This window comes from Streptomyces sp. NPDC005931, assembly GCF_042871235.1.
In the GTDB taxonomy this organism is placed as follows: Bacteria; Actinomycetota; Actinomycetes; order Streptomycetales; family Streptomycetaceae; genus Streptomyces.
Genome location: NZ_JBIAIG010000026.1, coordinates 1 through 41,369, shown reverse-complemented (window position 1 = coordinate 41,369; position 41,369 = coordinate 1). Strand labels below are relative to the sequence as shown.

Sequence of the window (41,369 nt, the reverse complement as noted above, 5' to 3'; positions counted from 1 at the left end):
GACGCTTCCTTCGTACTCACCCTCTCGGGCTTTCCTCCGGGCGCTTCCCTTCGGTCTTGCGTTTCCGACTCTATCAGATCTTTCCGATCCGATTTCCTCGGTGCTTTCCAGGTTCCCGCTTTCGCGTTTCCCTTTCCGGCGGACCCGACTTTATCAGAGATTCTGAGTCGGATTTCCCGCTCCTCCGGGGACTGGTTCCGACGCACGAGGCGGTCGGGTTCCCGATCGGGGGGAGTTGTAAACGTACTGGAGCGGGGCGCCCCGATGCAAATCGGGGGGCCCCGCTCCCACTTGGCTCGTGCGCGAGGTCCGACGGACCGTCAGACCTCGACCACCACGGGCAGGATCATCGGCCGGCGGCGATAGGTGTCGGACACCCACTTGCCCAGCGTGCGGCGGACCAGCTGCTGCATCTGGTGGGGTTCGACGACACCGTCCTGGGCCGAGCGCTCCAGGACCTCGGTGATCCTCGGGATCACCTCACCGAACGCGGAGTCCTCGATGCCGGAGCCGCGGGCCTGCACGTGCGGGCCACCGGTGATCTTGCCGGTGGAGGAGTCGATGACCACGAAGACCGAGATGATGCCCTCGTCGCCGAGGATCTTGCGGTCCTTCAGGGCGGGCTCGCCGACGTCACCGACGGAGAGGCCGTCGACGTAGACGTATCCCGCCTGGACCTTGCCGGAGATCCTGGCCTTGCCCTCGACGAGGTCGACAGCCACACCGTCCTCCGCGATGACGATGCGGTCGTGCGGGACACCGGTCATGGCACCCAGTTCCGCGTTGGCGCGCAGATGACGCCATTCGCCGTGGACCGGCATCAGGTTGCGCGGACGGCAGATGTTGTAGAAGTACAGCAGTTCGCCCGCGGAGGCGTGCCCCGAGACGTGGACCTTGGCGTTGCCCTTGTGGACGACGTTGGCGCCCCAGCGGGTCAGGCCGTTGATCACGCGGTACACCGCGTTCTCGTTGCCGGGGATGAGTGACGACGCCAGGATCACCGTGTCACCCTCGACGATGCGGATCTGGTGGTCGCGGTTGGCCATGCGGGACAGGGCGGCCATGGGTTCGCCCTGCGAGCCCGTGCAGACCAGGACCACCTCGCTGTCGGGCAGGTCGTCCAGCGTCTTCACGTCCACGACCAGGCCCGGTGGGACCCTGAGGTAGCCGAGGTCACGCGCGATGCCCATGTTGCGGACCATGGAGCGCCCGACGAAGGCGACCCGGCGGCCGTACTCGTGGGCCGCGTCCAGGATCTGCTGGATGCGGTGGACGTGGCTGGCGAAACTCGCCACGATGATCCGCTTGCGGGCGCCGGCGAAGACCTGCCGCAGGACGTTGGAGATGTCCCTCTCGTGCGGGGTGAAGCCCGGGACCTCGGCGTTGGTGGAGTCGGACAGGAGGAGGTCGATGCCTTCCTCGCTGAGCCGGGCGAACGCGTGGAGGTCCGTGAGGCGGTTGTCCAGCGGGAGCTGGTCCATCTTGAAGTCGCCGGTGTGGACCACCATGCCCGCGGGGGTGCGGACGGCCACGGCGAGCGCGTCCGGGATGGAGTGGTTGACGGCGATGAACTCGCAGTCGAACGGGCCGATGCGCTCGCGATGCCCCTCGGCCACCTCGAGGGTGTAGGGGCGGATGCGGTGCTCCTGGAGCTTCGCCTCGATGAGGGCGAGGGTCAGCTTGGAGCCGATCAGCGGGATGTCCGGCTTCTCGCGCAGGAGGAAGGGGACACCGCCGATGTGGTCCTCGTGGCCATGGGTGAGGACGATGCCCTCGATGTCGTCGAGGCGGTCCCGGATGGACGAGAAATCCGGCAGGATCAGGTCGATTCCGGGCTGCTCCTCCTCGGGGAAGAGCACTCCGCAGTCGACGATCAGCAGGCGGCCGCCGTACTCGAAGACCGTCATGTTCCGGCCGATCTCGCCGAGGCCACCGAGCGGGGTGACCCGCAGGCCGCCGGCAGGAAGCGGAGGGGGCGGGCCGAGTTCAGGATGCGGATGACTCAAAAGACTCTCCTCACCACACGCGCCACGTACCGATGGGCACGTGGCGCGCATGACGTTCGTGCAGAAGCAGTTGTTGTTGTGGGGTGCGGGCATCGGTGGCCCGCCTATTCAGTTGTGAAGTCCGTGCGCGAGCGTCGCGCGAAGCCTGTTGTCAGAGCTGTACCCCGCCGGCGGCAAGATCGATCTTGAGCTGCTCGATCTCTTCCGGCGTGCACTCGGCCATGGGGAGCCGCAGGGGTCCGGCGGGCAGGCCCTTGAGGGCGAGCGCCGCCTTGGTCGTCATGACGCCCTGGGTCCGGAACATGCCCGTGTAGACGGGGAGCAGCTTCTGGTGGATCTCGGTGGCCTTCTGGACGTCTCCCGAGGTGTACGCCTCGACCAGGGCGCGCAGTTCGGGTGTGACCAGGTGGCCGACCACGGAGACGAAGCCGACGGCACCCACGGAGAGCAGGGGCAGGTTCAGCATGTCGTCGCCTGAGTACCAGGCGAGGCCGGAGCGGGTGATGGCCCAGCTGGCGCGGCCCAGGTCGCCCTTGGCGTCCTTGTTGGCGACGATCCGCGGGTGCTCGGCGAGCCGGACCAGCGTCTCCGTGTTGATCGGGACGCCGCTGCGGCCGGGGATGTCGTAGAGCATGACCGGCAGTTCCGTCGCGTCCGCGACGGCCGTGAAGTGCCGGTGGAGGCCCTCCTGCGGGGGCTTGTTGTAGTACGGGGTGACGACGAGCAGGCCGTGCGCGCCGGTGCGCTCCGCGGCACGGGCCAGTTCGATGCTGTGGTGGGTGTCGTTGGTGCCGACTCCGGCCACGACGTGGGCGCGGTCGCCGACCGCCTCCAGGACCGCTCGTACGAGATCCGATTTCTCCGCGTCGCTGGTGGTGGGCGACTCGCCGGTGGTGCCGTTGATGATCAGGCCGTCGTTGCCTGCGTCCACCAGGTGGGTGGCGAGCCGCTGTGCGCCGTCGAGGTCGAGTGCGCCGTCCGCCGTGAAGGGCGTGACCATGGCGGTGAGGACCCGCCCGAAGGGGGTCTGCGGAGTGGAGGTCGGAGCCATGGGTTACACGCTACTCGTTGCGCAGGGCGGGGTCTGCCCTCGGGTTGGCCGACAAGTCGGGGCGAAGAGGGAGGAGCCCGGCACTGCCTGCTCGGGGGTTCAAGCAGTACCGGGTCCCTTTGATCAGGCTAGATGAACTTCTCGAAATGCCGCAATACGGACACTTCGCAGGGCCGGCCCGCACATGTGTGCTCGCTGCGGGACGGACGACGTGCTACGGGGCCACGCGTCCGTTGGCGTTGAAGGCGTCGTACGTGAGCGGCATGAGGCGGGCCCACTCGGCCTCCATCTTCTCGCCGACCATCTCGATCTCCCGCTGCGGGAAGGACGGGACCCTGGCCAGCTCGTGCTGGGTGCGCAGTCCGAGGAAGTGCATCAGCGAGCGGGCGTTGCAGGTGGCGTACATCGAGGAGTACAGGCCGACGGGGAGCACCGCGCGGGCGACCTCGCGGGCGACGCCGGCGGCGAGCATCTCCTGGTAGGCCTCGTAGGACTGCCGGTAGGAGTCCTCCATGACACGGCCGACCAGCTCCTGCTGGGCCTGGGTGCCCTCGACGAAGCGGTACTTGCCCGGGCGGCCCTCCTGGACCAGTTTGCGGGACTCGTCGGGGACGTAGAAGACCGGCTGGAGCTCCCGGTAGCGGCCCGACTCCTCGTTGTACGACCAGCCCACGCGGTGCCGCATGAACTCGCGGAAGACGAAGATCGGGGCGCTGATGAAGAAGGTCATCGAGTTGTGCTCGAAGGGGCTGCCGTGGCGGTCCCGCATCAGGTAGTTGATCAGGCCCTTGGAGCGCTCGGGGTCCTTGTCCAGTTCCTCCAGCGACTGCTCGCCGACGGTCGAGACGCGGGCGGCGAACAGCACATCGGCGTCGGAGGCCGTGTGCTTGACCAGCTCGACGGTCACATCGCTGCGGAAGCTGGGCTTGAGGTCGTCGGCGGAGGTCAAGGGGGTCCTTCCATCACAACTGCAGTGCGGCGCCCACTCTACGGGGCGGTCGCGGCGGGCCGGGAGCCGGCTGCCGTGCGAGTTCTCCCGGATGATCGGCACCTTTTGCGATGTCCGTTCGTCTGTGTTGGTGAGAGTTGTTCGTTCGATCCCCGAAAGGAGCCGTGTCCCTGATGTCCGGTCGGCGCGAGCCCGTACCGTTCGCCTTTCTCGCCGAGGCCGACAGGTTCCGCAGCAATGTCACTCCCCCACCCCGTGAGCGGGCGTCCGCCGCCGAGTTGGCCCGGCGCTGGCTGCTGGGTCTGACCGTCGTGGCCGGGCTGGTGGGAGCCCTGGTCATCGGAACACCCGCGCTGTCCGTCGACCGGCCGGGCACGGCGACGCAGCAGTCGCAGGCGACCGACGGGCGCTGAACCGCGCGGGCCGGCGGCGCTGACTCCATCCGGCCCCCCGAGGGTGGTGACGGGGGACACAGATCGGTAGCCTCACCGGGCACTGCCCACGCATGGATCGAGTGAGGACCAGCCGTGCCCCTTGCCTTCCTGACGGCCGACCGCGCCTTCGAGACGGCGGACGACGTCGCGTTGCCGTTCGACGACCGTGACCGCTGGCGCCGCCCGTACCGCCCGGGGCCGTGGCGGGTGGGGGCCGCGGCGCTTCTGCTGCTGCTCGCCTCGTTCGTGCTGTTCGCGGGCGTGATCATCGCGGCGACGGCACCGCTGTCGTCGGCCGGGGTGGTCTTCATGATCGCGCTGGCCGTGATCGCCTGCGCGCTGCGGATGCTGCGGATGGGGGTGTGGGTGAGCGCCCAGGGGCTGCGTCACGTGGGCTTCCTGAGCACTCGGACGGTGCCCTGGGGACAGGTGGTCTCGGTGCGCACGGTGCAGCAGCCGGTGCGACTGCTGGGCCTGCCGCGGACGGTGCAGGGACAGGCGCTGCTCCTCGTGCGGCAGGGGCGGGGCGCCGACGCCCCTCCGCCGGTGCTGACCACCCACAACGCGGACTTCCTGGGCCGGGACGTGGCCTTCGACCGGGCGGCCGACGCGGTGGAGGCGTGGGCCGACGAACACCGGCGCGCCTGAGCCCGCCATGAGCCGGGGCCCGGTCCGCAGGTGCGGACCGGGCCCCGGGGCGTTTCGGTGGGCCGCAGCCGGCCGCGCGGCCCGGCGCCCGGTCGCGGCGCGCCCGATCTCATGGTGAGATCTTGCGCAGGGCGATGGCCCGCTGCATGGCCTTGCGTGCGCGCGGGGTGTCGCGGGCGTCGTGGTACGCGACCGCGAGGCGGAACCAGCTGCGCCAGTCGTCGGGGGCCGCTTCCGTCTCGGCCTTGCGACGGGCGAACACCTCGTCGGCCGAGTCGCGGTCGACGCGGCCGCTGGGCAGGCGTTTCAGCTCGTCGACGGGCAGGCCGCCCTCGGCGCCGAGTTCGGCGGCGAGCCGGTTGGCGTCGCGGACGAACTCGGTGTTCTTCCACAGGAACCACACACCGATGACCGGCAGGATCAGGACGGCGACCCCGAAGGCCACGGTGAGCGGTGTGCCGGCCTCGATGAGCAGCACGCCGCGGCTGCCGACCAGGACGAAGTAGACGACCAGGACGGCGGCCGTGACGGCGTAGGAGATCTTCGCGCGCATGGGGTGGGTTCGGGGCTCAGTTCAGGTCCAGGAAGTGTTCCAGGCCGAAGGTCAGGCCGGGAGTGGTCACCACGCGGCGGGCGCCGAGCAGGATGCCCGGCATGAAGCTGCTGTGGTGCAGGGAGTCGTGCCGGACGGTGAGCGTCTCCCCCTCGCCGCCGAGCAGGACCTCCTGGTGGGCCAGCAGGCCGCGCAGCCGGACCGCGTGCACCGGGACGCCGTCGACGTTGGCCCCCCGGGCGCCGTCCAGGGCGGTGACCGTGGCGTCCGGCGCGGGGGCGCTGCCTGCCCTGGCGCGGGCTTCGGCGATGAGCTGGGCGGTGCGCGTGGCGGTGCCACTGGGGGCGTCGACCTTGTTCGGGTGGTGCAGCTCGACGATCTCGACGGACTCGAAGTACGGGGCGGCGATCTGCGCGAACTTCATGGTGAGGACAGCGCCGATGGAGAAGTTCGGCGCGATGAGGACGCCCGTCTCCGGGGACTGGTCGAGCCAGCCCTTGAGCTGCGCGAGGCGGTCGTCGGTCCAGCCGGTGGTGCCGACGACGGCGTGGATGCCGTGGCGCACGCAGAAGTCGAGGTTGCCCATGACCGAGGCGGGGGTGGTCAGCTCGACGGCGACCTGGGCGCCGGTCTCGGCGAGGGTCTCCAGCTTGTCGCCCCGGCCGAGGGCGGCCACCAGTTCCATGTCCTCGGCGGCCTCGACCGCCCGTACCGCCTCGGACCCGATCCGGCCCTTGGCTCCGAGGACCGCCACGCGCAGCTTGCTCATGTCTGTTGCTTCCTTACCGGGGTGGGTTAGGCGACGGCGTCGTGCAGTCGGGACGCCTGCTTGTCCTTGAGCGGGCCGATGACCGACAGCGAGGGCCGCCGCCCCAGGACGTCCCGGGCGACCGACCGGACGTCGTCCGGGGTGACCGAGGCTATCCGGGCCAGCATGTCGTCGACCGACATCTGCTCGCCCCAGCACAGTTCGCTCTTGCCGATACGGTTCATCAGCGCGCCGGTGTCCTCCAGGCCGAGGACGGTGGAACCCTGGAGCTGGCCGATGGCGCGCCCTATCTCGTCGTCCGAGAGCCCGTGCTCGGCGACGTGGTCGAGCTCGTCGCGGCAGATCTTCAGCACGTCGTGGACCTGCGACGGCCTGCAGCCCGCGTACACGCCGAACAGGCCGCAGTCGGCGAAGCCGGAGGTGTACGAGTACACGCTGTAGGCGAGGCCGCGCTTCTCGCGGACCTCCTGGAACAGGCGGGAGGACATGCCGCCGCCGAGGGCGGTGTTGAGCACGCCGAGGGCCCAGCGGCGCTCGTCGGTGCGGGCCAGGCCCGGCATGCCGAACACGATGTGGGCCTGCTCGGTCCTGCGGTCGACCAGTTCCACCCGGCCCGCGGTGCGCAGGGCGCGCCGTCCGCCGCGCGGGGCGATCGGCTCGGCCTCGTAGTCCTTGAAGGCGCCGGCCTTCTCGAAGGCGGCGCGGACCTGCCGCACGACCTTGCTGTGGTCAATGTTGCCGGCGCAGGCGACGACCAGGTGGGTGGGGTCGTAGTGCTTCCTGTAGAAGCGGCGGATACGGTCGGCGGTGAGGGCGTTGACCGTGTCCACGGTGCCGAGCACGGGGCGGCCGAGAGGGTTCTCGCCGAACATGGTGTGCGCGAACAGGTCGTGCACGCAGTCGCCCGGGTCGTCCTCGGTCATCGCGATCTCTTCGAGGATGGCGCCGCGCTCCACGTCGACGTCCTCCTCCCGGATCACGGAGCCGGTGAGCATGTCGCACACCACGTCGATGGCGAGCGGCAGGTCGGTGTCGAGCACACGCGCGTAGTAGCACGTGTACTCCTTCGCCGTGAAGGCGTTCATCTCGCCGCCCACGGCGTCGATCGCCGAGGAGATGTCCAGGGCCGAGCGGCGGGCCGTGCCCTTGAAGAGCAGGTGCTCCAGGTAGTGGGTGGCGCCGTTGAGGGCCGGGGTCTCGTCGCGGGAGCCGACGTGCGCCCAGATGCCGAAGGTCGCCGAGCGGACCGAGGGCAGGGTCTCGGTGACGATGCGCAGGCCACCGGGGAGGGTGGTCCTGCGGACCGTGCCGATGCCGTTCTCGCCCTTGATGAGGGTTTGGGTACGGGCGACGGCCCGCGCCTCCGGAGAGGTGCGGGCCGTCGCCTTCGAGCTACGGGACGTCACTTGTCGGCGTCGTCCTTCTTGGTCTCGTCGGAGGAGTCCTCGCCCTCGATCACGGGGATCAGGGAGAGCTTGCCGCGGGAGTCGATCTCGGCGATCTCGACCTGGACCTTCTGGCCCACACCGAGGACGTCCTCGACGTTCTCCACGCGCTTGCCACCGGCCAGCTTGCGGATCTGCGAGATGTGCAGCAGACCGTCCTTGCCCGGGAGCAGGGAGACGAACGCACCGAAGGTGGTCGTCTTGACGACCGTACCGAGGTAGCGCTCGCCGACCTCGGGCATCGTCGGGTTGGCGATGCCGTTGATGGTGGCGCGGGCGGCCTCGGCGGAGGGGCCGTCGGCGGCACCGATGTAGATGGTGCCGTCGTCCTCGATGGTGATCTCGGCGCCGGTGTCCTCCTGGATCTGGTTGATCATCTTGCCCTTGGGGCCGATGACCTCGCCGATCTTGTCCACGGGGATCTTCACGGTGATGATCCGCGGGGCGTTGGGGGACATCTCGTCCGGCGTGTCGATCGCTTCCATCATCACGTCGAGGATGTGGAGGCGGGCGTCGCGGGCCTGCTTGAGGGCGGCGGCCAGGACGGAGGCGGGGATGCCGTCCAGCTTGGTGTCGAGCTGGAGGGCGGTCACGAACTCCTTGGTGCCTGCGACCTTGAAGTCCATGTCGCCGAAGGCGTCCTCCGCACCGAGGATGTCGGTGAGGGTGACGTAGTGGGTCTCGCCCTCGATCTCCTCGGAGATCAGGCCCATGGCGATACCGGCGACCGGCGCCCTCAGGGGCACACCGGCGTTCAGCAGCGACATGGTGGAGGCGCAGACCGAGCCCATGGACGTCGAGCCGTTCGAGCTGAGGGCCTCGGAGACCTGGCGGATCGCGTAGGGGAAGTCCTCGCGGGCCGGCAGGACCGGGATCAGGGCGCGCTCGGCGAGGGCGCCGTGGCCGATCTCGCGGCGCTTCGGGGAGCCGACGCGGCCGGTCTCGCCGGTGGAGTACGGCGGGAAGTTGTAGTTGTGCATGTAGCGCTTGCGGGTCACCGGGGAGAGGGTGTCCAGCTGCTGTTCCATGCGGAGCATGTTCAGGGTGGTGACGCCCAGGATCTGGGTCTCGCCACGTTCGAACACGGCGGAGCCGTGGACCCGCGGGATGGCCTCGACCTCGGCGGCCAGGGTGCGGATGTCGGTGAGTCCGCGCCCGTCGATGCGCTTCTTCTCCTTGATCACGCGCTCGCGGACCAGCTGCTTGGTGAGCGAGCGGTACGCGGCGGAGATCTCCTTCTCGCGGCCCTCGAACTCCGGCAGGAGCTTCTCGGCGGCGAGCTGCTTGACGCGGTCGAGCTCGGCCTCGCGCTCCTGCTTGCCGGCGATGGTGAGCGCCTGGGTGAGCTCGGGCTTGACGGCGGCGGTCAGTGCCTCGAGGACGTCGTCCTGGTAGTCCAGGAAGATCGGGAACTCGGCGGTCGGCTTGGCGGCCTTGGCGGCGAGGTCGGCCTGCGCCTTGCAGAGCACCTTGATGAAGGGCTTCGCGGCGTCCAGACCGGCGGCGACGACCTCCTCGGTGGGGGCCTCGGCACCGCCCTCGACCAGCTTGACGGTCTTCTCGGTGGCCTCGGCCTCGACCATCATGATCGCGACGTCGCCGTCCTCCAGGGTGCGGCCCGCGACGACCATGTCGAAGACGGCGTCCTCGAGCTCGGTGTGCGTGGGGAAGGCGACCCACTGGCCGCGGATCAGCGCGACGCGGACGCCGCCGATCGGGCCGGAGAAGGGCAGGCCGGCCAGCTGCGTGGACGCGGAGGCGGCGTTGATCGCCACGACGTCGTACAGGTGGTCGGGGTTGAGTGCCATGATCGTGGCGACGACCTGGATCTCGTTGCGCAGGCCCTTCTTGAAGGACGGGCGCAGCGGGCGGTCGATGAGGCGGCAGGTGAGGATGGCGTCCTCTGAGGGCCGGCCCTCGCGGCGGAAGAAGCTGCCGGGGATCTTGCCGGCGGCGTACATCCGCTCCTCGACGTCCACCGTGAGGGGGAAGAAGTCGAGCTGATCCTTGGGGTTCTTGGAGGCGGTGGTGGCCGACAGCACCATGGTGTCGTCGTCCAGGTAGGCCACGGCGGAGCCTGCGGCCTGCTTGGCCAGGCGGCCCGTCTCGAAGCGGATGGTGCGGGTGCCGAAGGAGCCGTTGTCGATGACGGCCTCGGCGTAGTGGGTCTCGTTCTCCACTAGCGTTTTCTCCGTTACTTGTCGTCTTTCGTCCCGCCTCGCCCGTGTGGCGTGGGGGACGGTGTGCGGAGAAGCGCTCCGTCTGGTGCGGGCCGGTCTTCGATCGAAGCACCCGGGTTCACTCGCCCGGGGGCCACTACCGAGGACCGGCGGCGGCGAGGTGCGCTTCTCCTCGTCGTCGTGCGTGACGTCGGTGTCGACGTCCGTCATGACGTCCGTGATGGCCGCGTACCCGTTCGGGCACGGGTCATCACGCTGAGTCGTGCCTCTTGCGTTGTGCTACCACACTACAAAGGGGTGGTGACACTCCGCACGTACAGCAAAGGGAGCGGTCCCCTTTTCCCAAGGGAACCGCTCCCCTCACGGCGTCTTACTTGGCGCCCGCCGCACCGCGGCGGATGCCCAGGCGGTCGACCAGCGCACGGAAGCGCTGGATGTCCTTCTTGGCGAGGTACTGCAGCAGCCGGCGGCGCTGACCGACCAGGATGAGCAGACCACGGCGGGAGTGGTGGTCGTGCTTGTGGGTCTTGAGGTGCTCGGTCAGGTCGGAGATCCGACGGGACAGCAGAGCGACCTGGACCTCGGGGGAGCCGGTGTCACCCTCCTTGGTACCGAACTCGGAGATGATCTGCTTCTTCGTAGCGGCGTCGAGCGACACGCGTACTCCTCATAGTCTGTGAGTGGCCACCGAGTGCCCCCGGTCTTCCTCTCGGGGGATCTTCCGTGACTCGGAAGGCGGGATCCGCTGGGCGCGGCCTCCAGAGCGAGCGCTCCGGGGGTGCGTACACATACGGCCGTCAGCCAGGGTACCAGCCGGTGGCTGCCCTCCCGACCCCGGTCCGCGGAACCGCCCAGGTGGGACGGCGAGGGCCACTAGGGTGAGCGCTCGGACCGTTGGTACGTCGGGAAGGGGTCGCTGCGGCATGGCGGAGACGGCTGAAGAGATCAAGGCACGCAAGGAGCGGGAGAAGGACGAGCTCTACGCCCTGGACATCTCCGGCGTCGAGTGGCACAGCGCGCCGGGCACCGAGGAACACGAGGAGCGCGTCGAGATCGCCTACCTGCCCGGCGGTGCCGTGGCCATGCGGTCCTCGCTCGACCCGGACACGGTGCTGCGGTACACGGAGGCCGAGTGGCGGGCCTTCGTGCTGGGGGCGCGGGACGGGGAGTTCGACCTCGAGCCGGAGCGGGGCGGCGAGGAGACTGCCGCCGGGTGAGCCGGCGTGAGTGAGCGGCCTTGGACGGGCGGTGCGCGCAAGGGGCGGTGCGCGCCGCCCGTTCGGCCGTTCCGGGGCGGCACCGGGTTGTCTCCGGACGCGTCGGTGCTCAACGGGTGAAGGTCCGGCGGCCTTTGTGTGAGTCACTCGTCAGATGGATTGGTGTGACGGTCAGTTGACCAGTTGACCAGGTGACCGTCTGACCGTCATGGCATGGTTGAGCGAATTTGCCCCTGAAGTTGCGAACCTGTACGGCTCTTGACCGGCGTCTGTGGGGTGAGTTGACGGGCGGTGAGGGGTGGGCGGGGCTGCCGGGGTGGGGCTACTCGTGATTAGGCTGGGCCTCGGCGCGACGCCAGAACCCGTGGCACGGGCATCGGCGTCCTACGGGGAGGGCCGGGTTCGGACGCCCCAGCACGGCACAAGGGTGCTCGACCACACCAGGAGGAACTGTGAGCAGCGATCGGGACGGGACGCGCGGGGGCTGGGCGACACCCGGCGATGACCAGCCCGACGCGGAGTCCGCCGTCGAGACGACGGGCGAGTTCACCATCGACTACGCACCGCCGGCCTGGTATACGCAGAACGCCTCGGGGGGTTCGGCGGAGTCGGGGGCGGGCTCGTCGCCTTCCTCCGCTTCTTCCTCCGGGCAGTCCGGGGCGTCTGCAGCGGCGGAGGCGGCACCGACACATTCCGCTTCCGGAACCTCCGCTCCGGCGGGTTCTTCGCCCGGGGGCTCTTCTGCGGCGGGTGCCGCCGCTCCGTTCGTGCCCAACGGGCCCGTGCCCCCGCTGCCGGGGCTGACGCCGCCGCCGCACGCGGTCGGTGCCGCGGGGCCTTCCGCCATTCCGGCGCCGGCGCCGGGGGCGCCTTTCACTCCGCCCGCGCCTGCGCCCGCTCCGGGCGCCCCCTTCACGCCTCCGGCGCCCGCGCCCGGTGCGCCCTTCGCTCCTCCGCCGCCGCCCGCTGGGGGGCCGGTCGCCGTGCCCAGACTGCCGGTGGGGAGCGGGTTCGAGCCCGAGCGGCAGGCGGCCGGGGAGGAGCCTCAGACGTCTCCCACGGCCGTGCCGAACATTCCGGTCGGCGGGTTCCCGTCGTCGCGGGGCCCTGCCGGGGCGGACGCTTCGGTGACGGAGGACGCCGGGTCCGGCAACGGGGACCTGGAGAGCGGGGCGACCATTCGTTTCTCCGCGGCGGCCCTCAAGCGGGAGATCGAGGAGCGGACGGGCGAGGAGGACGCCGCCGACGGTGACGACGACGCGGGCGGCCCGACGGCGGCGGACGGTGGTGCGAACGCCGAGGGCGCCGACGTCGCGGAGGAGTCCGCGTCCGGGGCGGAGGAGGAGGACGTCGTCGACGTCGACGTCGCCGACGCTGCTGCCGTCGGCGGGGACGCCGAGGTGTTGGGCCACGGTGAGGACGAGAGCGGCGAAGCCCCGGAGGTCACGGCGGAGGGCGACGGCACGCCTGCCGACGTAGAGGCGGACGTGGAAGCGGCAGGGGAGACGGTCGTCGAGGTGGCCGATCCCTACCGCGAGCCCGAGCAGGCCGTGGCCGACGCGGCCGAGCCGGAGGACGCCGTACCCACGGACGCGGTACCGGCGGAGGCCGTACCCACGGACCCGGTACCCGCGGACGCCGTACCCACGGACGCCGTACCGGCAGACGCCGTACCCACGGACGTCGCACCGACAGCCGTCGAGCCCGCGGACGTCGCGCCGACGGCAGTCGAGCCCGAGGACGCCAGGCCGGTGGACGACGCGGTACCCACCGATGGGGCCCCCGCCGCCGTTGCGGAGGACAGCGCGGTGCAGGACGCCGTCCCGGCCGCTGCCCCCGACGCCCCTCCCGCCTGGACACCTCCGGTGCCGCAGGGCATGCCGCCGGTGCCGTCCTCGTACCCGGCCGCGCCCGCGCCCGCGCACCAGTGGCCCGCGCAGCCACCGCAGGCACCGGCACCCGCGGCCGCGCAGCCGGCGGAGTCCGACGTCCCCGCCCAGCCGCACCCGGTTGCCGCGCAGGAGCCGCCCGCCGTGCCCGCGCAGCAGCCGCCGTTCCAGCCACAGGCGCCCCAGCCCGCGCCCGCCGCCTGGAACACGCCGGGCACGCAGCCCGTTCCCGCCCCGAACCCGCAGGCCGGCTACGGGTTCCCGCCGCCCGGTGCTCCGAGCCCCTATCCGCAGGGCGGCTACGGCCTCCCGCAGGCACCCGCCGAGCAGGCCCAGCAGCCGAACGTTCCCGCGCAACCCCAGCAGCCGAACGTTCCCGCCCAAGCCCAGCCCCAGCCCAGTGGCTACGGCTTCCCGCAGGCACCTGCCCAGCAGGCCCAGCAGCCGAACGCCCCCGCCCAACCCCAGCAGCCGAACGTCCCCGCCCAAGCCCAGCCCCAGCCCAGTGGCTACGGCTTCCCGCAGGCACCCGCCCAGCAGCCCGGCGTACCGCCGCAGGCGCAGCCCCAGGCGCATCAGCCGCCGCATCAGCAGCATCAGCCGCAGCCCGAAGTTCAGGCTCCGCAGGGATTCGTGCCCGGGCAGCCGCCCCACGTCGGGCAACACCCACCGCACGGTGCGCAGCCGACGCAGCCGCCCGTCGATCCCCGGCTCGGGGCCGCGTGGCCGCAGCCGATGCAGCACGATCAGCGGCAGCCGACCAACCCAGGTGCCGCGCCGCTCGGTTACACCGCGGCCGTGGAGCTGTCCTCGGACCGGCTGCTCAACAGCAAGAAGCAGAAGGCCAAGAGCAGCCGCCCGGCGGCCGGCGGGTCACGTTTCAAACTGGGCGGGAAGAAGGAAGAGGCCGAGCGGCAGCGGAAGTTGGAGCTGATCCGTACGCCGGTGCTGTCCTGCTACCGGATCGCGGTCATCAGCCTCAAGGGCGGCGTGGGCAAGACGACCACGACCACCGCGCTCGGCGCCACCCTAGCCAGCGAGCGCCAGGACAAGATCCTGGCGATCGACGCCAACCCGGACGCCGGTACGCTCGGCCGCCGGGTGCGGCGCGAGACCGGGGCCACCATCCGGGACCTCGTCCAGGCGATCCCGTACCTGAACTCGTACATGGACATCCGGCGGTTCACGTCCCAGGCGCCGTCCGGACTCGAGATCATCGCCAACGACGTGGACCCGGCCGTCTCGACGACGTTCAACGACGAGGACTACCGACGGGCCATCGACGTCCTGGGCAAGCAGTACCCGATCATCCTCACCGACTCCGGCACGGGTCTGCTGTACAGCGCCATGCGCGGGGTGCTGGACCTCGCCGACCAGCTCATCATCATCTCCACGCCGTCGGTCGACGGTGCGAGCAGCGCGAGCACGACGCTGGACTGGCTGTCGGCGCACGGGTACGCGGACCTCGTCTCGCGCTCGCTGACCGTGATCTCGGGGGTGCGCGAGACCGGCAAGATGATCAAGGTCGAGGACATCGTGACGCACTTCGAGACACGGTGCCGCGGCGTGATCGTCGTGCCGTTCGACGAGCACCTGGCCGCCGGTGCCGAGGTCGACCTGGACATGATGCGGCCGAAGGTGCGGGAGGCGTACTTCAACCTCGCGGCGATGGTCGCGGAGGACTTCGTCCGCCACCAGCAGTCGCACGGACTGTGGACGTCCGACGGCAACCCGCCGCCGGTGGCCGCCCCGCCGCTTCCTGGCCAGCCGTTCCCCGGCCGGCACCCGCAGGTTCCCGGTCAGCAGGCCCCGAGCGGTCCGGTTCCCGGCCAGCAGGCCCCGGGCGGTCCCGTCCCCGGTCACCCCGGCCCGTACGCCCAGCAACCGCAGCCGCAGCCCCAGCCCGGTCAGCCCTATGCCCAGCCGGGGCAGCCACCGGTGCAGCAGCCGGGGCAGCCCTACCCGCAGAGCCCCGCCCAGTCCCACCCCCAGCCAGGCGGACCGCAGCCCGGCTACGGCTACCCCCAGCACGCGCAGCCGGATCAGCAGGGTCAGCCCGCTCAGCAGCCGCCCGCGCAGCCGTAGGAGCAGCGGCCAATCCGCCGCACCGCATGCACTCGTTCGGCCCCTTCCGAGGGGCCGAACCCCTTTACGGGCCGTGCCGCTCGTCCGCGGCGCGGGCCGTCGCGCCTACGGGGTCGCATTCCGCCGTCAGGCCGTGACCAGGAGCGCTTCAGCGGTCTCGACCAATGAGCGCAACTTGCTCGCCAATTCGTTGTTTCCGCAGGCCACGCGGGGTGCACGCGCCGTTGACGCGCACAGAGGCCGCTGATACACACTCATCACTCACCTGATCAGCCCGTCCTTTCCGTGCGAGCGATGACGCGAGGTCAGCGATCCTATGGACACGAACGATCAGTACGGAGATCCCCACGGCACCGGGCACCCGGGCCTCCCCCGTCCGAGGAGCCGGAACACCCCCGGCCGGACGCGGCTCGTGGCGGCGGCCGGTGCCGCCGCGCTCACCCTCACCGCCGGACTCGCGACCCCGCTCGACCCGGCACCGCAGCAGGCCCGGGCGGCCGGCGACGGCAAGAAGGTGCTGACCGTCGCGGTGGCGCAGAGCGTCGACTCGCTCAGCCCGTTCCTCGCGGTGCGGCTGCTCAGTACGAGCATCCACCGGCTCACCTACGAGTACCTGACCAACTACGATCCCGAGGACAACCACGTCGTCCCGGGTCTGGCCACCACGTGGGAGTCCTCACCGGACAAGCTGACCTGGACGTACACGATCCGCTCCGACTCGACGTGGTCGGACGGAAGGCGGGCCACCGCCGAGGACGCGGCGTGGACGTTCAACACGATGATGACCGACGAGGGCGCCGCCACCGCCAACGGCAGTTTCGTCGCCAACTTCGAGAAGGTCACCGCGCCGAGCCCGACCCGGCTGGTCATCCGCCTGAAGAAACCACAGGCCACGATGACCGCGCTGGACGTGCCGATCGTCCCCAAACACGTGTGGGAGAAGGTCGGCGACTACGCGAAGTTCAACAACGACGAGGACTTTCCCGTCGTCGGCAACGGACCGTTCGTCCTCACCGGTTACAAGGCGGACAGCTATGTGCGGCTGAAGGCGAACAAGAAGTTCTGGCGCGGGGCGCCGAAGTTCGACGAGCTCGTCTTCCGGTACTACAAGGACCAGGATGCGGCGGTGTCGGCGTTGCGCAAGGGCGAGGTGTCGTTCGTCGCCGGGTCGCCGTCCCTGACGCCCGCGCAGGCGGCCTCGCTCAGGGGCGAGAAGAACATCCACGTCAACGACGCCCCCGGTCGCCGCTTCTACGCCCTCGCCACCAACCCCGGCGCGAAGGCGAAGAACGGCCGGAGGATGGGGGACGGGCACCCCTCGCTGCTGGACCAGCGGGTGCGTCACGCGCTGTTCATGGCGGTGGACCGCAGGACCGTCATCGACAAGGTGTTCCAGGGGCACGCCGTCGAGGGCGCCGGCTACATCCCGCCTCGCTTCTCGCAGTACTTCTGGAAGCCCTCGCCCGGTCAGGAGCTGGCGTACGACCCGGCGAAGGCGGCCCGGCTCCTCGACCAGGCGGGGTACGAGAAGAGCGGCGACGGAAAACGCATCGGCAAGGACGGCAGGCCGATCACCTACCGCGTGCTGTGCCATGCCACCGACCCGAACGACAAGGCCATCGGCAAGTACCTCCAGGAGTGGTGGGGCGACCTCGGCATAGGGGTCACCCTCACCTGCCTGGACAACGTGACCGATCCCTGGCTCGCCGGCGAGTACGACCTCGCGTTCGACGGCTGGTCCGTCAACCCGGACCCGGACTTCGTGCTGTCCATCCACACCTGCGCGGCGCTCCCGGCGACCCCGAAGGACACCGGCGCGACCGACAACTTCGTCTGCGACAAGAAGTACGACGAGCTCTACGCCCGGCAGCTCGCCGAGTACGACCCGGACAAGCGGGCGGACATCGTCAAGCGGATGGAGTCGCGGCTGTACGACCTCGGGTACATGAACGTCATGGCGTATCCGAACGCGGTCGAGGCCTACCGGACGGATCACATCGAGTCGATCACCACCATGCCGGCGAAGGCGGGCAACATCTACGGTCAGGACGGCTATTGGAGCTGGTGGTCGGCGGTGCCGGCGGACTCGGGCGAGTCGGACGGCGGCTCCTCGTCGGCCGGCGTGGTGGTCGGGATCGTCGCCGGGGCCGTCGTCCTCGCCGGGCTGGGGGTGTTCGCGGTGATGCGGCGGCGGGCCACGGCCGAGGACCGCGAGTAGAGCGGGCGACGGGCGCTCATGACCACCGACGCGACACGCGCACCGGTCGACGGGCCCGATCCCGCCGGTCCGGACCCTGCCGGGCCTGCGGCCCGGGTACCGCGGACCCGGGGCGCCGGCGGATACGCGCGGTACGTGGCGGGCAAGGTGGGCGGCGCGGCCGTGTCCCTGCTCGCCGTCCTCGTCACCAGCTTCTTCCTCTTCCGGCTGATCCCCGGCGACCCGGTGAAGTTCATGACCGGCGGCCGTCAGGTGTCGGCCGAGCAACTCGCCGCCTACCGGAAGGAGTTCGGTCTGGATCTGCCGCTGTGGCAGCAGTTCACCGACTACTGCGGCAAGGCGCTCACCGGCGACCTGGGCACGTCGTACCAGTTCCGTGCACCGGTGGTCGACAGGATCACGGAGGCGCTGCCGAACACCCTGCTGCTCACCGGCACCGCCTTCGTGCTCTACACGGCGCTCGGCATCCTCCTCGGCACCCGGTCGGCGTGGCGGCACGGCCGGCTCGGGGACCGGCTGCACACCGGTCTGGCGCTGACCCTGTACTCGATCCCGTCCTTCTGGCTGGGACTGCTGCTGATCATCACGCTGTCGGTGGGCATCGGCCCGCTCCCCGGGCTGTTCCCCACCGGCGGCATGGAGTCGGGCGGCGAGGAGGGAATCGCGTACGCCGTGGACGTGGCGCACCACCTGATCCTGCCGGTGGTGACGCTGGTGGCGGTGGAGTACGGGCAGACGCTGCTGGTGACCCGGTCGGCGCTGCTGGACGAGATGGGCAGCGACTACCTGACGACCGCGCGGGCGAAGGGGCTGCGCGACGACCTCGTGCGGCGCCGGCACGCCGTGCCCAACGCGCTGCTGCCGACCGTGACGCTGATCTTCATCAACCTGGGGCGGACGGTGGCCGGCGTGATCCTGGTGGAGACGGTGTTCTCCTGGCCGGGCCTCGGCGGCCTGTTCTACCAGGCGCTGAGCGTGCCCGATCTGCCGTTGGTGCAGGGCTTGTTCTTCGTGTTCGCCGCCGCGGTGATCGTGATGAACACGCTCGCCGACCTCATCTATCCGCTGCTCGATCCCCGGGTGGGCCGATGACGACGACCGGCCGGACGACGTCCGGGCAGACGACCTGCGGGGACCAGCCGGCCGTGCGGCCGCGCGCTCTCGCGTGGCAGCGGCGCAGGGCCTCGGCCGCCCGCTTCTGGCGGCAGTACCGCACCCACCGCGCCGGGCTGTTCGGCCTGGCCGCGCTCCTGGTGTTCGCGCTGCTCGCCCTGGCCGCACCGCTGCTGGTCGGCTCCGGCGTGGACGACGTGTCCGACGCCCCCGGCGGCCCGATGGAGAGCCCGAGCCCGCGGTTCTGGTTCGGCACCGACCAGTTCGGGCGGGATCTGCTGGGCCTGGTGATCCAGGGCGCCCGGGTGTCCCTGCTGGTGGGGCTGCTCGCCGCCGTGCTGTCGGTCGCGATCGGCACGCTGATCGGGGTGACCGCGGGACACTTCCGGGGCTGGTACGCCACGGCGGTGATGCGGATCACCGACTGGTTCCTGGTGATGCCGACGCTGGTGCTGGCGATCGCGCTGGCCACCGTGATGTCCCGTTCGCTGCTCACGATCGTCGTGGCGATCGGGGTGACGACCTGGCCGACCACGGCCCGGCTGGTCCGCGCGCAGACCCTGGCGGTGGAGACCCGTCCGTACATCGAGCGGGCGCGGGCGCTGGGCGGCGGCCACCGGCACATCATGACCAGCCACGTGCTGCCCAACGTGATGCCGCTGGTGCTGGCCCAGACGACCCTGATCATCTCCTCGGCGATCCTCTCGGAGGCGACGCTCGCCTTCTTGGGCCTCGGAGATCCGACGGTGGTGTCGTGGGGCGGGCTGTTGCAGGACGCGCGGGAGGCGGGCGCGGTCAGCGCGGGCAACTGGTGGTACCTGGTGCCGCCGGGCGTGGCCATCGCGGTGGTGGCGCTGGCGTTCACCCTGTGCGGGCGGGCGGTGGAGTCCGTGCTCAACCCCAGGCTGGGGGTGTCCCGTTGAGCTTGCTGGAGGTCAGGGACCTGACGGTGACGTACCCGGGCGGGGCGGCCGCCGTGCGCGGGGTGGATCTGCGCCTGGAGGCGGGCCGCAAGCTCGGGGTCGCCGGGGAGTCGGGCTGCGGCAAGTCCACGCTGGCGCTGGCCCTGCTGCGGCTGCTGCCGGCCGGGACGCGGATCGGCGGGCGGGTGCTGCTGGACGGGGAGGACGTCCTGGCCATGACGTGGGGCCGGGTGCGGGCGGTCCGCTGGGCCGGGGCGTCGATCGTGTTCCAGGGCGCGATGCATTCCCTGAATCCGGTGCACCGCATCGGCGACCAGATCGCCGAGCCGATCCTGCTGCACCGGCGGGCGACCCCGGCGGGGGCCCGGAGCAAGGCGGGTGAGCTGCTGGAACAGGTCGGTCTCCCGGCCGCGCGGACCCGCGCGTACCCGCACGAGCTGTCCGGCGGGCAGCGCCAGCGCGTCATGATCGCCATGGCGCTGGCCTGCGCTCCGCGGCTGATCGTCGCGGACGAGCCGACCACCGCGCTCGACGTGATGATCCAGGCGCAGATCCTGCGGCTGGTCGAGCGGCTCGTCGCGGACCAGGACGTGGGCCTGATCATGATCAGCCACGATCTGGCGGTCCTCGCGGACACCTGCGACCGGCTCGCGGTGATGTACGCGGGCCGGGTGGTGGAGGAGGGCCCGGCGCGGGAGGTGTACCAGGCCGCCCGGCATCCGTACGCCGAGGCGCTGTCGGCCGCCTTCCCCCGCATCGGCGATCCGGCCTCGCGCTTCGCGCCCCGGGGGCTGGCGGGCGATCCTCCGGACCCGTCCGCGCTGCCGTCGGGCTGCGCGTTCCACCCTCGCTGCCCGGTGGCGCTGGAGTCCTGCGCGAGCGAGGACCAGCCGCTCCGGGAGGCGGGGCCGCGGCGGTGGGCGGCCTGCGTGCGGGTCGGGCGGGACACGGGCCCGGAAGCGGGCCCCCTGGAGGAAGCGAGGGGCAACACCCCATGACCACGTCCCCCGACGGCACCGCGGCGCCCCTGCTCAGCGCCCGGCACGTGCACGTCGCCTTCCCCGGCCGGCGCGGCGCCCCGGATGCCCGCGCCGTGGACGGGGTCGACCTCGATGTCCGCCCCGGCGAGATCGTGGCCCTGGTCGGCGAGTCGGGCTGCGGCAAGACCACGCTGGCCCGCACCCTGCTGGGACTGATCCGTCCGACCGGGGGCCGGGTCGCCTTCGCGGGACGGCCGCTGGAGTACTCGGGGCGCTCGCTGAAGGCGTACCGCAGGCGCGTCCAGCTGGTCCTCCAGGACCCGAGCGGCTCGCTCAACCCCCGCCACACGGTGTACGACGCGGTGGCCGAGGGGCTGCGCGTCCACGGGTACGGCGGTGACGAGCGGGCGGCGGTCGCGGGGGCGCTGTCGCGGGCCGGGATGCGACCGCCCGAGCGCTTCTTCCTGCGCTACCCGCACGAGCTGTCCGGCGGGCAGCGCCAGCGCGTGGTGATCGCCGGGGCGCTGGTCCTCGAGCCCGAACTCCTCGTCGCGGACGAGCCGGTGGCTTCGCTCGACGCCTCCGTGCGCGGGGAGATCCTGGCCCTGTTGCTGCGCCTGCGCGACGAGCTGGGTCTGTCCGCGCTGGTCGTCACGCACGATCTCGGGCTGGCGTGGAACATCGCGGACCGGGTGGCGGTGATGTACCTGGGCCGGATCGTGGAGACCGGGGCGGTGGAGCAGGTCCTCACCGAGCCCCGGCACCCGTACACGCGGGCGCTGTTGTCGGTGCTGCCGGACGCGCCGGGCGACCCCGTGGTCCTCACCGGTGAGCCGCCGGACCCGTCCCTCATCCCGTCGGGCTGCCGTTTCCACGCCCGCTGCCCGGTCCTCGCCGGCGGCGAGGCCGAGCGGTCGGGCGTGGCCCATGACTGCCGGGGGCGAGCCCCGGGGATCCTGGACGGCGGCGGTGCGGCCCAGGTGGCGTGCCACTGGGCCCGCGCCCGGGCGACGTGAACGGCCGGTCGCCGGGGCGGTGTCTAGCCCCGCTCGGCCGCGGCCACGAGTTCCTTGCAGCGCTCGACGTCCTGCGCCATCTGTTCCAGGAGCGCGTCCAGGGTGTCGAACTTCGCCTGACCTCGTACGAACGCCAGGAAGTCGACGGCGACATGGAGGCCGTAGAGATCGAGGCCGACGCGGTCGATCGCGTACGCCTCCACCGTGCGCTCGGTGCCGTCGAACTGGGGGTTGGTGCCGACGGAGATCGCGGCCGGCATGGCCTCGTCCTGGGCGTGCAGCCAGCCGGCGTAGACGCCGTCGGCGGGGATCGCGGTGTGCGGGAGGGTCTCGACGTTGGCCGTGGGGAAGCCCAGTTCGCGGCCGCGCTGGGCACCGCGGACGACCACGCCCTCCACGCGGTGCGGGCGGCCCAGGATCTCGGCGGCGCCCCGGACGTCTCCCTCGGCGACCAGGCGGCGGGTGAGCGTGGAGGAGAACGGCTCGCCGCCGCCCGCCTCCCCGGTGACGTACAGGTCGACGACCTCGACCGCGAAGTCGTAGGTCTTGCCCTGCTCGGCCAGGAACTCCACGTCGCCCGCGGCCTTGTGGCCGAAACGGAAGTTGGGGCCCTCGACGACCGCCTTGGCGTGCAGCTTGTCGACGAGGACCTTCACCACGAAGTCGGCGGGCGCCAGCTTCGAGAACTCGGTGGTGAAGGGGAGGATCAGGACCGCGTCGACGCCCAGCTCGGCCATGAGCTCGGCGCGGCGGTGGTGCGGGGCGAGCAGCGGCGGGTGGCTGCCGGGGCGGACGACCTCGCTGGGGTGCGGGTCGAAGGTGACGACGACCGCGGGGACGCCGAGTTCGCGGGCCCGGTCCACGGCATGCCGGATGATCAACTGGTGCCCTCGGTGCACTCCGTCGTAGGAGCCGATGGTGACGACGCTGCGCCCCCAGTCCTGGGGGATGTCCTCCAAGCCACGCCAGCGCTGCACTGTGCCTGCTCCTTGTCGAAACCTCGTCGAACCCGAGTCCGTGGACTTCTCCTGCGCAGGTCTAAGGGTGCCATGCCGCCTGCCGCGGACCCGCATCGGTATGGGGCTGTGACCGGGCGCACGCAGGGCTGCGGCAGCCGACGCCCCTGGTGGCCCGGGGTGGGACGGTGCGGTGCGGCTCAGGCGGGAACTCGCGGGCCGGCCAGGGTTTCGACCGTCCGCCGGGTGACGGGCCCGACCACCGCCTGCCATGTCTGCGGGGCCTCGGCCAGCCAGCGGGTCACGGCGGCGGCGAAGCCCGGGACCTGGTGGGCCAGATCGACCAGGGCGCGCTCGAAGCGGGCGGCGCCGTCCGGGGTGCGGACGAGCAGCACGCCGGTGCGGTGAACGAGGTCGCGCCGCTCGTCGTCGGTGGTGCGGGCGGCGGCGCGGAGCACCGCGTCCAGGACCGCGGGGTCGTCCTCGCGGGCGAGGAGCGTGTCGAGCAGGTGACGGCGCAGGGAGCGGCAGGCGGGTGTGCCCGGATCGGCGAGAACACCGGCGAGGGCGGCGCGCAGCGGCTCGGGGCCACCGTCCAGGAGCCCGGTGAGCAGCGGGAGCAGCACGGCACGGTCGTCGGTCCCCGGGCTCACCGGTGCCGCCTGCCACGGCGGCTCCGGCCGCTCCCGCCGTCCCGCCTGGGCCGTATGGTCCGGAAGCCGCTCACGACCCATACGGCCCATGCGCCGGTCCACGTACGCGGCCGTGTGACCGGCCAGTCCCGGCCGCTCCACCACCACCTCCCGCACGACATCGGCGATCCGCCTGGCCAGCCCGGGCGTGGCGGCGTCGAGCAGCACCCGCAGCACCTCACCGGCGCCGGGCTGTGCGAGCCGGGCGCGGAAGGCGTCCAGGACGGGGGCCGGGTGGGTGACGAGGGCGGATCGGGGTTGGTGCCGTGGGACGCGCTCGGGGGCCGGCGCAGTGGGTGCGGGGCCGGGGGGCGGCGGGGTGAGGGCGGGGGCGGCGTGCGGGCCGGGGCACGGGGCGGAGGCGGGCTCGGGGTTCAGGGCAGGGGTGGACGCAGTGTCCGGTCCGGGGCACGAGGCCGGGCAGGACCCGGCGTCGGCGTGGGGAACCGGCCCGGTGTGCGGGACAGCGGTGGGGTCGGGGGCGGGGGCTTCCGTCAGTGCGGTGGGTGGGAAGAGCGGGTCACCGGCCGCGAAGTGGAGCAGAGCCCGGGTGAGGTGGCGGTCCCTGCCGTCCGGGTCACGGACGAGGAGGGCCAGCGCACCGCCGTGCAGGGCGCGGTCGGCGGTGCGGACAAGGACGGAGAGGGCCGCGTAACGCAGCAGGACCCGGTCGGCCGCGTCCCGGGCGTGCGGCGCGGCACGGAGCCCGTACGTCACCGCGGCAGCCCGGCGCGCGGGGCGCTCGTCGTGCGCCCACCGGTCCACCGCGCGGCACACCGCCGAGGGCTCCTCCTCGGCGAGCACGGTGAGCAGCTGGTCGGCCCGTCGCCGCAGGCTGCCGACCGACCCCTCGCCCTGCCCCACTGCGGTCACCGCGGCCGACCGCTGGGCCGGCCACCCGGCGAGCCCCCGCGCCGGAACCTCGGCGAGCCCACGGGGGTGCGCCCCGGCGGCTCCGTGGCGCCGGCCGTCGGCGAACGCAGGGGCCGACGCCTCCGGGACCGCGTGGGCCGACCCCTTTGGAACCACGGGGACCGACCCCTCCGGAACCACCGGGGCAGGCCCCTCGGCGACCACCCGGACGTGCGCCTCGACGATCCCAGGCGCCGTTCCGGCGAACGACCCCCCGGCGACTCCACGCACCCCGTCCTCACCACCCGCACACGCCGCTCCCCCGGCCCGCCCCCCGGCGGACGTACCGGTCGCGTCCGCGGTCGGCATCCAGGCCCCCGCGCCGGGCACCCCGGCCGAAGCCGACCTGAGCGCCCTGGGCAACCCCCCGCCCGTCGCCCCGCCCAGCCCGTCCGCCGCCCCGTCGGGCACCCCGGTCCACCTCCCGGACTGCACACCGCCCGGCTCCCCTGAAGTCCTCCCGCCGGCCCCCTCCGAGACCGCGTGGCCCAGTGCCTCGGTCAGGGTGTCCACGGCGCGGTGGCGGTGGATGTGGAGCAGGGCCTGTGCCGCCGTGGCCGCGGTCGCGTGCGGGGTGGCGGGCAGGGGGCGCTCGTCCTCGAACCACCGGACCAGGCACGGGAGTACGGCGACGAAGTCGTCGGCGATCAGCCGGGCGGCCGCGTCGAGGTACCGTTGCCCGCCTTCACACGGGGGGCCGTCGGCGTGGAGGAGCCTGCGCAGCAGCTCGAAGCGTGTCTCCAGGGGCAGCCGCAGACCGGTCCAGAAGGCCGGCCCCAGGTCACCCGGCACCGTCCGCAGTCGCTGCCGCCACGCCACGATCCGGTCGGCGAGCAGCCCCAGCACGTGCGCGTACGGCGTTGCGTCGGGCATGCGGGCGATCGTCAGGCAGAGCAGCCGGGCCGCCCACCACGAGCCGGGGTCGGCGTCCAGCGCGTGCACCAGGTCCGCCAGCCGGGCGGCGAGGGCGTCGGTACCGTGCTGCCGGCGCAGGAGCAGCAGGGCCTCGACGACGGGGCCGGCGCGGTGGTGCGGAACGGGGTCGTCCTGGCCCCCGGGCGCGGTGCGGCGGCCGTGCACCAGGGCGCGCAGTGCCCCGTCGAGGTCCAGGTGGAGGCCCTGGATCCAGTCGGCCAGTTCCTCGTGCGCGAAGCGGTAGCCGGGACCGGCGGGGACGAGGAGACCCTCGGCGAGCACGGCGGACGCCCAGCCGGTGCAGCCGTCCGGCCCGCCCGGGGCCGGACCGGCCGGGAACAGCTCCTCGAACGACTCCCGGTCCAGCCCGCCCGCCCCCGCGACGAGACCGCGCCGGGCGGCCTCGTGCACCTGACCGGCCACCTTGGCGGCGAGCCGCCGTACGGCCGTGCCGTGCAGGCCGTTCCCCGCGGCGAGGCGCTCGGCGATGCGCAGGCACATCAGGTCCAGGTACGACGAGAGCACGTCGTGGCGCTCGAGACGGTCGCCCGGGGCGTCGGGACACGCGGCCCGTACCTCGGCGAGCAGCCGGAGGGTGAGGGGGTGCCGGGCGTCGGCGTCGCTCAGCGCACCCTCGGGAATCCCATGCCGGGCGCTCGCCTGCCGGGCCTCGTCCTCGGTGAGGTCACCGAGCCGCACGCACGCGGGCAGGCCGTCACCGTGTTGCTCCCCGTCCCCGCGGTGCAGCAGTTCCTCCGGGAAGCGCGCACCCGCCGCCTCCCAGTACTCCGCCCGGCATGCCGTCACCAGCCGCACCCCGGTCTCCCGCAGCCACAGCACGGTCCCGCGCGTCCACTCGTCGAGGCGGCGGGCGAGGGCCGGGGGCATCTCCTCGGGGCCGTCGAGCACCAGCAGCAGCGGACGCCCGGCAGCGCGTGCGCAGTGGGCCAGACGCTCCGGTCCGGTGGCGCCGGGGTGCTCCGGTCCGGTGGCGCCGGGGTGCTCCGGGCGGTGGTAGCCGGCCGCCCGTTCCAGCGCCCGCCGGGCCGCGTCGGCGATCGAGGCGTCGGCGTCGCGCAGATCGGCACCGCGCAGCCACAGCGTGGGGTGCCCGGCGCGGTGTCGGCGGGCGGCGAGCGCCGCCAGCTCGGTGGTGCGGCCGCTGCCGGGTGGTCCGACCAGGCCGAGCACCAGCGCCGGGCCCTGCTCGAACGCGGTCCACTCCGCCGCGCATGCGGCCCGCTCGACCGGTTCCCCCACCCCTGGCGCGAGCGCGCCCGCCGGGTTGCCCTGCCCTTCCACGGGGACGGTCAGGCGCAGCACCCCGGCGAGGTTGAGGTCGGGTCCGTACGCGGGCACGGTCGCCGCGTTGACCGCCAGGAGTTCCGCGAGCGCCTCGGCCGCCCCGCCGCCGGGCATCCGGCACCGCAGCGGCACCGCGAAGCCGGTGTCGCGGTGGCCGGAGCGGAGCGCGGTGCCGAGGACGCCGAGCACGGCACCGGTGGCCCCGTCCAGGACCGGGCCGCCGGCCGCCCCGCCGCCCGGACGGAGCGCGTCGCGGCCCGCGGTGCCGATGGCCAGCTCCAGCACGTCGCCGATGCGGTGGTGGTGCTCGGTGGCGGTGTACGTCGCGGCGGTCTCGCCGAGTACCCGGGCCTCGCGCCAGCGCCCGGCGGCGATCCGCACATAGGTGCCGCTGTCGACACGGTCCCGCGCGGTGACGGGCAGCGGCGGGACGCCGAGCCCGTCGGTTCGGATCAGGGCCAGGCCGAGGCCGGGCAGGGGCGTCACCTCGTCGGCGGTCACCACGCGGTGGGGGCCTACGGGGGCGTGCAGCACCAGGCGGGACAGTCCGTCCACCGTCTCGTGTGCGGTGACGACCGTGCCCCGGTGGTCGGCCACGAAGCCGGTGCCGCGGGGCCGCCCGGCCGGGTCGTGGATCCGGACGAGACCGTCGTCCCGGGTGAACTCCTCACGGGGCCGGTTCCCCGACGTCGATGTCATCGCCGAACCTCCCGCCGTGCATCCGTGCCTTGCGCCCGACCTTAGGCGGAGATGATCAGCGGGAACGATCACTCGGGGAAAGCGCCCCCTTCCACTCCCCCGGTTCACTCCGAGCGCCCGCACTTACGGGTGAACGAAGCAGCTCGGATGGATAGACCCTAGGGGTGGGGGAACCGAGGGGGACCCGTGGAGCGGCGGCACTGCGCCATCCCCGTGACGCCGCTCCACGGGCTGGTCAGCCGAAGACGGCCAGGCTCTTGGCCTTGCCCCGGTGCTCCTCCACCAGCGCCAGGAACCGCCCCTCGGGATCGAAGACGGCCACGGGCCCGGAGCCCGCGTAGGCCTCCGGCATCTCCAGCCGCACCCCGTTGGTGAGCAGCCGGGCCCGTCTGGCGTCGACGTCCCAGCGCGGGAAGGCGGCCGCGGCAGCCTCGGCGATCGGCATCACGGTCAGTTCCCGCTGGAGCTGGTCCAGGGTCCGCGCGGATTCCAGCTTGTACGGGCCGACACGGGTGCGGCGCAGCGCGGTCAGATGACCCCCGACCCCGAGATCGGCGCCCAAATCCCGGGCCAGGGCCCGGATGTAGGTGCCGGAGGAGCAGACGACGGACACCACCAGGTCGAGCACGGGGGTCCCGTCCTCTGCGACACCGCCGCGCACGTCGTGCACGGAGAACGACGAGACGGTGACCGGCCGGGCGGGGATGTCGAAGTCCTCGCCGTCACGCGCCCGCTTGTAGGAGCGCACGCCGTTGATCTTGATGGCGCTGACCTTGGACGGCACCTGCATGATGTCGCCGGTCAGCTTGGCGATCGCGGCGTCGACGGCCTCGCGGGTGACCCCGGAGGCGTCCGTGGAGCTCGTGGTCTCCCCCTCGGCGTCGTCCGTGAGGGTCGTCTGCCCGAGCCGGACGGTGCCCAGGTACTCCTTCTCCGTCAGCGCGAGGTGGCCGAGGAGCTTGGTCGCCTTCTCGACGCCGAGGACCAGGACACCGGTCGCCATCGGGTCGAGGGTGCCGGCGTGCCCGACGCGGCGGGTGCGCGCGATGCCGCGCATCTTGGCGACCACGTCGTGCGAAGTGAAGCCCGACGGCTTGTCGACGATGACGAGGCCGTCGGGCGTGATGTGCTTCTGCGTCATTCGGCGGTGTCGTCCGTCTCGTCGTCGCCCGGCTTGCGGTACGGGTCGGCGTCACCGGCGTACGCGGCGCCTGCGGAGGCCTCGCGCACCTTGGCGTCGGACTGGCGCGCCTTGTCGAGGAGGTCCTCGATGGTGCGCGCGGTGTCCGGCAGGGCGTCCATGACGAAGGTCAGGGTCGGCGTGAACTTCACGCCCGCCGCCCGGCCCACCTCGGAGCGCAGGATGCCCTTGGCGCTCTCCAGGCCGGCGGCGGCGGCCTTGCGCTCCTCGTCGTCCCCGTACACCGTGTAGAAGACGGTCGCCTCCCGAAGGTCACCCGTCACCCGGGTGTCCGTGATGGTGACGTGCGAGCCGAGCCGCGGGTCCTTGATCCCGCGCTGCAGCTTCTGGGCCACCACCTCTCGGATGAGGTCCGCCAGCCTTTTCGCCCGCGCGTTGTCGGCCACTGGTCCGTCTCCCGTTCTTTCCTGTCTGCGTTGTCGGAGCCTGGGTCGTCAGTCGTCTTCGCCGTGGAAGCGCCGCCTGACGGACAGCAGCTCCACCTCGGGGCGCCCGGCGACCAGCCGCTCGCACCGGTCCAGCACCTCGGACAGGTGCCCCGCGTCGCCGGAGACCATCGCCAGGCCGATGACCGCCCTGCGATGGAGGTCCATGTGATCCACCTCGGCCGCGCTCACCGCGTACTTGCGCTGGAGCTCGGCGACGATCGGGCGGACGACGGAGCGCTTCTCCTTCAGCGACCGCACGTCGCCGAGGAGGAGGTCGAAGGACAGTGTCCCCACATACATGTGTGAATCCGGTTCACCCGCCGGTACGGGATCGATGGCCCCGCCACTCACGTCGGCGGGGACATCAAGAAAGGTACATCGAACGAGCGCGCGGCTCGACGCGATTCTTTCCGGGGGTCCGGGGGCGGGCCCTCGGAGCACGGCACGGCCGGCCGGCGGGAACTCCTTCCCGCCGGCCGGCACTGGAACCGTGGGCCGTTACGCCCGCGGCTTCTCGCGCATCTCGTACGTCGCGATGACGTCGTCGACCTTGATGTCGTTGAAGTTTCCGAGGTTGATACCGCCCTCGAAGCCTTCGCGGATCTCGGTGACGTCGTCCTTGAAGCGACGCAGACCCTCGATGTTGAGGTTCTCCGCGACCACCTTGCCGTCGCGGATGAGGCGGGCCTTGGTGTTCCGCCTGACCTCGCCGGAGCGGATGAGCACACCCGCGATGTTGCCCAGCTTGGACGACTTGAAGACCTCGCGGATCTCCGCCGTACCGAGCTCGACCTCCTCGTACTCCGGCTTGAGCATGCCCTTGAGGGCCGCCTCGATCTCCTCGATCGCCTGGTAGATGACCGAGTAGTAGCGGACGTCCACGCCCTCGCGCTCGGCCATCTGCTGTGCCCGCCCGGCGGCGCGCACGTTGAAGCCGATCACGATGGCGTCCGAGCCCATCGCCAGGTCGATGTCGGACTCCGTGACCGCACCGACGCCGCGGTGCAGGACGCGGATGTCGACCTCTTCGCCGACGTCCAGCTGGAGCAGCGAGGACTCGAGGGCCTCGACCGAACCGGAAGCGTCACCCTTGATGATCAGGTTCAGCTGCTGGATCTCGCCGGCCTTGAGCACCTTGTCCAGGTCCTCGAGCGACACGCGGCGCGTGCGCTTGGCGAACGCGGCGTTGCGCTCACGGGCGGCACGCTTCTCGGCGATCTGACGGGCCGTACGGTCCTCGTCGACGACGATGAAGTTGTCGCCCGCACCCGGGACGTTGGTCAGACCCAGGACCTGGACCGGCGTCGACGGGCCCGCCTCGGCGACGTTGTTGCCGTTGTCGTCGAGCATGGCGCGCACGCGGCCGTAGGCGTCGCCCACCACCATCGTGTCGCCGACCCGCAGCGTGCCTCGCTGGACGAGGACCGTCGCCACAGCACCGCGGCCGCGGTCGAGCCGGGACTCGATCGAGATGCCCTGCGCGTCCTGCGTCGGGTTGGCCCGCAGGTCGAGCGAGGCGTCGGCGGTGAGGATGACGGCCTCGAGAAGGCTGTCGATGTGCAGACCCTGCTTGGCGGAGATGTCGACGAACATCGTGTCGCCGCCGTACTCCTCGGCCACCAGGCCGTACTCGGTCAGCTGACCGCGCACCTTGGTCGGGTCCGCGCCCTCGACGTCGATCTTGTTGACCGCGACGACGATCGGGACGTCGGCCGCCTTGGCGTGGTTGAGCGCCTCGACCGTCTGCGGCATGACGCCGTCGTTGGCCGCGACGACCAGGATCGCGATGTCGGTCGACTTCGCACCACGGGCACGCATGGCGGTGAACGCCTCGTGACCCGGGGTGTCGATGAAGGTGATCTTGCGATCCTCTTCGTTGACCTCGGTCGTGACCTGGTAGGCACCGATGTGCTGGGTGATGCCGCCGGCCTCGCCCGCGATGACGTTCGTCTTGCGGATGGCGTCGAGCAGTCGGGTCTTTCCGTGGTCGACGTGACCCATGACGGTGACGACCGGCGGGCGGACCACCAGGTCCTCCTCGTCGCCCTCGTCCTCGCCGAACTCCAGGTCGAAGGACTCGAGCAGCTCGCGGTCCTCCTCCTCCGGGCTGACGATCTGAACCGTGTAGTTCATCTCGTCCGCGAGGAGCTGGAGCGTCTCGTCCGAGACGGACTGCGTCGCGGTGACCATCTCGCCGAGGTTCATCATGACCGCGACGAGCGACGCCGGGTTGGCGTTGATCTTCTCCGCGAAGTCGGTGAGCGAGGCACCGCGCGACAGGCGAATGGTCTCGCCGTTGCCGCGAGGCAGCATCACACCGCCGACCGACGGGGCCTGCATGGCCTCGTACTCCTGGCGCCTCTGCCGCTTCGACTTGCGGCCACGGCGCGCGGGACCGCCGGGACGGCCGAAGGCGCCCTGCGTGCCACCGCGGCCACCGGGACCGCCGGGACGGCCACCGAAGCCGGGACGGCCGGCGCCGCCACCACCGAAGCCGCCGCCACCACCGGGACGACCGGCGAAGCCGCCGCCACCACCGGGACGACCCGCACCGCCACCGCCGCCGGGACGACCGGCGAAGCCGCCGCCGCCACCGGGACGACCGGCACCGCCGGGACGGCCGGCACCGGCCGGACCACGGCCGCCGCCGGGACCCGGGCGCGGGCCGGCAGCGGGACGCTGCGGCATCATGCCGGGGTTCGGACGCGGGCCGCCGGGGCCGCCGCCGGGACGGGGACCGCCCTGCGGACGCGGCATCGCGCCCGGGGTCGGGCGCGGACCGCCCGGAGCCTGCGGACGCGGACCACCGCCCTGGGCGCCGGGCGCCTGGGGACGGGGGCCGGCACCGGGACCGCCGGGACGCGCGCCCTGCGGGCGGGGCGCCTGCGGACGGGCCATGCCGGTGGAGCCACCGGAGGTGAAGGGGTTGTTGCCCGGACGCGGACCGGCCGGACGGGCACCCGGACGCGCACCGGCGCCGCCGGGACGCTGGCCCTGGCCGGCCGGACGGCCCTGGCCGCCCTGCTGGCCCTGACCGGCGGGACGACCGCCGGGCTTGGGAGCGCCGGGACGGGCACCGCCGGGCTTCGGCCCGGACGGAGCGGCCGGAGCGGCAGGCGGGGCCTGGAACTCGGGGGCTGCGGGGGCCGGACGCGGCGCGGGGCGCGGGCCCGGCGTCGGACGCGGACCCGGAGCCGCCGGTGCGGGCGCCGAGGGAGCCGCGGGCTGCTGCGCCGCCGCGGGCCTGGGCGCGGCCGACGGCTTCGGAGCAGCCGGACGCTCCCCGGCTGCCGGGACGGCGCGGGAGGCACCCCCGGCCTGCGCCGGAGACGGCGCGGCGGGACGGGGGGCGGCCTTCCGGGGGGCGGCGGGCTTCGCGGCCGACTTGCCGTTGCCACCGCCCTGCTGGAAGGCGTCAGTCAGTTTGCGTACTACGGGCGCTTCGATGGTCGAAGACGCCGAACGGACGAATTCACCGAGTTCCTGGAGCTTGGCCATGACGACCTTGCTCTCGACACCGAACTCCTTGGCGAGTTCGTAGACCCGGACCTTAGCCACTTCGCTCCTTTGAGGTCCGGGTTGCGGCCGGACCGTCGCTAGTTCATGGGCGTACTCATCGCGTACTCATCGAGTGCTCATCGCAATCTCGACCTGCTTTCGACTCGCGAGGTACCAGACCGCACGGGGGGTTCCGTACGGCACGTTTCCTACCGTGTTGCCTTCAGCAACCTTGTGCCTGCTCGACGTAGCCGCGCAACGCGTTTACATCGAGCGGTCCCGGGACGCGGAGCGCCCGCGGGAGCGCCCTGCGGCGCACCGCCTGGTCGAGACAGACCGGGGCGGGGTGCACGTAGGCACCCCGGCCGGGCAGCGTACCGCGAGGATCGGGGACGCATGCGTCCTCGACCGCCACGATGCGCAGCAGCTCGTTCTTGACCGCTCGCTCCCGGCACCCCACGCAGGTGCGCTCAGGGCGTGCGCGGGTACGTGTCCGGCCAGACACTTCTCAGTCTACCTCCCCGGACGGGCCTCACCCCTTTGGGGCAAGAATCGAACAGTTGCCGCGCACAAACCTGTCGTGATCTCAGCGACCCGCGGCTCGGAACTATTCCCCGGCCTGCTCGGTGTCCGGCCGGATGTCGATCCTCCAGCCGGTCAGACGGGCCGCCAGGCGGGCGTTCTGGCCCTCCTTGCCGATCGCCAGGGACAGCTGGTAGTCCGGCACGGTCACCCGCGCCGAGCGGGCCGCCATGTCGACGATCTCGACCTTTGACACCCGGGCCGGCGACAGCGCGTTCGCCACCATGTCGGCCGGGTCGTCGGACCAGTCGACGATGTCGATCTTCTCGCCGTTGAGCTCGGCCATGACGTTGCGCACACGGCCGCCCATGGGGCCGATGCAGGCGCCCTTGGCGTTCAGTCCGGACCGGGTGGACCGGACGGCGATCTTGGTGCGGTGGCCGGCCTCACGGGCGATCGCGGCGATCTCCACCGAGCCGTCGGCGATCTCGGGCACCTCCAGGGCGAACAGCTTCTTCACCAGATTGGGGTGGGTACGCGAAAGGGTGACCGAGGGACCTCGTACGCCCTTCGCCACCCGGACGACGTACGACCGCAGCCGCATGCCGTGCGGGTAGGTCTCGCCCGGCACCTGCTCCTGCACCGGGAGGATGGCCTCCAGCTTGCCGATGTCGACGAGCACGTTCTTCGGGTCGCGGCCCTGCTGGACCACGCCGGTGACGATGTCGCCCTCACGGCCGGCGTACTCGCCGAGCGTCGCGTCGTCCTCGGCGTCGCGCAGACGCTGGAGGATGACCTGCTTGGCCGTGGTCGCGGCGATGCGGCCGAAGCCGGACGGGGTGTCGTCGAACTCGCGGGGCTCCTGGCCCTCCTCGAGGTCCTCGGGGTCCTCCTTCGCCCACACGGTCACATGTCCGGTCTCCCGGTTGAGCTCCACGCGCGCGTGCCGGCGGCTTCCCTCGGTGCGGTGGTAGGCGATGAGGAGGGCCGCTTCGATCGCCTCGACCAGCAGGTCGAAGGAGATCTCCTTCTCCCGTACCAAACCCCGCAGGGCACTCATGTCGATGTCCACGGCTACGCCTCCTCTTCCTTCTTGTCGTCCTGCTCGGCGGACGTCTTCCCGGACGTGTCGTCCTTGCGGCTGAACTCGACCTGGACGCGCGCCCTGGTGATGTCGTCGAAGGCGAGTCTGCGTGCGGTGGCCTTGCGGCCCTTGACCCCGGGCACCTCGACGCCGAGACCGTCGTCGTCGACGTCCAGGATCCTGGCGACCAGTTCGCCGCCCTCGGTCAGCTGGAACTTCACCAGGCGGCCCGTGGCGCGCACGTAGTGCCGGCGTTCGGTGAGGAGGCGCTCCGCGCCCGGGGTTCCGACCTCGAGGGTGTACTCCCCGCTGCCCATCGCGTCCGTCTCGTCGAGCTTGGCCGAGAGCGTGCGGCTCACGTCGGCGATGCGGTCCAGGTCCGCACCGGTGTCCGAGTCGACGACGACGCGCAGCACACGCTTGCGGCCGACCGCGTCCACGGCGATCTCCTCGAGATCGAGGCCCTGTGAGCTGACGAGCGGTTCCAGAAGTTCTCGCAGCCTCTCGCTCTGGGTGGTGCTCATCCGGGTGACTCCTCGGCCGCGTGTGCTGTTGTGGGATGGGGCGCGTGTCTGGTCAAAGCGTATCCGGTCGCGGAGGGTGGTGCCTCCACCCGGTCACGCAGGGTGCCGCTGACCGCCGCCGGACGGGTCCCCGGGTACCGTGATCACGGGCCTGGGGCCCAGCTTCGCGTCGCCACGTTCGTACGAGCCCCCGAGGACGTCTGCCGTGCCGTTCCCCCCGTCTCCGCGCGCCCGTTCGGGGCCGCCCCGAAGGAGTCTGCTCGCCGTCGCCCCCGCGGCCCTGCTCGCGGCGGGCTGCTCCGCCCCGGACGGGGATTCCGCCGCCGTCGGCGGCAGCCGTCCCTCGGCCGCCGACCGGGCCCGTGCGCGGGCGGCGCGGGACAGCCGGGGGCTGGTCGAGCACTACGACGCGGTGATCGCCGCGCATCCGAAGCTGGCGGATCGGCTGCGTCCGCTGCGCGCGGCGAGCGTCCGGCACGCGGAGGCGTTCGGTGACTCCGCGCCGGCGTCGTCGAGCGCGCCGGCCATCGGGGCGGCACCGTCGCCGTCCAAGTCGCCCGGCGCGACGGTGCCCACCGTGCCGCCGAAGGAGAAGGACGCCCTCGCGGCGCTGGCCGCCGCCGAGCGGGAGGTCGCCGAGTGGCGCGGCAGGGCGCTGCTGGAGGCGCCGGGCGAGCTGGCCCGGCTGCTGGCCTCGGTCGTGGCGGCCGGTGCGGCGCACGTGTACCTGCTGACGGAGGGCTGACGGATGGACGAGGCGAAGGAACGCGAACTGCGGGCCCTCCAAGCTGCGTTGGCGGCCGAGCACGCGGCGGTGTACGGCTACGGGGTGGTCGGCGGCCGGATCGGCGAGGAGCGGCGCGCGGAGGCGCGGACGGCGTACGACGCCCACCGGGCACGCCGGGACGCGCTGGTGCGGGAGGTGCGGGACGCGGGCGGCGAGCCGGTCGCCGCGGCGGCTGCCTACGCGCTGCCCTTCCCGGTGCCCGATCCGGCCGCGGCGGTGCGGCTGGCCGCGGAGCTGGAGGACCGGGTGGCCGGGGTCTACTCCGACCTGGTGCGCTCGAGCGGCGGGGAGCGGCGCGGGACGGCCGCGGGGGCGCTGCGGGAGGCGGCGGTGCGGGCGGTGCGCTGGCGCGGCGAGAGCGTAGCCTTCCCTGGGCTCGCCGAGCGGGCCGGAGCGGCGTCCGGGACTGCGGCGCCGACGGCGTGACGGGGGCGGCAGGCACCGCGTACAGCACGAAGGGAACGACTCGGGCATGGTTTTCGAACCGCCGCAGCGTCTGGTGAGGGCGCTCGGTGAGACGGCTCCGGACGGTGACGACTGGCTGGAGAAGCTGCCCGAGGTGGTGCGGGAGGCCGCCGCGCTGCGCGAACTGGCCGTGGAGCGGGTGCAGGTGCCCGGGGGCCGCAGCAGCCTGGTGGTGCTGGTCCGGACGCCCGACGGCACGCCCGCGGTGCTGAAGCTGGCCCCGCGCCGGGCCCGCCCGGAGAGCGAGCGGGCGGCTCTGGCCCACTGGGCAGGACGGGGCGCCGTGCAGCTGCTGGAGCCGTTCACCGCGGAGGGTGTGCTGCTGCTGGAGCGACTGCATCCGGACGTGTCGGTGCGGTCGCTGCCGGAGGCGAAGGCCCTGCTGGAGGCGGCGGGGACGCTGCGGCGGCTGTGGGTGGAACCGCCCGGTGACCAGGTCTTCGAGACGGTGGCCGAGCGGACCGGGCGGCAGGCGGCAGCGATGCGGGCGAGCGCCGGGCGGGACCCGGAGGTGGGGCCGCTGGTGGCGGCGGCGCTGGCGGCACGCGCCGAGCTGGTGGCCGCGCCGCCGGAACACCTGCTGCTCCACGGGACGTTCCGGCAGAGCAAGGTGCTCGCCGGGGAGCGGATGCCGTGGCTGGCGGTGGGTCCGGACCCGGTGGTCGGCGAGTGCGCGTTCGATCTGGCCCGGCTGGTCCGCGACCGCGTGGAGGACCTCATCGCCCAGCCGTCGGGCGCGGCGACGACCCGGCGCCGGGTGAAGCGCCTCGCGGAGTCCCTGGAGGTCGACCAGGACCGCCTGCGCGGCTGGACCCTGTTCCGGGCGGTGGAGTCGGGGGTGAGGGCCCGCCGGGTGGGCCGTGAGCGGGACGCGGAACTCCTCCTGGAGTTCGCCGGCTGGCTCTGACCCCGCGGGGGTCCGCCGGGGCCGGTGGGCAGGAGGGCAGGAGTCCGCGCGGTGTCCCGGCCCGCGGCCAGTGCCGCGGCAGGGGGCGTGCAGCCGGACGGTCAGGATCACGGCCGCGCGGACGAAGACCGGCAGGCCCTGCCGGCGGCGGCGCTGCGGCCGGTCCGGGCAGCGTCCCGCGAGAAGGCGGAGCAGGGCGCCACGAGAGCCGCCCGCGGATCCTCCACAGGGGCCGTACGGGTGCGGCCCCGCCTGTCGCAGGGGCCGCCGTGCCCGTCGGCCGGGCTCGGCAGTGGTTCGCGGGTACGGTTCCCGGTCACACCGCGCGGTCTCTGTCGAGAGCGCGACGAGGCAGCGCCCGCCGCGACGCTCGTGGCAGCTCTGCGACGCCGTGCAGCCCCGGCCAGCAACCCGCCGCGGTGCCCGCCCGAGCCGCGTGCCGCAGGAGGGACCGCCGGGCAGCACGCTCGGGGGGGCTGAGCAGGACAGGGGGCGTGGTCACCGCTCAGGCAGGCAGGGCGCCGGGTGTGCAGCGGGGGTCGAGTACGGGGAGCACCGCCCGGGACACCGCGCCCCAGGGCAGCGCGGATGCGCCCCTCGGGGAGCCCCCGGGGCCCACCGCGCGGGCAGCGAGCGCAGGCCGCACATTCGGAGGACCCGGAGCAGCAGCGCACAGACGCCGCTCCAAGATGCGGTGCAGGAAGGTGTGCAGCCGCGCAGCAGCGGGTCCGGGACCCGATCACGCGCACGTCCGGGCGGCGCACCCGCCACGACGCGAGCGCCACCGCCGACGGCATGGGCGCACGGCGCCGTACCCGGATCCGCCGGAGTCCGCGACCGCGCCGCGCCGCGATCCGCCGGCCTTGCACCCGCTCGTTCTGTGTGGGGCTGCCGGGAGCGCGGTGGCGAGAGCAGGGTGTCGGGGACCGCGCCGGCCCATGGGCGCGAGAACATCCCCAGAAGGCGCCCGCGAGCACCACCCGCGCAGCCCCGCCCCACAGCACGCGGGGCAAGGGCGCCGCCCCGCACCATACGGAGCACCGCCCGGGCACCGTCGCGCACACCCACCGGACAGCGGGCCACACGCCATCCCGCCGACACCCCTCGGGAAGCGCCGCCCGGCCGTTCCCCGTAGGGGTGTCCGGGCGGTGGTGGGGCCGTGCTGTGCGGCTCGGTGGGTTACGCCGTGAGGCGGGTGATCGCTTCCTCCACGGTCAGTTCCTCCCGTTCGCCGGTGCGGCGGTCCTTCAGTTCCACGACGCCCTCGGCGGCGCGGCGGCCGGCGACCAGGATCTGCGGGACGCCGATGAGCTCCGCGTCGGTGAACTTCACGCCCGGCGAGACGCCGGCCCGGTCGTCGACCAGGACGCGGACGCCGGCGGCGGCGAGCCTGCCGGAGACGTCGAGGGCGAGCTCGGTCTGGAGGGCCTTGCCGGCGGCGACCACGTGCACGTCGGCCGGGGCGACCTCCTTGGACCAGACGAGGCCCTTGTCGTCGGCGTGCTGCTCGGCGAGCGCCGCCACCGCGCGGGAGACGCCGATGCCGTAGGAGCCCATGGTGACGCGGACCGGCTTGCCGTTCTGGCCGAGGACGTCGAGCTTCAGGGCGTCGGTGTACTTGCGGCCCAGCTGGAAGATGTGGCCGATCTCGATGGCGCGGTCCAGCTTCAGGCCGGTGCCGCACCTGGGGCAGGGGTCGCCCTCCTGCACCACGACGACGTCCACGTAGGCGTCGACCTCGAAGTCCCGCCCGGCGACGACGTTCTTGGCGTGCGTGTCGGCCTTGTTGGCGCCGGTGATCCAGGCGGTTCCGGGTGCGACGCGGGGGTCGGCGACGTACTTCACCTTGGGCAGGCCCTGCGGGCCGACGTAGCCGCGGACCAGGTCGGGCCGGGCGGCGAAGTCGTCCTCGGTGACCATCTCGACGACCGCCGGGGCGAAGTGCGCCTCGACCTTGTCCATGTCGACCTCGCGGTCGCCGGGCACGCCCACGGCCACGATCTCGCCGTCGACCTTGACGAGGAGGTTCTTCAGCGTGGCCGAGGCCGGGACGCCGAGGGAGGCGGCCAGGGTCTCGATGGTGGGGGTGTCCGGGGTCGGGATGTCCTCGGCGGCAGGCACGTCGGAGCCGTCGACCGGCTTCAGCTCGTACGTGATCGCCTCGGTGTTGGCCGCGAAGTCGCAGTTCGGGCAGTCCGCGAAGGTGTCCTCGCCGGCCTCCGCCGGGGCGAGGAACTCCTCCGACTTGGAGCCGCCCATGGCGCCGGCGGTGGCCGCGCAGATGCGGTAGTCGAGGCCGAGGCGCTCGAAGATGCGCTGGTACGCCTCGCGGTGCAGGGCGTACGACCGGGCCAGGCCCTCGTCCTCGGTGTCGAAGGAGTACGAGTCCTTCATGAGGAACTCGCGGCCGCGCAGGATGCCGGCCCGCGGACGGGCCTCGTCACGGTACTTGTTCTGGATCTGGTAGAGGATGACCGGCAGGTCCTTGTAGGAGGACGCCTGGTCCTTCACCAGGAGGGTGAAGATCTCCTCGTGGGTCGGGCCGAGCAGGTAGTCGCCGCCCTTGCGGTCCTTGAGGCGGAACAGCTCGGGGCCGTACTCGTCCCAGCGGCCGGTCGCGTCGTACGGCTCCCTCGGCAGGACCGCGGGGAGGAGCACCTCCTGGGCGCCGATGGCGTCCATCTCCTCACGGACGATGCGCTCCACGTTGGCGAGGACCTTCTTGCCGAGCGGCAGCCAGGACCAGATGCCTGCCGCGGTGCGACGCACGTAGCCGGCGCGGACCAGCAGCTTGTGGCTGAGGACCTCGGCGTCCGCCGGGTCGTCGCGCAACGTCTTGGCCATCAACTGGGACATGCGCTGGACCGGTGCGTTCGCCATGGTTCTCGTACTCCTGCTGCGTCTGGGTGATGACAGGAGGTTAGCCGGGCGGCGCGGGACGGCGGAAATCGGTTATGCGCGACGGAGTGGCAGGGGAGCGCCCATGACGGCGTAGGGCTTGGGGGCGCTGGGGAAGTGGACCTGGCGCGCGAGGTCCCGGTAGCCGAGGGAGCGGTACAGGCCGCGGGCGGGGCTCTCGACGTCGATCGCGGAGAGGATCGAACGGGGCTCGTCGGCACCGTCGGTGATCGTGGTGATCAGGGCGCGGCCGATCCCGCGCTTCTGGTGGCCCGGGTGCACGTGCAGCTCGGTGATGACGAACGAGTCGTCGAGCCAGTCGTCGTGGCCCTGGGCACGCAGATAGGGCTCGACGACGGTGGACCACCAGTGGGCGCGGTCGTTGGGCATGCCGTAGACGAACCCGACGAGGTGGTCGTCGGCCGTGGTGGCGCCGAAGGCCCGGGCGCCGGGGAAGGTCCAGTGCCGCAGCACGATCTGTCGCCGCACGGCCACCTCGTCCGGCCCGAGCCCGAACGCCACGGCCTGCACCGTCAGCGCCTCGTCGACGCGGGCGGCGAGGTCGAGGGGCGCGATCACGATGTCGTCGGGATGCGAGCGTCCGTGCCCGGGAAAGCGCAGCATGCCGGGAGACTACAGGGCGCCACCGCGGGTCGGGAGGACGGCGCCGGGACCGGCCGGGCCCGGGCCGGTCCCCGTGGTGTGGCCTCAGAACAGGACGCTCATGAAGGCTCCGACCTCCCGGAAGCCGACGCGCTCGTACGTCCTGCGGGCGGCCGTGTTGAAGTCGTTGACGTAGAGGCTGACCACGGGGGCGACGTCCGCGAGGGCGTAGGCCAGGACGGCGGCCATGCCGGGGGCCGCGTACCCCTTCCCCCGGTACTCGGGGGCGACCCAGACGCCCTGGATCTGGCAGGCGCGGTCGGTCGCGGCGCCGATCTCGGCCTTGAAGACCACCTTGCCGTCGTCGTCGAACCGGGCGAAGGAGCGGCCCGCGCCGACGAGTTCGGCGACCCTGGCCTGGTAGAGCAGTCCGCCGTCGCCGGCCAGCGGGGAGACACCGACCTCCTCGGTGAACATCGCCACGCACGCCGGCATGATCGTCTCCATCTCGTCCTTGCGGACGCGGCGCAGACAGGGGTCCGGGGCGATGTCGTCGGGCATGCGGTCGGTGACCATCAGGGGCTGGTGGGTGCGGACCTCGCGGGCGGGGCCCCACTGGGGCTCCAGCAGCCGCCACAGTTCGGCGGTGGGACCGGCGGGCCCGACGATGGACGAGCAGCGGCGCCCGGCCCGGCGGGCGCGGTCGGCGAAGGCGCGCACGGCCCGCGGGGTGGCGCAGATGGGGACCAGGTTCGCGCCCGCGTAGCACAGGGACGTCAGCATGCCGTCCTCGTACCAGCCCCACATCTCGCCGCCGAGCCGCCACGGGTCCAGGCCGGCAACCTGGACCCGGGAGGCCACGAAGGCGTTCGCGACCGGCTCGCGGTCGAGGACGGCGAGCGCGGCGTCGAGGTCGCTCGGTTCGAGGACCCGGGAGGTGGTCTGCGTCAACACGTGCGGGGCCTCACACAAGGGGTTCTGCTGGTTTTCCGCACTGTACCTTCGCAGCCTGTGCGGTGCCGCATCGCGCGCGCTGCCGCTGCCGCCGTTGGGCCGCCGCCCCGGGGCTCCCGCTGCGGGCCGGACGGGCCTCGTCCTCGATCCCACGGGCCGTGTCCGCCGGCCGGTGCCGCACCGACCCGCTCAGCCCGCCACCGACACCTCGGGTTCGCCCGAGGTCACACCCTCGGCCTCCATGCGCGCGGCGAGCTTCATGGCCTCCTCGATCAGGGTCTCCACGATCTTCGACTCGGGAACGGTCTTGATGACCTCGCCCTTGACGAAGATCTGCCCCTTGCCGTTGCCCGACGCCACACCGAGATCGGCCTCCCGGGCCTCACCCGGACCGTTCACCACACACCCCATCACGGCCACCCGCAACGGCACCTCCATGCCCGTCAGACCCGCCGTGACCTCCTCGGCCAGCTTGTACACATCCACCTGCGCCCGCCCGCACGACGGACACGACACGATCTCCAGACCCCGCTGCCGCAGATT

General features: G+C 72.5%; 33 protein-coding genes. 12 read left to right on the top strand and 21 right to left on the bottom strand.

The features are described 5' to 3' along the window. Positions 1 to 320 precede the first annotated feature (320 nt). From ACFYOV_RS32695 to thyX, 3 genes are all read right to left on the bottom strand, one after another. Complete coding sequence (locus ACFYOV_RS32695) at positions 321 to 2,006, bottom strand: ribonuclease J (protein WP_389094108.1); 1,686 nt, start codon at positions 2,004 to 2,006, stop codon at positions 321 to 323. Between the two features lie 151 nt (positions 2,007 to 2,157). After that, the gene (dapA, locus tag ACFYOV_RS32690; RefSeq protein ID WP_389094106.1) at positions 2,158 to 3,057 is read right to left on the bottom strand and encodes a 4-hydroxy-tetrahydrodipicolinate synthase; all 900 of its coding nucleotides are present in this window, start codon (positions 3,055 to 3,057) and stop codon (positions 2,158 to 2,160) included. Between the two features lie 214 nt (positions 3,058 to 3,271). Then, entirely contained in the window at positions 3,272 to 4,006 is a 735-nt protein-coding gene (gene thyX, locus ACFYOV_RS32685) for an FAD-dependent thymidylate synthase (RefSeq protein WP_389094104.1), read from the bottom strand. A gap of 173 nt (positions 4,007 to 4,179) precedes the next feature. On the opposite strand from thyX, the gene ACFYOV_RS32680 reads away from it, so the two are divergent. Together ACFYOV_RS32680 and ACFYOV_RS32675 are read left to right on the top strand one after the other, a co-directional pair. Then, the gene (locus ACFYOV_RS32680) at positions 4,180 to 4,419 is read left to right on the top strand and encodes a hypothetical protein (protein ID WP_389094102.1); all 240 of its coding nucleotides are present in this window, start codon (positions 4,180 to 4,182) and stop codon (positions 4,417 to 4,419) included. 114 nt (positions 4,420 to 4,533) lie between these two features. After that, the gene (locus tag ACFYOV_RS32675) at positions 4,534 to 5,088 is read left to right on the top strand and encodes a PH domain-containing protein (protein WP_389094100.1); all 555 of its coding nucleotides are present in this window, start codon (positions 4,534 to 4,536) and stop codon (positions 5,086 to 5,088) included. A gap of 109 nt (positions 5,089 to 5,197) precedes the next feature. Here ACFYOV_RS32675 and ACFYOV_RS32670 read toward each other — a convergent pair whose 3' ends face one another. The 5 genes from ACFYOV_RS32670 to rpsO form a co-directional block, all read right to left on the bottom strand. Then, a complete protein-coding gene (locus ACFYOV_RS32670) occupies positions 5,198 to 5,641 on the bottom strand; it encodes a hypothetical protein (RefSeq protein WP_389094098.1) in 444 nt (147 codons plus the stop codon). A gap of 16 nt (positions 5,642 to 5,657) precedes the next feature. Next, positions 5,658 to 6,410 (bottom strand): 4-hydroxy-tetrahydrodipicolinate reductase, encoded by a 753-nt coding sequence (gene dapB / locus ACFYOV_RS32665; protein WP_389094096.1) that lies wholly within the window; start codon positions 6,408 to 6,410, stop codon positions 5,658 to 5,660. Positions 6,411 to 6,436: 26 nt separating this feature from the next. Next, positions 6,437 to 7,816 carry a M16 family metallopeptidase gene (locus ACFYOV_RS32660; protein ID WP_389094094.1) on the bottom strand — a complete coding sequence of 460 codons (1,380 nt, stop codon included), beginning with the start codon at positions 7,814 to 7,816 and terminating at the stop codon, positions 6,437 to 6,439. Continuing rightward, positions 7,813 to 10,035: a polyribonucleotide nucleotidyltransferase gene (locus ACFYOV_RS32655; RefSeq protein WP_389094092.1), complete on the bottom strand. Its 2,223-nt coding sequence runs from the start codon at positions 10,033 to 10,035 to the stop codon at positions 7,813 to 7,815. Before ACFYOV_RS32655 ends, ACFYOV_RS32660 begins: the two co-directional genes overlap by 4 nt. Positions 10,036 to 10,405: 370 nt before the next feature. Then, complete coding sequence (gene rpsO / locus ACFYOV_RS32650; protein WP_004982702.1) at positions 10,406 to 10,693, bottom strand: 30S ribosomal protein S15; 288 nt, start codon at positions 10,691 to 10,693, stop codon at positions 10,406 to 10,408. A 265-nt stretch (positions 10,694 to 10,958) separates the two neighbouring features. On the opposite strand from rpsO, the gene ACFYOV_RS32645 reads away from it, so the two are divergent. The 7 genes from ACFYOV_RS32645 (at position 10,959) to ACFYOV_RS32615 (ending at position 21,476) form a co-directional block, all read left to right on the top strand. Beyond that, complete coding sequence (locus ACFYOV_RS32645; protein ID WP_389094090.1) at positions 10,959 to 11,252, top strand: DUF397 domain-containing protein; 294 nt, start codon at positions 10,959 to 10,961, stop codon at positions 11,250 to 11,252. A gap of 452 nt (positions 11,253 to 11,704) precedes the next feature. Further along, positions 11,705 to 15,226 carry an SCO5717 family growth-regulating ATPase gene (locus ACFYOV_RS32640; RefSeq protein ID WP_389094088.1) on the top strand — a complete coding sequence of 1,174 codons (3,522 nt, stop codon included), beginning with the start codon at positions 11,705 to 11,707 and terminating at the stop codon, positions 15,224 to 15,226. A gap of 316 nt (positions 15,227 to 15,542) precedes the next feature. Further along, entirely contained in the window at positions 15,543 to 17,444 is a 1,902-nt protein-coding gene (locus ACFYOV_RS32635) for an ABC transporter substrate-binding protein (protein WP_389094086.1), read from the top strand. Between the two features lie 18 nt (positions 17,445 to 17,462). Further along, positions 17,463 to 18,536 carry an ABC transporter permease gene (locus ACFYOV_RS32630; protein WP_389094084.1) on the top strand — a complete coding sequence of 358 codons (1,074 nt, stop codon included), beginning with the start codon at positions 17,463 to 17,465 and terminating at the stop codon, positions 18,534 to 18,536. Continuing rightward, positions 18,533 to 19,480, top strand: coding sequence for an ABC transporter permease (locus tag ACFYOV_RS32625; RefSeq protein WP_389094082.1), 948 nt, complete (start codon positions 18,533 to 18,535; stop codon positions 19,478 to 19,480). Before ACFYOV_RS32630 ends, ACFYOV_RS32625 begins: the two co-directional genes overlap by 4 nt. Next, on the top strand, positions 19,477 to 20,478 hold the full coding sequence (locus ACFYOV_RS32620) for an ABC transporter ATP-binding protein (RefSeq protein ID WP_389094080.1): 1,002 nt from the start codon (positions 19,477 to 19,479) through the stop codon (positions 20,476 to 20,478). The genes ACFYOV_RS32625 and ACFYOV_RS32620 overlap by 4 nt, the downstream gene beginning before the upstream one ends. Next, positions 20,475 to 21,476 carry an ABC transporter ATP-binding protein gene (locus ACFYOV_RS32615; protein ID WP_389094078.1) on the top strand — a complete coding sequence of 334 codons (1,002 nt, stop codon included), beginning with the start codon at positions 20,475 to 20,477 and terminating at the stop codon, positions 21,474 to 21,476. The genes ACFYOV_RS32620 and ACFYOV_RS32615 overlap by 4 nt, the downstream gene beginning before the upstream one ends. 23 nt (positions 21,477 to 21,499) lie before the next feature. On the opposite strand, the gene ACFYOV_RS32610 is transcribed toward ACFYOV_RS32615, so the two are convergent. The 9 genes from ACFYOV_RS32610 to rimP all read right to left on the bottom strand — a co-directional run bounded on the left by ACFYOV_RS32610 (position 21,500) and on the right by rimP (position 34,212). Then, positions 21,500 to 22,453: a bifunctional riboflavin kinase/FAD synthetase gene (locus ACFYOV_RS32610; protein WP_389094076.1), complete on the bottom strand. Its 954-nt coding sequence runs from the start codon at positions 22,451 to 22,453 to the stop codon at positions 21,500 to 21,502. A 179-nt stretch (positions 22,454 to 22,632) separates the two neighbouring features. Then, complete coding sequence (locus ACFYOV_RS32605) at positions 22,633 to 26,955, bottom strand: trypsin-like peptidase domain-containing protein (protein ID WP_389094074.1); 4,323 nt, start codon at positions 26,953 to 26,955, stop codon at positions 22,633 to 22,635. 235 nt (positions 26,956 to 27,190) lie between these two features. Next, positions 27,191 to 28,096, bottom strand: a complete 906-nt coding sequence (truB, locus tag ACFYOV_RS32600; RefSeq protein ID WP_389094072.1) for a tRNA pseudouridine(55) synthase TruB — start codon at positions 28,094 to 28,096, stop codon at positions 27,191 to 27,193. Beyond that, the gene (gene rbfA, locus ACFYOV_RS32595; protein WP_344646086.1) at positions 28,093 to 28,542 is read right to left on the bottom strand and encodes a 30S ribosome-binding factor RbfA; all 450 of its coding nucleotides are present in this window, start codon (positions 28,540 to 28,542) and stop codon (positions 28,093 to 28,095) included. Before rbfA ends, truB begins: the two co-directional genes overlap by 4 nt. A 48-nt stretch (positions 28,543 to 28,590) precedes the next feature. Beyond that, positions 28,591 to 28,884, bottom strand: a complete 294-nt coding sequence (locus ACFYOV_RS32590) for a DUF503 domain-containing protein (RefSeq protein ID WP_389094069.1) — start codon at positions 28,882 to 28,884, stop codon at positions 28,591 to 28,593. A 198-nt stretch (positions 28,885 to 29,082) separates the two neighbouring features. Beyond that, positions 29,083 to 32,142, bottom strand: a complete 3,060-nt coding sequence (gene infB, locus ACFYOV_RS32585) for a translation initiation factor IF-2 (RefSeq protein ID WP_389094067.1) — start codon at positions 32,140 to 32,142, stop codon at positions 29,083 to 29,085. A 163-nt stretch (positions 32,143 to 32,305) separates the two neighbouring features. After that, positions 32,306 to 32,587 (bottom strand): YlxR family protein, encoded by a 282-nt coding sequence (locus tag ACFYOV_RS32580; RefSeq protein ID WP_389094065.1) that lies wholly within the window; start codon positions 32,585 to 32,587, stop codon positions 32,306 to 32,308. Positions 32,588 to 32,689: 102 nt separating this feature from the next. Continuing rightward, a complete protein-coding gene (gene nusA / locus ACFYOV_RS32575; protein WP_389094063.1) occupies positions 32,690 to 33,676 on the bottom strand; it encodes a transcription termination factor NusA in 987 nt (328 codons plus the stop codon). A gap of 2 nt (positions 33,677 to 33,678) precedes the next feature. Beyond that, a complete protein-coding gene (rimP, locus tag ACFYOV_RS32570) occupies positions 33,679 to 34,212 on the bottom strand; it encodes a ribosome maturation factor RimP (protein WP_389094061.1) in 534 nt (177 codons plus the stop codon). 205 nt (positions 34,213 to 34,417) lie between these two features. On the opposite strand from rimP, the gene ACFYOV_RS32565 reads away from it, so the two are divergent. The 3 genes from ACFYOV_RS32565 to ACFYOV_RS32555 are packed head-to-tail and all read left to right on the top strand — an operon-like array spanning position 34,418 to position 36,371. Further along, positions 34,418 to 34,957 (top strand): hypothetical protein, encoded by a 540-nt coding sequence (locus ACFYOV_RS32565; protein ID WP_389094059.1) that lies wholly within the window; start codon positions 34,418 to 34,420, stop codon positions 34,955 to 34,957. A gap of 3 nt (positions 34,958 to 34,960) precedes the next feature. Then, the gene (locus tag ACFYOV_RS32560; protein WP_389094057.1) at positions 34,961 to 35,425 is read left to right on the top strand and encodes a ferritin-like domain-containing protein; all 465 of its coding nucleotides are present in this window, start codon (positions 34,961 to 34,963) and stop codon (positions 35,423 to 35,425) included. A gap of 46 nt (positions 35,426 to 35,471) precedes the next feature. Then, positions 35,472 to 36,371, top strand: a complete 900-nt coding sequence (locus ACFYOV_RS32555) for an aminoglycoside phosphotransferase family protein (protein WP_389094055.1) — start codon at positions 35,472 to 35,474, stop codon at positions 36,369 to 36,371. Positions 36,372 to 37,550: 1,179 nt separating this feature from the next. Here the strand turns inward: ACFYOV_RS32555 and ACFYOV_RS32550 are convergent. The 4 genes from ACFYOV_RS32550 to ACFYOV_RS32535 all read right to left on the bottom strand — a co-directional run. After that, positions 37,551 to 39,251 (bottom strand): proline--tRNA ligase, encoded by a 1,701-nt coding sequence (locus ACFYOV_RS32550; RefSeq protein ID WP_389094053.1) that lies wholly within the window; start codon positions 39,249 to 39,251, stop codon positions 37,551 to 37,553. Positions 39,252 to 39,323: 72 nt separating this feature from the next. Next, on the bottom strand, positions 39,324 to 39,893 hold the full coding sequence (locus ACFYOV_RS32545; RefSeq protein WP_389094051.1) for a GNAT family N-acetyltransferase: 570 nt from the start codon (positions 39,891 to 39,893) through the stop codon (positions 39,324 to 39,326). Between the two features lie 84 nt (positions 39,894 to 39,977). Then, positions 39,978 to 40,826 (bottom strand): GNAT family N-acetyltransferase, encoded by an 849-nt coding sequence (locus ACFYOV_RS32540; RefSeq protein WP_389094049.1) that lies wholly within the window; start codon positions 40,824 to 40,826, stop codon positions 39,978 to 39,980. 189 nt (positions 40,827 to 41,015) lie between these two features. Next, a partial coding sequence (locus ACFYOV_RS32535; protein ID WP_389094047.1) for a flavodoxin-dependent (E)-4-hydroxy-3-methylbut-2-enyl-diphosphate synthase occupies positions 41,016 to 41,369 on the bottom strand: 354 nt, incomplete at its 5' end.

Coding starts and splice junctions, on each gene's coding strand:
- dapA (WP_389094106.1), bottom strand. CDS start 3,057: ATGGCTCCGACCTCCACTCCGCAGACCCCCTTCGGGCGGGTCCTCACC.
- ACFYOV_RS32680 (WP_389094102.1), top strand. CDS start 4,180: ATGTCCGGTCGGCGCGAGCCCGTACCGTTCGCCTTTCTCGCCGAGGCC.
- ACFYOV_RS32670 (WP_389094098.1), bottom strand. CDS start 5,641: ATGCGCGCGAAGATCTCCTACGCCGTCACGGCCGCCGTCCTGGTCGTC.
- dapB (WP_389094096.1), bottom strand. CDS start 6,410: ATGAGCAAGCTGCGCGTGGCGGTCCTCGGAGCCAAGGGCCGGATCGGG.
- ACFYOV_RS32645 (WP_389094090.1), top strand. CDS start 10,959: ATGGCGGAGACGGCTGAAGAGATCAAGGCACGCAAGGAGCGGGAGAAG.
- ACFYOV_RS32635 (WP_389094086.1), top strand. CDS start 15,543: ATGGACACGAACGATCAGTACGGAGATCCCCACGGCACCGGGCACCCG.
- ACFYOV_RS32630 (WP_389094084.1), top strand. CDS start 17,463: ATGACCACCGACGCGACACGCGCACCGGTCGACGGGCCCGATCCCGCC.
- ACFYOV_RS32625 (WP_389094082.1), top strand. CDS start 18,533: ATGACGACGACCGGCCGGACGACGTCCGGGCAGACGACCTGCGGGGAC.
- ACFYOV_RS32615 (WP_389094078.1), top strand. CDS start 20,475: ATGACCACGTCCCCCGACGGCACCGCGGCGCCCCTGCTCAGCGCCCGG.
- ACFYOV_RS32605 (WP_389094074.1), bottom strand. CDS start 26,955: ATGACATCGACGTCGGGGAACCGGCCCCGTGAGGAGTTCACCCGGGAC.
- truB (WP_389094072.1), bottom strand. CDS start 28,096: ATGACGCAGAAGCACATCACGCCCGACGGCCTCGTCATCGTCGACAAG.
- ACFYOV_RS32590 (WP_389094069.1), bottom strand. CDS start 28,884: ATGTATGTGGGGACACTGTCCTTCGACCTCCTCCTCGGCGACGTGCGG.
- rimP (WP_389094061.1), bottom strand. CDS start 34,212: ATGAGCACCACCCAGAGCGAGAGGCTGCGAGAACTTCTGGAACCGCTC.
- ACFYOV_RS32560 (WP_389094057.1), top strand. CDS start 34,961: ATGGACGAGGCGAAGGAACGCGAACTGCGGGCCCTCCAAGCTGCGTTG.
- ACFYOV_RS32555 (WP_389094055.1), top strand. CDS start 35,472: ATGGTTTTCGAACCGCCGCAGCGTCTGGTGAGGGCGCTCGGTGAGACG.
- ACFYOV_RS32550 (WP_389094053.1), bottom strand. CDS start 39,251: ATGGCGAACGCACCGGTCCAGCGCATGTCCCAGTTGATGGCCAAGACG.
- ACFYOV_RS32545 (WP_389094051.1), bottom strand. CDS start 39,893: ATGCTGCGCTTTCCCGGGCACGGACGCTCGCATCCCGACGACATCGTG.